This is a genomic window from Stappia sp. P2PMeth1 (assembly GCF_900185735.1).
In the GTDB taxonomy this organism is placed as follows: domain Bacteria; phylum Pseudomonadota; class Alphaproteobacteria; order Rhizobiales; family Stappiaceae; genus Stappia.
The window spans coordinates 225,723-281,912 of record NZ_FYAW01000009.1; the positions used below are offsets into that span (position 1 = coordinate 225,723).

Consider the following 56,190-nt stretch of genomic DNA (forward strand, 5'->3'; position numbering starts at 1 on the left):
TCCCCACTGCGTCAGAACCGGTGTCTTCGGCCGGTCCAGTTCGACATAGACGCGCGCCATCTGCCGGAAGAATGCCTCGCCGACGAGCCGCTGGACGACCGGGAACCGCATGGCCAGCGCCTCGGTCAGGCTGACGACGACATTGTTGCGGTAGACATTGAAGCGGCGCTCGGCCTCCGCCGGGTCCCGCGCCGTCAGTCCGGCGGGAAGCGGGCCTCCGCGCAGGGCTGCGTCAAAGCCGGATTGCAGTTCAGCCAGCCTGCGCATGACGCTTCTCCGGAGCATGGAGAATGCGCGCGGCGCGCGCGGCTTCGTCGGCCAGAACCGACCAGCAGGGAACGTCATTGTCCCATTCGACGAGCGTCGGGATCGCTCCGCATCGCGAGACGACATCGGCAAAGAGCGACCAGACCGGGTCGGCGACCTCGGAGGAATGCGCGTCGATCAGCAGCGGCCCCGACGGAAGCTCTTCCACCACGTGACCGCCCAGGTGGATTTCGCCGACATGCTGGAGCGGGAAGCTGTCGATATAGGCGCAAGGGTCGAAACCGTGGTTGGTCGCCGACACGAACACATTGTTGACGTCGAGGAGCAGGCCGCAGCCGGTGCGCCGCGCGACTTCGGCGAGAAAGTCGACCTCGGCGATCGTCGACTGCTCGAAGATCACATAGGTCGACGGGTTCTCGAGCAGCATCCTGCGCCCGAGTGCCTCCTGCACCTGGTCGACATGAGCGCAGATCACGTTCAGCGACTCGTCCGTGTAGGGCAGCGGCAGAAGATCGTTGAGAAAACCGGTGTCGTGGCTCGACCAGGCGAGGTGCTCGGAAAAACTCTCGGGCTGGTAGCGTTCGCAGAGCTGGCGAAGCCTCGCCAGGTGATCGGGATCCAGGCCGCGGGCGCCGCCGATCGACAGGCCGACGCCATGAACCGAAAGGGCATAGTCCGCCCTGAGCGCGGTGAGTTGGGCGTGCGGCAGGCCGCCGGCTCCCATGTAGTTCTCGGCATGGACCTCGAAGAAGCCGACCTTGCCGGGGTCCTGGGTGATGTCGATGAAATGCTGCGGTTTGAAGCCCACACCGACGCTCGCGGGTAACTGAGGCATCTCGAGTGCACCGTGCATTGGAGGAAGGCGGGGCGCGACCGGTCGCGCCCCGTGCGTTGGCCTCAGGCAGGGAGATCGCGGCTGAGTTCGGTCAGCGAGCCCTTGCGCGGCGTCCCGTCGGCCTGGGCGGGCAGTTCCATCGTGGTGCAGGTGCCGGCCGGGACCATCTTCCAGGCATTGCCCTGATAGTCGACCTTGGACGTCCCGGCGCAGGTCGTGCCCGGGCCGGCGGCGCAGTCGTTCTGGCCTGCAAGCGAGACGCCGAAGCACTTTTCCGTCGTCTGGGCCTGCACCGGCGCGGCCATCAGCGTGAGCGCGGAGACCAAAGCGGCGCTCAGGGCGATATTCGTGTGTCGTGCTGTCATGTCATTCTCCTGTCTCTCGACGAAGACGCTCCAGCGCCTTCATTGAACAATTCGCGGACGGTGCCGTGGCCGTTACAGCTTCACGGCAAGGTGATCCGGGCAGGGCGCACACTCAAAAACATGCGAGGTCGTTTCGCGCGGCGCTCGGGCCGGTCTTCGCAGGGGCGGCGCGGCGGTTTCGGGAGCGGCCGGTTGCCGCTCCCGGGACACGGGCCGGCTTAGAGGGCGCCCGGATCCGTGCTCTCGATCTTGGTCCAGATCTCGTCGGCGGCCTCGATGTTTGCCGCCATCTCGGAGCGCCACATGTCGGCGACCGCCGGAGCGACATTCAGATAGAGCTTGTCGTTGACGATCGTGAAGACGGCCGGATCGCCATCGAGCTTCTGGCCCATCTTCACGCCCATGGCGCAATAGCCGCCATACTGGGGCAGGTACTTGTCGGGATCGGCTGTGAACGCCGCCTTGTTCTCCTCGCTGGCGAAGCGATAGACGGCACCGCCATGCACGGCCGTGACCCTGAAGTCGCCCGGGACGGGACCGGCCGGCGAGAAGAAACTCACCGGATCGACGCCGCGCAGGGCAAGGCCCGTGGACGTCACGTTCAACTCGCTCCCCGCGAAGGACGTGGCGGCGGAGAACAACAGAAGCAGGAAGGCGCCGAGCAATGCATTCAGTCTGGTCATGTCTGTTCCTTTCGATGGTGCAAGAGCGATCCCGCGGCGGCCTTGCGGGCCGTCGCCGGGTGTTTCTTGCTGGCTGCGGGCAGGGCAAGCCTGGCGTCGGCCGATGCGTCACGGTCCTTGGACGAGATGACGCGCGGCCGTGGTCAGGCGGTCACTTCGTAGGCGACGAAAGCCGGATCGAGCTTCGTCGCGACGATGTGATTGGTGTAGTTGGAGAAGGTCTTGACGCCGATGGCCAGGATCACCGCGAAGATCTGACGCGGTTCGAAACCGGCAGCGAGGAAGGCGTCGACATCGGCGCGCGACGGCCGCCCGGCCGTCCGGACCATGGTGCGGGTGAAGGTGGCGAGAGCCTGCAGGCGCGGGTCGGGAAGCGGACCGCCGTTGCGAAGGGCGGCGATCGCGTCCGCCGGCACCTTGCTCATCTTCTCGGCGATCATCGAGTGAGCGGCGACGCAATAGTCGCAGCCGTTGGCTTCGCTCACTGCCAGGAAGACGGTTTCCTGCTCGTCCGGCTGGAAGCCGGAGGTGCGGCGGAAGCCGTCGTAGCCCGCCAGATAGGTGCCGAGCAGGTCCGGCGCGTAGGCCATGTAGCCGTACATGTTGGGAACGAAGCCCAATCTCCTGGCGGCGGTTTCCAGAGCGGTTGCGGCAGCGGGTTCGGCCGTCTCCGCGGTCAGGGGTGCAAGAGTGAGGCTGGCGGATGACTGGGACATGGGGTCGTCTCCAAATATGGAATGATCGATCCATATATTGCCAGGCGCGGCCCGGCAAACTATTTTCGGAACGATGAGTTCACAACTTCATGAGCGCCGCGTGCGCGGCCGTCCCCGCACCTTCGTTGAAACCGAGGCGCTCGACATCGCGATGGGTCTGTTCTGGCGGATGGGCTACGAGGGCACCTCGATGGATGCCCTCACCGGCGCCATGGGCATCTCGCGGTCGAGCCTCTACCAGTCCTTCGGCAACAAGGAGGCCCTGTTCCTGAGCGCGGTGGAACACTACGCGCGCACCCGGATCGAGCCCCTCCTCGAGGCTCTCGACGGCGGCGGCGGTTTCCGGAGCGATCTGGCTGCCTTCCTCGACGCCGTCGTGCGGCATGCGACGGCCGATCCCGAGCGGTTGGGGTGTCTCGTGGCGTCGGTTCTTTCCGATGCGGCCGGATCGGATCCGCGGCTGAGGGCGGAACTGGGCCGGCGATTTGCCGCGGTCGAAGCGCGGATCGCCGAGCGCGTCGCGCATGCGCAGTCGGTCGGCGAGATGTCCGGTGCGGCAAGCCCGGCAACGGTCGCCGCGGTCGTTGGAGCCCTCGCGCGCGGCTTGATGCTCAGCGCCCGGGCGGGCGTTGCTCCCGAAACGTTGCGCGACACGAGCAAAGGTGCGGTCGCGATCCTGACGGCGGGACTGACCTCGTGACGCTTCGGCACTTGTGCAGCGTGCGTGTCGCGCAGTCTTGACTTTCATGTGAAGGTGGCAGGCGCCAAGCTCGCGGCGACAGGCTGGAGGAGGTCGTCATGTCAGGCAGTGCGGACCTGCTGCTCGATCGGTTGGACCCTGAGAGCGAAGGCGCGGCGCCAACCGGGGCGCAGGGGACGTCGTCGCCGGACACTCGCTGCCCGGAGGTCCCTCGTGCGCGCTGACCTGAGCCGGCGGTTCGGCCGCATCCTGCGTGGCGGCGCCGACGTCTCGAGGCTTCCCGAGGCGATCCGACGACGCATCGCCGAACGCGACTGGGCCAACGAGCGTCTGCTGCGCGCCATCCAGTTGCTGATGATCTGCTTCTTCAGTCTCCTTTATGCGCTGTCGCCCAAGACCTTCGAGGCGGGGAGCCTGTCGCCGACGCCGTTCGTGCTGGCAGCCTATTTCGTGCTCGCCGTGATCGGCCTCGTCTGGGGATATCTGCGGGAACCGCCGGACTGGGCGAGCTATGTTTCGATCATCTTCGATTTCGCGCTGCTCTACGGATTGATCATCAGCTTCCATCATCAGTACGCCCAGCCCGCGAGTTTCCTGCTCAAGGCGCCGGCACTGCTTTACGTCTTCATCTTCATCGCCTTGCGAACTCTGCGCTTTAACCCGAAGTTCGTGATCTTCGCGGGTCTGGTGGCTGCCGCGGGGTGGGGGGCCGTGATCGTCTATGTGCGGCAGGTCGATCCGTCGGAATTCGTGCTGACGCGGTCCTATGTCGAGTACCTGACCTCCAATGCGCTGCTGATCGGCGCGGAGGTCGACAAGATCATCTCGATGCTTGCCGTGACCGCGGTGCTGGCCTTGGCGGTGAACGGCTCGCGAAGTCTCCTGATCACCGCCGTCACGGAAGAGGCCGCCGCGACGGGGCTGTCGCGCTTCTTCGATCCAGGCGTTGCTCGCGCCATCCGCGCCGGCGAGCATCAGCCGATCCCTGGTACCGCGCAGCGGGAAGCGGCGGCGATCATGAACCTGGATATCAGGAGCTTTTCCCGCATCGCGGAGCAGTGCGAGCCCGATGCGGTCATGCGTGTCCTTGCCGCTTATCAGGGGCGGGTGCTTCCCATCGTGCATGCCCGCAACGGGATGATCGACAAGTTCCTCGGCGACGGGATCATGGTGACCTTCGGTCTGGGCACCGATAGCGAATCCTATGCCGCCGATGCCATTGCCTGCGCGGAAGCCGTGCTTGCCGACCTGAAGGGGTGGGCGGATCTGCCCGAGATGCAGGCGCTGCGGCAGCCGCTGGCGATCGGCATCGGCATCTCGTCCGGAACGGTGAGCTGGGGCGTTGTGGGACGGGATGAGCGGCTCGAACTGACGGTGATCGGGCCCGCGGTCAACCTTTCGGCCAAGATCGAGAAATGCAACAAGGCGTTCGGCAGCACCTGCATGGTCGATGCCGAAACCTGGCGCCTGGCACAGGCCCAGGGGTATCGCGGCCGCTTCGAAGCCCGCCACGTCGCGGCCCGGATCGACGGGGCGGACGGGCAGATCGGCGCAGTGATCCTCACCCTGCCATAGAGCCGCCCGGTCGCCGGCATCTGTCTGTTCCTGCCGGCCGTCTTTGTCCTGAGCAGCGCAGTCTGCCGGGGGATCCAGCGCAGCGGGCGTCATGCGCGGACGGTCCCGGCAGTTCGAACCGAAGGGGGCGAGCGGTACCGTCCGTGGATATGACCGGAAAGCGCCGCCCTCCTGTCGGAGGGCGGCACGAGACATGGGCTGCTCGCCGGACGTCAGGCCTGCGTCACGCGGCCCGGCCCGAGAACAGATCCTTCTTGACGATGCCGTGCACCCCCCAGTTTCCGTCGACAACCTGGGTCACGCCGAAGTCGACGCCGATCGACATGATCGAGATCGCCTCGTCCTCCGTCAGGCCCTTGGTGGTCATCAGGAAGTGCCGCATCTTCTTGAACGCGTCCTGCAGGGCGAGGTCGATCGACGACTTGTTGTAGATCTCGCTCTGGGCATCGGGGCCGAGTTCGGCCAGGTAGTTGGCAACGCTGAAGCCGTGGACCACCCATTCGGTCTGGGTCTCCAGCATCGGGTAGTCGAGGTCCTCCAGCGGCGTGCCGGCCAGATCCGCCTTCTTGTGCAGGATGAGCTGGAAGGTGCCGGTCAGCGAACACTCGATGGCGGTGCCGCACAGCTCGCTGTCGCCCTGCGAGGCATGGGGATCGCCGACGGAGAGCAACGCTCCCTCGACCGACACCGGGTAATACATCGTCGCGCCCTTGCCGATGCGCCAGTTGTCGATGTTGCCGCCGAAATGGCTCGGCGGGATGGTGTCGACGAAGTCCGCCTCGGCCGGTGCCAGGCCCAGCGTGCCGAAATGCGGCCGGATCGGCACCCGTATGCCCTTGAGCACGTCATAATTCCGATCGACCGTCGACATGTCGACCGGCACGCCGGGATAGTCGATGACCGGATGCACCACGCCGAACGGGTCGGTCTGCGGGGTCCACTTGTAATTGTAGACCGCCTCGGCCCAGCTTTTGCCGCCGGTCGCGTCGATCTCGTAGATCGTCACCACCTCGCGCTTGTCGCCGCCGAGCAGGTGCTTGTAGTGGAAGCCCCACCACGCCGCCGCGTTGGAGCCGAACGCCTTGCCGGCATAGGCCGGATTGGCGGACGGACGCGGCACGCAGTCGAGAATGCGGACCTCCAGCACGTCGCCCGGCTCGGCACCGCGGACATAGACCGGGCCGGTCATGATGTGCACGCCGAGACCGTCGCCGGAGCCCTTGGTATAGACGGCCGGATCGGTCGATCCCGCGCCGCGCCGGTCGACGCCCTTCTTGTCCTTCGTCCACTCGTAGACGCTTTCGGCACCGGGGTCGCCCTGGACCATGCGTTCCAGGTCGTCGGCCGCGTGATGCGTCAGCGCTTCGATGGTGACGATGTCGCCGGAGTCGATCTCGACCTGCGGCTTGAGGGTCTTGGAAAAATACCCCCAATGCACCGTGTCGGCGGTCGCCGGCAGATAATGGTAGCTGGGGGTGCCTTTCTGGCGTGCGGCGCTCGCCTGCGCCAGGGCCGGGGTCACCAGCGTCACGCCGCCGGCCGCGCCGAAGGCCGCAAGCCCTCCCGCCGCCAGAACGCCGCTCTTCAGGAAGCTCCGCCGTTCCGGGTTGAGGTCTTCCCTGAACGCCTTGTAATGGGCCTCGAAATGCGGGCAGTGAACGTCGTCGCCTTTGCACATGATTTGCCGTTCCTCTCTGGTTATGGGTGGATTGTGCACTGCACATGATGCCTGGCGACGGGCTCCACGCAACCGCCCGACCGGCGCGCCGGCTGCCCCGACATTCCCCGTCTGGTGACGAAAAATTATTTTATCGCAAAGTGTTGAGTGGTTTTTACGCCGGCTTCCTTCGGGGGCGGCGCTCCGTAAAGTCAAAACTACGGACGCTCTGGGACAAGTATCCCGCCCGGTTCTGGGATAGTGTTTGCTGCGGAAGCGAGAGAAAGGTCCAGCCGGATGGCGGTGGAGCAGATCGATCTCGATGCGGTGCCGGGCGATGGCCGGTCCGACATCTGGCGTCAGACGCTGCGCGGGGTCGGCTTGCTGCCGCTTGCCGAGACCGGCTGCCTGGACACCGGCACCGTGACCTCGTTCCGGGCGCCCGCCGGCGCCAGGATGACGATGGTCCAGGCCCGCGGCCAGAGCTTTGCCTTCAGCGCTCCGGGCAAGGCTCCCGGTCCGCTGGTGCTGCTGCTCGTGCTGTCCGGGCGCGGGCGCATCGTCGCGCCCTCAAAGGCCTTCGAACTCGCCGACGCGGATCTTGTCGTCGTTGCCCCGGAGGCGGGAGTGCAGGTGGAGATGCGCGGCGACTTCTCGATCCTGCTGCTCGATCTGTCCCGGAGCGCGGTGGAGGCGCGTGTGGGCCGGAACCGTGCCGGCTTTCCGGTGGTGCTGGGAGGGACCGTGGCGGCGTCCGCTGCCCGGCCGGTGCTGCGCACGCTGGCCATGAACCTCGACACGCTCGGTGCCGGCGACTTCGCCGCCGCCGAGGTCGCGGTGACCGAACTGGTGAGCGGCGCGCTGCTGGCGGAACTGCGCGGCAACGGCCATGAACGGACGGATTCGCAGATGGCGAACTTTCGCCGCGTCGCGGCCGCAGTCAATCGCAGGCTGGGCGAAGCCGGTCTCTCGATCCAGGATGTGGCGCGCGACGAAGGCCTGTCGAAACGCTATGTGCAGCGGCTGTTCAAGCAGCATGGCGAGAGTTTCTCGGACTATGTGCGCCGGCTTCGCCTTGAACGATGCAAGGCCGAACTCGCTGACCCGGCGCATGCGCATGAGGCGGTGGGCGCGATTGCCATGCGGTGGGGATTTCGCGATCAGTCCTATTTCAGCCGCGCCTTCAGCAGCGCCTATGGAGTGTCGCCCAGCAACATCAGACGGGGGGTCGGGACAGTTGCGGACGGCCGGCCGCTCCAGCGCGGCAAGCCGCTGAAGCGCCCGGCCGCGCCGATGGCGTTTCCACGGTCGGCGGCTGAGTTTCGCACCCATGGCGAAAGCCCGACGACGGAGCTGGCCGAGCCGTTCCGGCAGGCGCGGTTTCATCTTCCCGCGAACGCGCAGACGGTGCACTGGGGCTATCTGAGCAAGAGCCTGCCGCCGGTGCTGACGGTGAGGTCGGGAGCGACCGTCACCGTGGAGACGTTGACCCAGCATGCCGGCGACGCATCCGAGCGCATGATCCAGGGCGATGCGGGCGCCGAAAGCGTGTTCGAATGGACCAGGGACTGGAAGGCGGTCGACCGGCGCGGAGCGGGGCCGATGAATGCCTCCATCTTCGGGCGCGGCGCGGGCGAAGGCTTCGGTGTTCACATCCTGACAGGGCCGATCTTCGTGCGCGGGGCCGAGCCGGGCGACGTGATCGAGGTGGAGTTTCTGGACATCCGCCTGCGCCCTTGCGCCAATCCGGAGTTTGCCGGGAAAGCGTTCGCGTCCAATGTCTCGGCCTGGTGGGGGTATCAGTATCAGGATTCCATCGTCCCCGGCGCCCGGCGCGAGACCGTCACGATCTTCGAGATCGACCTCACTGAGCCCGACGTGGCGCGGCCGCTCTACAGCTATCGCTGGACGCCGCAGACCGACCCGTTCGGCATCGTCCACGAGACGATGGACTATCCCGGCGTCCTCGTCGATCCGGCGACGGTCACCCCCGACTGGCGCGCGCTTCGGGGGATCGAGATCCCGGCGCGGCTGCATTTCGGCACCGTCGCGCTGGCACCGCGGGAGGAGGATCTGGTCGACAGCATTCCTCCCGGTTACTTCGGCGGCAATATCGACAATTGGAGGCTCGGCAAGGGCAGCCGGGTCTTCCTGCCGGTCTCCGTGCCGGGCGGGCTGCTGTCCATCGGCGACGGTCATTTCGCGCAAGGCGACAGCGAAGTGAACGGGACCGGGCTCGAATGTTCGCTGACCGCCGACATTCGTCTGACCCTGCACAAGGCGTCAGGGGAGGGGAGGCCGTTTCTGCGGGCGTTGAGCGGACCGTTGATCGAGACGGAAACCCACTGGGTGCTCCAGAGCTTCAGCTATCCCAACTATCTGCGCGAGTTGGGGCGCGATGCCCAGTCGAAGATCTACCAGCATTCCTCCATCGATCTGGCGATGCGCAATGCGTTCCGGCAGGCGCGGCGGTTCCTGATGGAGCATTACGGGATGAACGAGGACGAGGCGCATTGTCTGCTGTCGCTCGGCGCGGATTTCGGCGTCACCCAGGTCGCGGACGGCAATTTCGGCGTTCACGCGACGATCCCCAAAGCGCTGTGGGGCGATGGGGATCGTTGAGATCGGGCGGCGATCGGGCCAAGCTGCGCAGGCGCTGGATGCGATCCGCGGGGCATCTACCGGTGTCGCTTTCGCGGGATGGGGGACGTCTTCGGCATGACGGGGGGAGGGATGGAGGAGGCACGGGACCGGGTTCCGCAGTCCGTTGTCGACACGCGCGGCATGGCGGGCGGGGCGGCGTTCGAGCTTTGGCGCGAGCAGTTGAACGCGATGGGCGAGGCGCGCTCCCTGCGGCCGGTGGCGAGTGGCTTCCACGTCCAGGTCGAGGCTTTCCAGATCGGGCCGCTGGTGCTCGGCCGCTCGATCCAGCCCGCCCAGACCTTCGACCGGTCCCGCTTCCGCATCGCCCGCGACGGACTGGATCAGCTCGTCCTGCGGTTCTTCGACCGGGGCAGCGTCTTCTGCCGCGACCGGGACGCCGATGCCGGGGTGCGGCCTGGCGATCTGTTCGTCACCGATCTGGCGGAGGTTCAGCGCACCGCCATCCCCGATATCGACAGCCTCACGCTTGTCGTGCCCCGCGCGGAGCTGGAGGCGCGCCTGGGCACGGTGGACGGGCTCGACATGACCGTTATCCGGCGCGACAACGCGCTTGTCGGCCTGTTCCAGGATCATCTTGCGGCGGTGATGCGCGCCGCACCCGGCATGACGGTCGCCGAGGCGGGGCTGCTCGTCGGCCCGACGCTCGACCTGGCCGTCGCGGCCATCAGGGGGGCGGTGCCGGAGGTGGGGCGGAGCAGCGTGCAGGCCGCGCTCGTCGATGCGATCTGCCGTCACATCCGCGTTCATGCCTGCGACCCGGGCCTGTCCCCGGCAGCGCTCGGCCGGCTGTTCGGCATCTCGGAGAGAAAGCTGTCCTATCTCTTCGCGGAGTTGGGCGGCGTTGCCTCCTATATCGGGCACCAACGCCTCCTGCTCGCCCGCCGCGCGCTTACCGATCCCGCTCAGGCGGACAGGACGGTCGAGCGGATCGCCGAGGACCACGGCTTTGCCCATCGCAACAGTTTCGCCAGAGCCTTCGAGCGCGCCTTCGGCATGACGCCGGGGCAGTATCGCCAGGTCTCCAGCGCCCGGACGCTTGCCCGCGAGGGCAAGTCGGAAAGCTGGCACGCCTGGATCGGCCGATTTGCGTGAATTGTGGCGCCCGTTGCGTCATCTGTGCGCGGATCGTTGCAGTTCCTTGACGAATGGTCCGAAGTTTCTGTTTTGCCGCAGGAAGTTCACAATTCGGAAAGAGCCCCTGCGTCATCTTCTGTAGGCAGGACGGGAAATCGTCTCAAAAAACTGGAGAGCAGGGGGTTGTAAATGACAAAAGACTTGGATCGCGAGTTGTTCGCCAGAGAAGCGGAAGAACTCGGCGAGGATGAACTGTCCTCCATTGTCGGCGGACTTGCGCCGGGAACCGCCGCTCCGGTGCGTCCGCGCGACCCCAATGCGAATCTTGTCGAGTATGCGATGGAGCATATCGAGCGCGCCCTGGCTGCTGCGCCGCCGCGATAATCGCGACCTTCCCTTCAGCCAAGGAACATGAAGATGACCGAACAGATCGAACAGAACGTCTATACGCAGGTGCTGGTCCGGGCCGCGACCGACGAGGCCTTTCGCGCCGCGCTGCTGTCGGATGCGACCGGCACGCTGAAGTCGCTGGGGGTTGAGATCCCCGAAGGGATCGAGATCAAGGCGGTGGAGGACACCGGCACGGTGTTTCATCTCATCGTCCCGCCGAAGATCTCGGAAGAGATGAGCGATGAGGAACTCGGCGCCGTCAATGGCGGGTGGTTCGGTCGCACTCTCGGGGCTGGCATCGGCGCTGCCTTCGGCGGGCTTCTGGCCACGGGTGTGATTGTAGGAACCGGGGGCAATGGGGCTCGTCAAGCGTCAGGGCTGGTCCGTGGCGGCGAGGCGACCGGGGCAAGAATCGGCGGCTCAATCTGAGAGGTGTGTGATGATCGAACAGAACGCCCATACGCAGGTGCTGGTCCGCGCTGCGACCGACGAGGCCTTTCGCGCCGCGCTGCTGTCGGATGCGACCGGCACGCTGAAGTCGCTGGGGGTTGAGATCCCCGAAGGGATCGAGATCAAGGCGGTGGAGGACACCCACGAGAGCCTCCATCTCGTCCTGCCGCCGATGGTCAGCGAGGACATGTCGGACGAGGAGCTTGCGGCGATCAATGGCGGCTTCCTGAAGCTCAAGCATCTGGCCGGTTTCGGCATCGGCGCCAGCGCCGTCATGATCGGAGGCGGCGCCTTGGCAATCATCGCGACGGGTGGGGCGGCCGCGCCCCTGGTCGGAGCGGCCATGATCGGCGGTGGCGTCGCCGGCGCGGTGATCGCGGATTGAACCAGGGAGCAGTAGCAATGACCGAACAGATCGAACAGAACGCTTACGCCCAATTCCTCGTCCGCGCTGCGACCGACGAGGCTTTCCGCGCCGCGCTGCTGGCGGATGCGAAGGGGGCACTGAAATCGCAAGGCGTCGAAATCCCCGAAGGGATCGAGATCACGGTGGTGGAGGATACGCCCGCGCAGCTTCACCTCGTTCTGCCGCCGAAACTGTCCGAGGAATTGTCCGCTGAAGAGCTTGAGACGATCAATGGCGGCTTCTTCGACAAGATCAAGATGAAGCATGTAACGGCCTTCATGACGGGCTACGGCACCACCATGGTTGCGGGCCTCCCCGTGATTATCATGACGCAAGGCGCTGCCTTTCCTGCGGTCAAGGCAGGAGCGGTCACCGTTGGCGTTGGCGCCGCGATTGCTGCGGACTGACGGATTGGATTGAGCAGAAGAGGCCGAGATGCGTGAGCAGAACGACCATATCCCCCCGGACCATGAAGTTCTTTCCGACGAAGAACTTGAAACCATCAGTGGCGGTTACGATTGGCCGCAGGGAATGTCTCGTAACGAGCGTCAGCTCATCCGGGATCGCATGCGGGCAGGGCAGCAGGTCATCTGGAATGAAACGGAGTTTGGCGGCTACCCCACGCTTAAGTAGGGGCAAGCGAGGGGATGCGGAGCCCTGCATCGGGCGCAATGCCGCATCCCGCCGCGGGTTGAAGGTGTTGGCGGATTCGGTCGGGATCGGCCCGCCGGCAGGAAAAAAGGGGAAAGCGATGGGGGCACTTGCTCCATGAGCCTGCCAGCTCTGCCTCAGCCTTTCGACGAAACGCGCCAGCCCAGCCATTACCTGCCGCGCGGCTACTGGGCCGGAGCGCTGGGTGCGCTTCTGGTCGTCGGCGCCGCGCTTGCCTGGTCGGTGGTCGGCACCGTCTCGGTCAAGGTTCAGGGGATGGGACAGATCCTGGCGGCGGGAGAGGCGCTCTATACCATCGCGATCCCGGTCGCCGGCCGGCTGGAGCAGATCTCCGTCGTCCCCGGGCAGAAGGTCGAGGCGGGCATGGTCATCGCCCGGATGGACGTGCGCGAGATCGAGGCGGAAATCCGCTCCGGCGAGCTGGCACGCGATCAGGCGGCGCGGGCGCTGGAGCGTCTGGGCGAGGCCAGCGAGCGGGAGAGAACCCACCGGATCGCCGCCTTCGAGGAGCAGGTGGCCGCGCTGGAGGAGGAGCGGCGTGTGCTGGTGCAGCGCTCGCGGCAATTGCAGGAACTGCTCACCAACCGGGAGAAACTGTTCGAGCGCGGGGTGATCCGCCGCCTGGACGTGGAGGATACCCGCAACACCTACAATGACGCCGCCCTGGCCCTGGCGCGGGTCGGCACCAGTCTTGCCCAGTTGCGCGCCGAACACGGAACCTTTCTCGACGCGCTGGCGGCGAAACTGCGTGCGGCCGAGGACGAACTGGCCGCGCGGGAAGCCCGTCTTGTCGTCCTGCTGGAGAGGCTGGATCACGACGAGGAGGTGCGCGCGCCCTATGCCGGGACGATTGCCGAGGTCTTCGCCGATCCTGGCGATATCCTCGGCGTCGGCCAGAAGCTCGCGGTGCTGGCGGCGTCGGGCGATCACAGCGTGGTCGCCGCGCAACATGGGATCGTCGTTGCCGGCGGTGCCCGTTTCGGTCTGCACGAGGAACTGGACGACGGCAACGCGGACGGGGCGGAGCTCATCGCCTTCCTCGACCCGGCACAAGGCTTGCGCGTGCAGCCCGGCATGCGTGCCCATGTCATTCCCGCCTCGATCAAGAAGGAGGAATTCGGCGCGATCCGCGCCGAGGTGGTGGCGATCAATCCGCGTCCGGTCAGCTACGATCAGGTCTATGCGCTCATCCGCAACGCGGAGATGGCCCGCCACTACACCCAGGCCGGTCCGCCGATCGTCGCGCGGCTGAAGCTCGTCACCGCCGACACGCCCAACGGCTTCGCGTGGTGGGGCGGGACCGGTCCCCAGTTCCCTGTCGAACGCGGGACACTGTCCAACGTCGAAATCGACGTTTTCCACCAGGCTCCGATCACCCTGGTGCTGCCGCTGTTGAAGCGCTGGCTGGAGTCGTAGCCAATGGCCCGCGCGCGGACCCCCACCATCCTGCAGATGGAAGCGGCCGAGTGCGGCGCGGCCTCGCTTGCCATGATCCTCGGGCATTTCCGGCGCTTCGTCGGACTGGAGGACCTGCGCGCGCGCTGCGGCGTGGACCGCAACGGCGCCAACGCGGCCAACATCCTGAAGGCCGCCCGCTCCTACGGTCTTGCCGCGAAGGGGCTGCGGCGGCCCGCCGAGGCCGCGCTCGCCGGCCCGTTTCCGGCCATCGTCTTCTGGGATTACAATCACTTCCTCGTGCTCGAAGGGGCGCGGGGGAAGACGGTGTTCCTGAACGATCCGGCGCATGGTCCGCGCGAGATGACGCGCGAGGACTTCTCCCGCCATTACAGCGGCGTGATGCTCGTCTTCGAGACCGGGGAAGGCTTTGCCGCCGGGGGGCGTCCGCCCGCCTTCTGGCCCCGGGTCAGGGAGATGGCGCGCGGGCTCGGCGAGCCGGCCGTTCTGGTCGTTCTTTACGCGCTGGTGCTGGCGGTCGCCGGACTGGCCGTGCCGGGCATGATCAAGACCTTCATCGACGGCGTATTGGTGCAGCGGTCTCCCGGCTGGGCCGGGCCGATCGTTCTCGGGCTGGCGGTGGCCGTGCTGGTGCAGGCCGGGGTGAGCCTGCTCACCCAGTCCTTGAGCCTGCGCGTGCATATGGCGCTGTTGCGCGGCCGCACCCTCGGTTTCGTCGAACATCTCCTGCGCCTGCCGGTGGCCTTCTTCGCCAGCCGCCACACGGGCGATCTGGTGTCGAGAACCGGCTCGGTGGAAACGGCCGCGCGGTTGGTGTCGCGCGATCTGTCCGGGGTCGGGCTCGACGGGCTTGCGGCGGTGTTCCTGTTCGCCCTGATGCTGGCCTACAGCCCGCTGCTCACCGCCATTGCCTTGCTGATGGTCCTGGTGAATCTCGGCGTCCTGCACATGGTGCGGCGGCGGCGCACCGATCTCGCCCTGCGCCTGCAGACCGAGGCCGCCAAGCTGTTTTCCGCCACGGTGACGGGCGTTGCCACCATCGAGACCATCAAGGCCGGCGGCAACGAGACCGGCGCCTTCGCCAAATGGGCGGGCCACCATGCCCGTGCATTGGAGGCGGAGCAAAGGTCGGCCCTGTTCGAACAGGGTTTTGCCGTGTTGACGCCCCTGACCACGGCGATCGCCGCGGCCTGCGTGCTGTTGGCCGGCTCGGTCGAGGTGATGGCCGGCAGTCTCACCGTCGGCGGGCTGGTGGCGTTTCAGGCCTTGATGGGGGCGTTTTCCGCCCATGCCTCCCACCTGGTGGAAACGGGCAGCAGCCTGCAGGCGGCGCGGGCCGATTTCGCGCGGTTGGCGGATGTCGAGGCGGCGCGGCAGGATTGGCGCTACGCCACGCCGGCCGCGACCGGGGAGCGGGCGCGCGGCCGCCTTGACATCGACGACGTCGCCTTTGCCTATGGTCCGCTCGACCCGCCCTTCATCGCCGATTTCTCCCTGTCGCTGGAGCCGGGACGGTCCGTGGCGCTGGTGGGCCATTCGGGCAGCGGCAAGAGCACCATCGGCTCGCTGGTCTGCGGGCTCTATCTGCCCAAGGCGGGCAGCATCCGCCTCGACGGCCGCCCGCTTGCCGACTGGCCGCGCGCCGATCTCTCCCATGCGCTGGCGCGGGTGGATCAGGACATCCGCCTGTTTTCCGGCACGTTGCGCGACAACATCACCCTGTGGGACGAGGAGATCCCGCTCGCCGACGTCCGGCGCGCCATGCAGGACGCCGGCCTCGGCGATTTCTCGCCCGACATGCCGCTCACCGAAGGCGGGCGCAATCTGTCCGGCGGCCAGCGTCAGCGCGTCGAAATCGCCCGCGCTCTGGTCCGGAACCCGGCGCTGCTGGTGCTCGACGAGGCGACCTCCGCGCTCGACGCGGTCAGCGAGGAACAGGTGATGGCGGCGGTCAGGGCGCGCGGCCTCACGCTGATTGTCGTGGCGCACCGGCTGTCCACCGTCCGCGACTGCGACGAGATCCTGGTGCTCGATCACGGGCGGATCGTGGAGCGGGGCAGCCATGCCGACCTGCTGGCGACGGGCGGGGCCTATGCCCGTCTGGTGAGGGAGATTTGACAGCCGTGGGGCTCGCTCTCGGAAAATTCCCGGAAGGATCCGGATCGCACGAGGTCGAGGGTCCGGATCGGGCGGCAGCCGCGTCCGCTCCGACCGGCCGGGCGCTCATCGAGGCGGTGTCGATCCTGGCCGAGCGCGAAGGGGTGGACCTGCCCGCCGACCGCACGGGCGACCTTGAGACCCTCGCCCGCCGCGCCGGACTGCTGCTGCGTCCGGTGACGCTGGGCGGCGAGTGGTGGCGCAGGTCCGGCCCGGATCTCCTCGCCCATGCCGCCGGGCGCCCCGTGGCGCTGGTTGCCGGCAGCGCGGGCTATGGCGTCGCGTCGTCGCCCTACAGTCCCCCGATCCCGCTCGACGCGGCCGGTGCGAGGGCCATCGCTCCGCAGGCGATCCAGCTCTATGCGCCGCTGCCGGCGCAGATCACCCGCTCCGCGCTGCTGTCCTTCACCTTGCGCGGCGTGGCGCGGGACGGGGCGACGCTCGCCCTGGCGGTCTTTCTGATGATGCTGGTGAGCCTGATCGCGCCGATCGCCATGGGAACCCTTGTCGGCACGGCGCTGCCGGACGGGCGCATGGGGATGGTCGGCGAGATGGTCTTCCTGCTCTGCGCCGGCGCGATCGGTGCGGCCGGTTTCCAGATCATGCGCTCGCTCACCCTGACGCGCATCCTCAACCGGGTCGACCTGCGGCTTCAGGCTGCCCTGTGGGGCCGTGTGCTCGACCTGCCGACGCGGTTCTTCCGCGATTATACCGTCGGCGATCTCGCCCAACGGGTCCTTGGCGTCGATCACGCCCGCCGGGCGCTGGGCGGGGCGGCGCTGGGCGGTTTGCTGGGAGCGGTCTCGGCCCTGGGCAGCCTCGTCCTGATGCTGACTTTCGACGCCCGGCTGGCCCTTTACGGATTGATCTACGGGGTGAGCGCGACGGCGCTCCTTGCCCTGCTCGGCTGGCTCCGCGTGCGGCGCGAAAGCAAGGTCTTCGCCGAAGTCGGTGCCACCTCCGGCCTCCTGGTCGAACTGTTCGGCGCCATCGGCAAACTGCGGATGAGCGGGGCGGAGGAGCGGGCGCTCGGGCGGTTTGCCGGCCTGTTCGAGAAACAGGTGCGCCGTCGCCTGGCGGCCGGGCGCATCGCCAATCTGGAGATGGTCTTCTCCACCCTGCTGTCGCCGGTGGGAATGCTCGGCATCTTCCTCCTGGTGGGGCGCGACGGCATCACGCTGGCGACGTTCGCCGCGTTCAACGTCGCCTTCGGGCAGTTCGTGGGCGGGCTTGCCAGCCTCAGCCAGACGATGAACGCCGCGCTGGTGGCCGCGCCGCTGCTCGCCCGCGCCCGGCCGGTCTTCACCCAGGCTCCCGAGACGCTGCATTCCAACGCCCCGCCGCCGGTGCTTTCGGGTCGTATCACCCTGAACGGCGTCGACTTCGCCTATGACGACAAGCGCAGCCTCACGCTCTCCAACATCGATCTCGACATCGCGCCGGGCGAGTTCGTGGCGATTGTCGGGGCGTCCGGGTCGGGCAAGTCCACGTTGATGCGCCTGATGCTGGGCTTCGAGACCCCGCGCGCGGGACAGGTTCTGTATGATGGCGAGGCCCTGTCGGGCATGGATCTGCGCCTGCTGCGCCGCCAGATCGGCGCGGTGATGCAGACGGTCGAACTCACGCCCGGCTCGCTCTACGAGAACATCGCCGCCTCCAGCATGGCCAGTCGTGACGAGGTGATGGCCGCCGCCCGCGCCGTCGGGCTGGCGCCGCTTGTCGAGCGGTTGCCGATGGGGCTGGAAACCGTGGTGACCGAGGGCGGCAGCACCTTCTCGGGCGGTCAGCGGCAGTTGATCCTGATTGCCCGCGCCCTGGTGCGCCGGCCGCGCATCGTGCTGTTCGACGAGGCCACCAGCGCGCTGGACAACGCCACCCAGGCCATCGTGTCCGATGCCATCGACAGGATCGAAGCCACCCGTATCGTCATCGCCCACCGGCTTTCGACGATCCGCCATGCCGACCGGATCATCGTCATGGACAAGGGACGGATCGTCGAGGAAGGGCGCTTCGATACGCTGCTGGCCCGCGGCGGAGCCTTCCACCATCTGGCGCAGAGGCAGATGCTGTAGCCGGACCCTGGAAAGGCGCGCCTTGCGGATTTCACTCCGGGCAGGAGCCGTCTATAAGACGCCGCGCGAGGGGGCGTGCTGGAGCGACGAGGGGAGGCCCCGGCGTTAAGCGCCGCGTTGCCACCATGGAGATTGCAGGACGTGACCACCTTCTATGTCGATGCCGATGCCTGTCCGGTGAAGTCGGAGGTGGAGCGGGTTGCGACCCGGCTCGGCATTGCGGTGGTGCTGGTCTGCAACGGCGGTATCCGCCCGCCCGGCAACCCGCTCGTCTCGCTGAGGATCGTCGCCGAGGGGCCGGACATGGCCGACAAGTGGATCGCCGAAGAGTGCGGTCCCGGCGACATCGTGGTCACCTCGGACCTGCCGCTTGCTGACCGCTGCCTGAAGGCGGGCGCGCATGTGGTGCAGCATGACGGGCAGATCCTCGACGCCGCGAATATCGGCGGCCGGCTGGCGACCCGCGATCTGATGCAGGACATCCGCGCGGCGGACCCGTTTCACCAGGGTGGCGGCCGGGCGTTTTCGAAAGCCGACCGGTCGCGCTTCCTGCAGTCGCTGGACCGGCTGGCGCGGCTGGCGCTGAAACGCGGATAGCGGTCAGCGGTCGCCGCCGGCGCGGGCCAGCACCGCCAGCCCGTCATTGGCGAGCAGACGCACCTCGCCGCGCGACTGGGCGATCCAGCCGCGGCGCTGGAACTCCGACAAGGTCCGCGAGACGACTTCCCTGGCCGTGCCCAGTTCGGTGCCGAGCACCTGATGGGTGGCGCGGACCACGCCGTCGGCATCGGGCAGTTCCAGCAGCCGTGCGGCGAGCCGCACGTCCATGCGCTGGAACACGATGTGGTCGATCAGGGTGAACAGGTCGATGATGCGGCGCGAATAGGCCTTGAACACGAAATCCCGGAACAGCGGCGAGCGGCCGACGAGATCGTCGAAGGTCGCCCGCGGGATGGCAACGGCGCGCAGGTCGGTTTCGGCGACGCCGTCGGCGGAATAGTCCTCGAAGGCGAGCATGCAGGCGGTGGTCAGCACGCAGCTTTCGCCGGCGTGCACCCGGTAGAGGAACACTTCGCGGCCGGTTTCCGACCGCTGCTGCACCCGCACCGTTCCCTCCAGCAGCAGCAGCAGACTGTCCGCTGTCTGGCCGGGGCCGAAGACCTGCGTCCCGGCGGGAATCTCGACCACCTGGCTGCCGTTCACCAGGTCGTCGCGCAAGGGTTGCGGCAGGCCGCTCAGGGCCTCGAACTGCTCGATCCAGGCTCCCGCCGTTTCGCTCATCTCGTCACTCCCGTCAGTGCGCGCATTTGACTGTCCGCATCGGCCCGAAAACCGCGTCCGGTTGTCGGGCCGATGCCGTAGGACACTGTTTACAGGCTGCGCGTCGAGAAATACCAGTCCTTCGTCTCGTAGCCCTCGCTCATCCGGGCTTCGGCGGCCTGAACCGTCTGCGGCGTCGGAACGATCACCGCGTCGCCGGGCTTCCAGTTCTCGGGGGTCGCCACCTGATGTGCGATCGAGGTCTGCAGCGCCTCGACCAGCCGGTGGATCTCGTCGACCGAGCGGCCGTTGGTCATCGGGTAATAGATCATGGCGCGCAGGACGCCGTCCGGATCGATCACGAAGGTGGCGCGAACCGCCTGGGTGTCGGAGGCGCCGGGCTGGATCATGCCATAGGCCTGGGCCACCTTCATGTCGAGATCGGCGATGATCGGGAACGGGATGTCCTGGCCGAAGGTCTCCTTGATCGAGCGCACCCAGGCGATATGCGCGTAGTGGCTGTCGATGGAGAGGCCGAGCAGTTCGGTGTTGAGCGCGGCGAAGTCGCCGGCGCGGCGGGCGAAGGCCATGAACTCGGTGGTGCAGACCGGGGTGAAGTCGGCCGGATGCGAGAACAGGATCAGCCACTTGCCGCGATAGTCGGCCAGCGACAGCGGGCCGTGGGTGGTCAGGGCGTTGAAGTCCGGCGCCGGTTCGTTCAGGCGGGGCAGGGCGGTGGCGGTCTGTTCGGGTTGGGAGGAAAGGGTCATCTGCGTGTCTCCGCGTTCGAGTGATGCGGAGACCCTATCGGCGCTGGCGCTATGTGGGAAATTGATTTAAAAATCGATCGCTATCGAAAAAGGCGATGATCAATGCTGAAGACCCGACAACTCCACTATCTCGTCGCCCTTGCCGACACGCTGAATTTCTCGCGCGCCGCCGAGGCCTGCCACGTCACCCAGTCGACGCTGTCGAGCGGGCTGAAGGAGCTCGAGCAGGGCTTGGGCGTGCAACTGGCCGAGCGCACGCCGCATTCGGTGCTGATGACGCCGCTCGGCGTGGAGGTCGTGGCCCGCGCCCGCGATGTGCTGACGCGGTTGCATGATATCGAGGAGCTGGCCCGGTCGCAGGCCGGCGACGGCGCCGGGCTTCTCAGGCTCGGGACGATCCCGACCGTCGGCCCCTTCCTTACCCCGCGGGCGCTGCCGCTCATTCGCCAGGCCTTTCCGAAGATGAAGGTGTTCCTGCGCGAGGAACTGACGGCGGACCTGCTCGCCGGGCTTGTCGAGGGGCGGCTCGACCTGGCGGTGCTCGCGCTGCCGCACGATCTGCCGCCGCAGGTGCATGCCGAGGTGCTGTTCGAGGACGGTTATCGGCTGGTCTGTCCCCGCCAGCACCCGCTGGCCAATCTGCGCAGCGCCACGGCCGGGGATCTGCACGGGCGCCGGCTGCTGCTGCTGGAACGGGGGCACTGCCTGCAGCGCCACGCCCTGTCGAGCTTCCCGCAGGCGCAGCTCGGCGAGGACGAGAGCCTTGCGGCCACCAGCCTGCCGACGCTGGTGGCGATGGTCGAGGAAGGACTCGGCCTGACCCTGCTGCCGGACCTTGCGGTCGATGCGGGGGCGCTCAAGGGGCACGATGTCGCGCTGGCCGCCCTGCCCGATGCCTGTCCGCGCCGCGTCGCCCTGGTCTGGCGCAAGAGCTCGTCCAAGGGCGCGCTCTACAGCCGGATCGGTGCGTGCCTGCGCCAGGCGCGCGCGCGTGTCGGCGAGGCGACCGGCGCGGGCCGGGAGGGTGGGCGCGAAGCGGTGGAGACCGCCGCGCCGGGATAGCCGGCGCGGCGGCGCACCGAGGACGGCAGCGGGGGCCGGGCGCGTGACCCCCTCCCGCCGTCTTCGACCCCTGCGGTCAGAAATCGAGGATGCGGGTGGCCGGATCCAGGATCCGCGCCGCCATCTCCTCCGGCTTGGCGACGCCGACGCCGTCGAGCAGTGCCGCCGGCTCCAGCCCCTTGCCGGGCAGGTAGATGGCGCAGACCTCGACGGTCGCGCCGGCCTTCTCGCGGATCGTCTGCATCAGCCCTTGCGGGCTCATGCCGCGCGGCGGCTGGCCGGCGGTGGCGCTGTCCGGCGCTTCCTTCAGGGCGATGTCGGCGGCCGGGCCGCACAGCATGATGTGGACGGAGGCGCCCTGCTGGGCGGCCTGCATGGTCAGCACCATGGCCATCAACTGGGTCTGCGGTTCGGCCGCGGTGACGATGGTCACCAGCTTCTGCCGGTCCTCGGCGGCGGCCTGGCCGGCACCGATCACGGTGCCGAACGCGGTTGCGGCCAGCAGGGCGGCGGCGATGATCTTTGCTTTCATGGGTCCGTTTCCTTGTATGGGTGTGTTCGGGCGGTTGCTGCTCACGCCGGCTCGCCGTCGCCGCCGGTCGTCATGAACTTGGCGCTGTAGGTCTTCTCGCCGAGACGCTCGATCAGGCCGAGCTGCAGCTCGAGCCAGCTCTTGTGGCCCTCCTCGTCGAGCACGATCTTCTCGAACAGTGTCCGGGTGCCGATATCGCCGATCTCGTTGGCATGCTGCGCGGCGCTGGTGTAGCAGGCGATCGCCTCTTCCTCGTCGGCAAGATCGGACTTGAACATGTCGACCAGCGTTGCGGCTCTTTTCGGCGGCTTGCCGAAGGCCAGTTCGGGCGTGCCCTTCAGGAACATGATGCGCTCCATGAAAGCGTCGAGATGGCCGAGTTCCTCCTGCATCTCCGCGCGCATCTGAACGGCCAGCTTCGAGAGGCCCCAGTCCTCCAGCACATGGGCGTGGAGCTGGTACTGGTGCGCCGCGGTCAGTTCCATGGCGACGGCCTTTTGCAGAAACTCGATGGTCTTGGTGTTCGACATGGGATCTCTCCTCGTTCACTCGGGTTGACAGATCTGGTGGGCGATGGCCGCCCGCGCGGTGCGGACCGCGAGGGCGAGAATGGTGAGGACCAGCAGGGCGAGCAGCACCAGGCCGAGCCCCCGATGCAGGTCCGATCCCGTCAGCGCGGCGAAGCGGAAGCTGGCGGTGGTGATCGCCGCCAGCGGGAAGGACAGCGCCCAGAAGGACAGGACGAAGGGCAGCCGCAGCAAGGCTGGAACCTGGATGGCGACCAGCGCGGTGAAGAAGAAGCCGGCATTGATGAGGATGCGTGCGGCGGCGTCGATGGTGCCGCCGTTGAACTGGATCCAGGCGAGGAAGGCGACGGCCGGCGGCGCGATCAGGATGACCAAGGTCGGGCGCAGCCGCTCGGGCAGGGGATCGTGGAAGACCAGCCGGTTGACGACGAGCGTCAGCAGCACGATCCAGAACAGGATGCCGACGGAGAAGAAGTACCAGCTCAGTTCGGCATGGCCGAGGGGCACGCCGGCCAGCGGGGCAACGACATTGCCGACGGCCGGGATGAACCAGGCCGGCGACAGGTGCCCCGGCCCGAAGGCGCGGTGGCCGATCCAGACCGAGATGACGACCAGCGTCAAGACGCCCTGCACCGCCGCCCCGGCGATCCAGATCAGGTTCGCCGCCGCCGGCGCCGCCTCGCGCAGGAAGGTGGCCAGCAGCAGCAGCGAGATGCTCGTCGCCGGGAAGAAGGCGAGGCGGACGGGGTGCGACCATTCGGCCCGGATCGCCGCCGGATGCCGCAGCACCTTGAGCCCGAGCACCAGGAACAGGACGGCAAGCACGGCGATGCCGGTCCAGCCGGTCGCTTGCGAGGCGCGCTCGAAGCCGCCCGCGTGCAGCGCCAGGGCGAGGCCGAAGACGCCCATGCTGACGCCGAAGAAGCTGATCGGAAAGTGCTCCAGCCGCGACCGGGGTTCGGCCGCGTGTGCCTCGATGGTGGTCATGTATCGGTTCTTTCGGTGGTGTCCGCCGAAGCGGAAGGCCGCAGACGGGGGCCGGAAACGGGCCCTAAAACGGGACCTGAAACGGGCCCTGAAACGGGAAAGAACGGGAGGCGACCGGTCGGCCTCCCGTCCTTGCGGCAGCGGTGTTCGGTCAGCGCGGCCAGCGGTCGTCGCGCTCCTCGGCGAGGGCGCGGTCACGCTGCATTTCCAGCCACATGGCGTTCATGACCGCGAAGATCGCGGCGAGCGGCAGGCCGAGCAGCCAGGCGAAGTACCACATTGCGAACCCCTTCCTCAGTAGACGTTTTCGGAGTTTTCGCTGACCTCGGCCTCTGTGACCTTGCCCCACAGCACCTTGTAGACCCAGGCGGTGTAGGCGAGGATCAGCGGCATGAAGATCACCGTCGTCACCAGCATCACGAACAGCGTCTGATGCGAGGACGAGCTGTCCCACACGGTGAGCGAGCTGCGCGGGTCGAGCGACGACGGCAGGATGAAGGGAAACATCGTCAGGCCGACCGAGGAGATCGCGCCGAAGATGCCGAGCTTCGACCACAGCAGGGTCGAGACCTCGCGGCCGCTCAGCAGGCCCCTGACCGCCAGGCCGGTGCCGAGGAAGGCAAGGACCGGCGCGATGGCGATCCACGGCCGCTCGCCATAGGCCGAAAGCCAGCTTGCGGTGCGTTCAACCTCGGAATAGAGCGGGTTGGACGGGCCGTCGGTGACGACCTCGCCGACCAGCGCATAGCCCTCGATCCCGAAGGCCAGCCACAGGCCGGCCAGGGCATAGCCGCCCATGGTGAGAAGCCCGGTGACGGCGCCGATCTGCCGCGCCCGCTCGGCGACCGCCCCTTCCGCCTTCAGCGACAGCCAGGCCGCGCCATGGGTGACCAGCATCGTCAGGGAGACGATCCCGGCAAGCAGGGCGAAGGGGTTCAGCAGGCCGATGAACTTGGCGTAATAGGCGCCCTCGTAGCGGGCGAACAGGTTGGGGGTCAGTTCGAAGGGCACGCCCTGCAGCACGTTGCCGACCGCCACGCCGAAGATCAGCGCCGGCACCGCGCCGCCGACGAAGAGCGCCCAGTCCCAGCCGTTGCGCCAGGCCGGCGACGACCGCTTGGAGCGGTACTTGAAGCCGACGGGCCGCAGGATCAGCGCCGCCAGGACCACGAACATGGCGAGGTAGAAGCCGGAGAAACTGACCGCGTAGAGCGGTGGCCAGGCGGCGAAGATCGCGCCGCCGCCGAGGATGAACCACACCTGGTTGCCTTCCCAGACCGGGCCGACCGTGTTGATCGCCACCCGCCGTTCGGTGTCGGTGCGGGCGACGAAGGGCAGCAGGGCGCCGACCCCCATGTCGAAGCCGTCGGTCATGGCGAAGCCGATCAGCAGCACGCCCAGCAGCAGCCACCAGACCACGCGCAGCAGTTCGTAACTCATGAGTTCGTAGAGGATCATGATCTTTACTCCGCGGGTGCGGCGGCCGGCAGGGGCGCGCCGCCACGATCGAGAAGGCGGCGCCGGTGCTGCGCTTCCCAGGCGTCGGTGACATCGACATCCTGCGTCGGGCCCTTGCGGATGTATTTCAGCATCAGCCCCATCTCGATGACGAATAGCACCGTGTAGAACAGCACGAAGCCGGCCAGCGTCAGCAGGACGTCCTGCACCGACAGGTGGCTGACCGAGAGCGCCGTCGGCAGCACGCCGTCGACGGTCCAGGGCTGGCGCCCGTATTCGGCGACGAACCAGCCCAGTTCGGCGGCGATCCAGGGCGTGGGAATGATCGCGACCGCCGCGCGCAGCGCCCAGCGGGGATAGGCATGGGCGCGGAAGCTGGCATACCAGAAGAAGTAGACCATCACCGCGATGAAGCCGAAGCCGAGGCCGACCATGATCCGGAACGCCCAGAACAGCGGCCAGACGGTGGGAACCGTGTCCTGCGCCGCTTTGGCGATCAACTCGTCGGAGGCGCCGCGCGGGTCCTCGACATAGCGCAGCAGCAGGAAGGCATAGCCGAGGTTGCCGCCATGCTCCTCGAAGGTCTCGCGGATCTCCGCCGGCGTGTCGCTCCGCTGTTCGCGGATGGTCATCAGCGCGTCATAGGCGATGATGCCGGAGCGGATGCGCCGGTCCGATTCCGCGACCAGGTCCTCGATGCCGGGGATCTCGCGGGTCAGCGAGCGGGTGCCGATCAGGCCCATCACCCAGGGGATCTCGACGGCGTAGCGGGTCTCGCGCGCCTCCTGGTCGGGAATGCCGACAAGGGTGAACGAGGCCGGTGCCTCATGGGTCTGCCACATGCCTTCCATGGCGGCGAGCTTCATGCGCTGCGTATGGGTGGCGGAGTAGCCGGACTCGTCGCCGAGCACGACGACGGACAGGGCCGAGGCCAGCCCGAAGGAGGCGGCGACGGCGATCGACCGGCGGGCGAGTTCGACGTGGCGGTCCTTCAGCAGATACCAGGCCGAGACGCCGAGGACGAAGACCGAGGCGGTCACGTAGCCGGCCGAGACGGTATGCACGAACTTGGCCTGCGCCACCTCGTTGAACATGACCTCGAAGAAGGAGGTCATCTCCATGCGCATGGTCTCGGGGTTGAACACGGCGCCGACCGGGTTCTGCATCCAGCCGTTGGCGATGAGGATCCACAGGGCCGAGAAGTTCGAGCCGATCGCCACCAGCCAGGTCACCGTCAGGTGGCCGACCTTGGAGAGCTTGTCCCAGCCGAAGAAGAACAGGCCGACGAAGGTTGCCTCCAGGAAGAAGGCCATCAGGCCCTCGATGGCCAGCGGTGCGCCGAAAATGTCGCCGACATAGTGGCTGTAATAGGACCAGTTCATGCCGAACTGGAATTCCATGGTGATGCCGGTGGCGACGCCGAGGACGAAATTGATCCCGAACAGCGTTCCCCAGAATTTGGTCATCTGCCGCCAGATCGGGCGGCCGGTCATGACATAGACCGTCTCCATGATCGCGACGATGACCGACAGGCCCAGCGTCAGCGGCACGAAGAGAAAGTGGTACATGGCTGTCATCGCGAATTGCAGGCGCGACAGCTCGACGACATCGAGTTCCATCGGACTCTCCCGAACGTCCGGCCGCGATCGCCAGCGCGTAAGCGATCGGTGCCGGGGTGTTGAGGTTCGGGGATCTGGTTAGCGCGCCGGCCGTCGCCGCGACGGTGACATGGTCACCGAGGATGCGCCGCTCGCGACCCGGTCACCGGGCGAGGCGCAGCCGCTGTCCGAACACCGGGTGTTCGCCGCCCCGATGCAGGGCCGCCAGCAGCGCGGTCTCGGGCAGCGCCCGGCGCAGGCCGGCGAGCACCCTCTCGGCCGTCGCCTCGTCGAGGCCCTCGGTCGGCTCGTCGAGCAGCAGAAGCCTTGGACGCCGGAGAATGGCGCGGGCGAGCGACAGCCGCCGCGCCTGTCCACCCGACAGGCCCGCGCCGCGCTCGCCGAGCCGGACGCCAAGGCCGCCGCGCTCGTCGATCGCGGCGGCGAGATCCATCGCCTCCAGCGCCGCCCATATCTGCGTGTCCGTTGCCGGCCCGGCGAGCGTCAGATTGTCGCGCACGCTGCCGGCGATCAGGGCGCTGCGCTGCGGCACCATCGTGACGATGTCGCGGAACAGATCCTCCGGCCAGTCCAGTGGCGGCCGGCCGAGCACCCGGATCTCGTCGGCGGGCGCGTCGGTCATGCCGGCGATCCGCAGCAGCAGCGTGGTCTTTCCGGCGCCGCTCGGCCCTTCCAGCGCCGCTGCCTCGCCGGCATGGAGCATCAGCGAGAGCGGGCCGCGGCGCCAGTCCAGCAGCGGCGCGCCGGCCGCCGGGACGGGGGGCGCCGGATCACGGTCCTGATCCCGGTCCTGATCCCGATCCGGGGCGGGGCCGCGCGCGCGCGGGCCGGGGTCGTCCTGCAGGATCCGCTCGGCGGCGCCGAGCATGCGTCCCAGCTCCGCGAAGCCGCGCCGCAACGGCAGGACGGTTTCCGCCAGCGCCAGGGCGACGAACAGTCCGATGGCGGCGGCGGCGGCGTCGACATCGCCGCGCTGCACCAGCCAGCCGCCGGCCAGCAGCGCCAGCGCGGCGACGAGGGCGACGACCAGCGACAGCAGGGCGCCGGCCTCCCGCTCGCTGCGGTCGAGCTCCCGCGCCGCCGCCCGCGCCTGCCGCTCCACGTCGAGGAGCGCCGTCTCGCGCGCCCCGAGCGTTCCCGTCAGGATCAGCGCCTCGCGGTCGCGCAGCATGTCGATCAGCCCGCGGCGCAGCGTCTGGGCGCGGTCTTCCGCCGCGGCCGAGGGGGCGATGCCGCGCCGGGCCAGGCGCCGCAGCACCAGCGCGGCGAGCGGCAGGTAGCCGAGCAGGACCAGCCAGGCAACCAGCCAGTCGACCAGCAGGCCGAGCGCCAGGAAGACCACCGCATGGGTCGCCAGCCCGGCCAGCACCGGCAGCAGCAGGCGCAGCACGATGCCGTCGAGCGCGTCCACATCCGCGACGATCCGCGTCAGGTTCGCTTCGCCGCGCAGCCGCGCCAGGGCGCGTGCATCGAGCCCGGCCTGCCGCCTGAGCAGGTCGACGCGCAGCGCCGCGAGCGCGCGCAAGGTGGCGTCGTGGGTCAGCACCCGTTCGCCGTAACGTGCGGCGGTGCGGCCGAGGGCCAGCAGACGGACGCCGGCGGAGGGGCGGAACACGTCGAAGGCGATGCCGATGCCGGCAAGGCCGGCGAGGCCCGTTGCGGTGATGAACCAGCCGGACAGGCCGAGCAGGGCGGCGCCCATCAGCAGCACCACGACGGTCAGCGCGGCGCCGCGCGCCATCGCCCGGGGCGAGGCCGACACCAGCAGGCGCGCCACGCGCAGCAGCGGCGTCATGGGGTGATCTCCACGGTGCGGTCGGCCACCGCGATCAGCGCCGGGTCGTGCGTCGCGACGATCACCGTTCGCCCGCCCGCCTTGAGCTGTCGCAGCGCCGCGATGATCATCGCCGCCGTTTCGCTGTCCAGGTCGGCGGTCGGCTCGTCGGCGAGCAGGAGGTCGCCGCCGGTGAGGATGGCACGGGCGAGCATCAGCCGGCGCGCCTCGCCGCCGGAGACGCCGCCGCCGGTCTCGCCGAGCCGGGTCCGCAGTCCCGCCGGCAGGTGCTCGACCACCTGCCGGGCGCGGGCGAGGTCGAGCGCGTGCCAGGGATCGGCGCCCTCGCCGAGCGGGTCGAGATAGTCGGCGAGCATCTGGTCGGGGAAATGCGGCGCCTGCGCCATATAGGCGAGGCGGGCGCGCCAGGCATCGGCGGTCGAGGGGCCGAGCCGCCGGCCGCAGACGGTGATGCGCCCGGCGGCGAGCGGCACCAGTCCGGCGATGGCGGCGAGCGTCGTCGATTTGCCGGCGCCGCTCGGCCCGCTTAAGGCGATCAGCGCGCTGCCGGCGACGGCGAAGGCGGGCAGCGGCAGGGCGCGGGCGGGCAGGGCGGCGACCGCGCCGGAGAGTTCGAGCGACATCGGGCCGGCAAGCGGTGCGGCGGGCTCGCCCTGGCCGACCACGGTGACGCGTTCGGCGCGGTCGAACGCTTCCAGCTCGGCGACCACGGCCTGGCCGGCGGCGCGGTCATGCCAGGCGGCGGCCAGGTCCCGCAGCGGCTGGAAGAACTCGGGGGCGATCAGCAGCAGGAACACGCCCTCGCCCAGGGTCAGCGGCGCGCCCCAGGTGCCGAAGCCGATCTCGCCGAGCAGGCTGAAGCCGACGAAGACCGCGACCATGGCAACGCCGATCGCCGAGAACAGTTCCATCACGGTGGAGGACAGGAAGGCGATGCGCAGCACCGCCATCGTCCGCTCGCGCAGGGCCTCGGCACGGGCGGAAAAATCCTGCGCCGCGCGGTCGGCGGCGCCGAGCAGGCGGATGTCGAGCAGGGCCGACAGGCGGTCCATCAGCATGTCGTTCATGGTGCCGATCTCGGCCAGTTGCCGGCGGGAGGCGGCTTCGGCGGCCATGCCGACCAGCGCCATGAACACCGGGATCAGCGGCCCGGCGACCAGCAGCACCAGACCGATGGCCCAGGAGATCGAGAAGGTCAGCAGCAGCAGCAGCGCCGGCAGCACCGCGACCCGCGTCATCGCCACATGGTAGCGCGTGATCCAGGGCTGCAGCAGCGGCAGCTTCTGCAAGGCCAGCGCCGCGACGGCGGCGGAGCCTTCGGGGGCGCGGGCGCGGGCCTCGCGCAGCAGCAGCGCCTGGCGCTCGCGGGCGATGGTCCGGTCGGCGGCCTCGAACAGCAGGCGGCCGCTCCGGTGCTCGAGCCCGGCGCGGACCAGAGCGCCGATGCCGATGGCGAGCGCGGCCGCGAGGCTGCGGGCAAGCACATCCGTGCCGGTCGCCCAGCCGGCGATCGCCCAGGCGATGGCGGCGGCCTGCAGCGGCCAGATCATGCCGGCGAGCACGGCCAGCAGTCCGGCCCGGCGCAGCTCCGCCCGTACCGGGGCGATGATCCGTGCCCGCGCGTCCCGTTCCGACGCGCCCCCTTCCGGCGCGCCCCGTTCCGGTGGGGCGGCGGTCGGCCGTTCGGGGCTGTCCATGGTCCCGTGCTCTCCCGAGCCGCCCTGACAGGTCGGCATCCTGCGATGGAATGGGTTTGATCTCACAGTCGCAATCCCGGGCCGCTCGGCACGACGTCCGGCCGGGATGCCATGCACCGCCCCGCGGGAACGGTGACAATGTCACCGTGGCGTCCAGCGCGGGCGCGGATCCCCCGTGCCGATGCCGATCCGGCCCCTTGACCATGGCGACTGTTATGTTATCACGTCTATGTAAATGTTACCCTGTAACGCGCCGGGCGTCATCGGCAGGGGCGGGCGGCTTGGCCCACCATCCTGTGCGGTTCCGCCTGCCGTGCCCACCCGCAATCCGTCAAGGGAGCCGCCATGCGCAGAGCGATCCTGCTTGCCCTCTCCATCGTTCTGTCCGCCGTGGCCTCCGTGGCCGCTGCGCAGGACGACCTTCTCGCCCGTGTCGAAGCGGCGGGGACCCTACGGGTGGCCAACACGCAGGGGCATGCGCCCTGGGACTTTCTCGACGACGACAACCGCTTGACCGGGCTCGGGATCGACCTGGCGAACGAGTTGGCGGCGCGGATGGGCATCGGCAAGGTCGAGTTCGTCCCGGCCCGGTTTCCCGACCTCATTCCCGGCATCCAGGCGAACAGGTTCGACCTGGTCATCGCCGGCCACACGATCACCGAGGAGCGGTCGAAGATCGTCGACTTCTCGCTGCCCTACATGGCGATCGGGACCAGCGTCTTCGTGCGTACGGGCGACGAGCGGATCAGGACGCTGGACGATCTCGACGGCAAGTCCGTCGGCACGCTCGCGGGTTCGATCACCGAGGGGTATCTGGCGGCCGAGCACGGCGACAAGAAGCTCGATGTGCGCGCCTATGAGAATGCCACCCTGGCGCTGTCCGACCTTGCGGTGGGCCGGGTCGACGCGGTGATCTATTCCGACGATGCGGGGGCCTATATCGCCAGGATCAACGCCCTGCCGGTGGTCCGGGCGGTGCAGGTCAACCGGGAAATCAACGCGATGGTGTTCCGGAAGGGCGAGGACCGCTTCGGGCAGGCGCTGAACGCGGCCTTCCGGTCGATCATCGACGACGGCACCTATAGCAGCCTGTCCGCCAAATGGCTCGGCAGCGTCGACATGGCGGCTGAGCTGAAAAAGGCCGCCGCCGACTAGGTGTGGTGAATTTGAAATACGCCTCATTTTTGCAGCGTGCCGGTGAGCGTATTTCAAGTTCGAAAACCACACTAGAAACATAGATTTGCTAGTCACCCTTTTGAATCTGAAGTTCGTTCAGAGCATGCCGAGACATGTGACGAACTTTAGATTCGGGTGACTAGGCCGTGGGGCACTGCGTGTGATCGACCTTTTCATCCGGGCCTGGCCGCTTCTCGTTTCGGGGACGGTGCTGACCGTCGTCCTCGGGGTGGTGTCGTTTCTCCTCGCCCTGCCGATCGGGCTGGGTCTGGCCGTCGCCCGGCTCTACGGCCCGCGCCTGCTGCGGGTGCCCGCGCGCATTGCCGTGTCGTTTCTCTGCGGCACGCCGCTGCTGGTGCAGATCCTGCTCCTCTATTACGGCCTGCCCCAGGTCGGCGTGGTGCTTCCGGCGATCCCCACGGTCATCGCCGCGTTTGCCCTGCATTCCGGCGCCTTCATCGGCGAGGACCTGCGCGGAGTGATCGGGTCGGTGGAGCCGGGACAGTGGGATGCCGGCGCCTCCCTGGGCCTGAAACCGGCGCTGGTCCTGTTCCTCATCGTCCTGCCCCAGGCGCTGCGGGCGGCGATCCCGACGCTCGGCACGCGCTTCATCGGCGCGGTCAAGGAGACTTCGCTGGCCTCCGTCGTCACGGTCGTCGAGTTGACCCGTGTCGCGGAGAAAGTCGGCTCCTCCAGCTTCAGGTATCTGGAGATGTTCGTGATCGCCGCCGCGATCTACTGGGCACTCTCCTTCGCGATCGCGCGGCTCCAGCAGGTGATCGAAAGCAGGTTCGCGACCTGCGATGTGACGGGCAGCTCTCGCAGGGCCGCTCCCCAACGGATGGCATCGGCGACATGAGCTATGACGAGATCGGGGCAGCCCGCTACGATGACGACCCCGAGCACCGGCTGCCTCCCGAGGAGGTCGAGACCTGGCTCGCGGTGATGACGGCGCTTGCCGGGAAGGAGGGGCCGCCGGCGCGCGTGCTGGATATCGGCGCCGGGACCGGCCTGCTGACGGTGGCGCTGAAGGCGGCCGGCTACACAGTGTCCGGGCTGGAGCCCTCCGGGCCGATGGTCGAGCAAGCGCTGGAGCGGAACCCGGCCCTGCAGCGGCACGAATTGGTCGTCGGCGCATCGGACGACGCCGCGCTTTTCGCCGCTGGCACCTTCGACTGGATCGTCTCGCGACAGGTGCTCTGCCATCTGGTCGATCCGCATCGGGCCTTCTCCGCCTGGGCCGGGTGGCTGAGGCCGGGCGGCCGCGTCCTGCTGGTGGACGGGTTCTGGCGCGCGTCGGACTGGCCCGCCCATGAGCGGGCGCGGCAGCCCTTTGCCGCAGTGCAAAGCGCCCGGCCCGTTGCGGAGGCACTGTCGTCGGTGGGGTTCGAGATCCTCAGGGCCGGGCCGTTCGGCGAGCTCAACCTGGCGCGGGCGGGGCTCTGGCCGGGCACGACCCCCCGCTATCTGGTGGCGGCACGGAAGGGAACTCCGGCGACTGACCGCTGATCGGGCGTCGCCCGGCGTCTCAACCGTCCGTCGTCGGCGGAGCGGCGATGGCGTATTTGTCGATGGTCGCGTCCAGATGGGCGATCGCCTCGGCGCCCTTGAGGGCGTCGCCCCACAGCCGTTCGGCGATGGTCTCGTGCAGGGTCATCGCTTCTGCCGCCGAGGTGATCATGGCGACGCCGAGGCGGACATTCGGCTGTTCGCCGAGCCGGAACGGGCTGATCGCCAGCACCGAGCGGCTGGTCTGGCGGAAGATCTGGAAGCTCGTCGCCGGCACCGGGCCGCGGACGATGCCGATCTGGATGCCGATCGGCTGGTCGCGCAGCATCGACAGGAGATACTCCGCCTCGCGCCGCGCCATCAGCCGGCGGCGGTCGACCGTTTGCGGCGGCAGGTCGTGGCGGCCGATCAGTCCGTGCAGCAGGAAGCGTTCGAGATCGGCCGAGGAGATCAGGCTGACGATCAGTGGCCGGCGCAGGCGGAAGGCCTCCTTGCGGGCACGCAGGATCTCCAGCAGCCGCTCCACCGCATCGGCCGCCTCGCCGTCCGGATCGGTGCCGTCGGGGATCGATTCCAGCAGCACTTCCTTAAGGATCGCGTCATAGTCGTCGGAGGTCAGCAAGTAGGACATCGGGCTGAACAGGCCGATGATCTGCTGGCACTCGTCCTCCAGTTGCCGCATGCGCTCGAAGAAGCCGATGGAGGTGCTGACATACTCGACCCCGACGCCGAGCAGGCTCGGCAGCGACACGCCGAGTTCGGCGGCGATCGAGGTCAGCATCTCGATCTTGCGGATCTCGCCCTTCTCGGCCCGGTACAGCGCGGCGCGGGAAATGCCGAGCTTTTCCGCCAGCGCCTCCGGCGTCAGGCCCTTGCCCAGGCGATGGGCCCGCAGCCTTGCGCCGATATCGCTGAACCGGATGGCGTCGTCGTCCTGCATCGGTATCGAGGTCGGTATCGGGGTCACCACGGGTTCCCATGGCCTGCGAGGGCCGGCAGCGCGGCCGGCGATCTCGTGTGGCGGCTCATTTCCTGTCAAGATAATCAGTTCTTGGATGAAATGTCCAATTGTCTCATTTTTGAGATGAAATATTGACAGGCTCCGGATCGCCCCATACGCTGCGTCCTTCCTTCCGCGCTGTCGCGCCAAGAAGCAAAAGCGTATCCGGTGCCTGTTAGCCTTAGAGGTGGAGCCCTATGACACAGTCAATCAGCAAGTTGGCCGCGACGGCCGTCCTCGCCGTCGCCTTCTCGTCCGGCGCTTTCGCGGCGGATTTCGTCGCCAAGATCGGCCATCTGGAATCGACCCAGCAGTCCCGCCACGTGCATCTGGAAAAGGTCGCGGCCCTGGTCGCCGAGCGCACCAACGGCGCCGTCGAGTTCCAGATCTTCCCGCAGGGCCAGCTCGGCCAGCAGCGCGAGATGACCGAGGGCGTGCAGCTCGGCTCGCTGGAGGCGACCGTCGCCCCGGCCGCCTTCCTCGGCGGCTTCAATCCGGTCGTGTCGATCCTCGACATTCCCTTCCTGCTGCCCGATGACGATGCCAAGGCGCAGGAGCTGCGCTCGGGCACCTTCGGCAAGGCGCTTTGCGAATCCTTCGAGAGCCGCGGCGTCGAGTGCCTGATGCTCTGGCCGAACGGCAAGAAGAACTTCACGTCCAACAAGCCGCTCGCCAGCATGGAGGACTTCTCCGGCCAGAAGTTCCGCGTCATGGATTCGGCGATCCTGATCGAGCAGTTCAAGGCGGTCGGCGCCACCGCCATCGCGCTGCCCTTCGGCGAGCTCTACACCTCGCTGCAGACCGGCGTCGTCGATGCCCAGGAGAACCCGCTCGACACCATCCGCGCCATGAAGTTCTACGAGGTGCAGAAGCACCTGGTGCTCTCCAATCACGGCGCGATGGAGGACGTGGTCCTGTTCAACCCGACCTTCTGGGCCAGCCTGCCGGAAGAGTATCGCACGGTCATCACCGAGGCCTTCGCCGAGGTGGTCCCGGACCTGATCGCCCACAAGCAGGCGTCGGTCGCCGCCTCGCTGGAGGAGATCAAGGGTGCCGGCGTCGAGGTGCGCGAGCTCTCCGCCGAGGAGAAGGCCGCGTTCCGCGAGACCATGTATCCGGCCGCCCGCAACGCCTACATCCAGGGCGCCGGCGAGGAAGGCCTGCTGCTGGTGAACCTCTACGAGCAGGAATACGCCGCGGTTACCAAGTAACCGCCGGCTGTTCCGGCCCGCGGGCGCGGCCCGGACCGCGCCCGCACCGCTTAAGAACTGCCCGCCGCCCTAGCGGCGGGTGGGCGCGGCGGGACCTGCGCCCGCACCGCTTTACTGCCCGCCGCTCTTGCGGCGGGTGGGCGCGGCGGGACCTGCGCCCGCACCGCTTAAGAACTGCCCGCCGCCCTTGTGGCGGGTGGCGCGGCCGGATCCGCGCCCGATTTCATTCCGGGTCCGCCGCGAGCGGCGGGCAGGACAGCCCTTGCGGCGGACGACTGGAGCAGGTCAATGCGCAGTGCCCTCTCGATCCTGCGGACCGTCGAACGGTCCGCACTGGTCCTGATTTTCCTGACGATGGTGGCTCTCTACTTCGTCAACGTGGTGGTGCGCGCCTCGGGCAGCCCGCTTGCCTCCAGCCTGAGCTGGATCGAGGAAGCGGTGCGGCTGATGAACCTCTACCTGGTGTTCCTCGCCATCGGCTACGCGCTGGAAATCGGCCGCCATGTCGCCGTCGACACCTGGCGCGCGCGCATCGCCGCCGCCACCCGCCTGCCGGTCCAGCGCATCATCGATGCCACCGGCTTCCTGTTTTCGCTCTATCTCGTCTGGCTCGCCTGGAAGATGACGCTGTTCGTCTTCGGCTCGGGTCAGAAGAGCCCGACGCTGGGCCTCGAGATGGGCTGGATCTATGTCGCGCCCCTGGTCGGCTTCGGGCTGCTTGCCCTGCGCTACCTGCTGAGCTTCCTCGGGCTGATCGACCGCATGCCGGCACGGGAGGCCGACGAGGCATGATTCTTCTCTACCTCATCGTCGCACTGGCCGTCCTGCTGCTGGTCGCGGGCTTCGAGATGTTCCTCGTGCTCGGCGTGCCGGCGCTGCTGGTCAAGCAGATCTTCTACGGCACCCTGCCGGATCCGGTCGTGGTGCAGAAGCTGGTCGGCGGCATCAACCATTCGACGCTGCTCGCCATTCCCTTCTTCATCCTGGCGGCCGAGCTGATGGGCGAGGGCCAGATCGCCCGCCGCCTCACCGGCCTCGTGCAGTCGCTGCTCGGCCATCGCAAGGGCGGCATCGGCTATACCATCGTCGGCGGCTCGATGGCCTTCGGCTCGGTCTCCGGCTCGGCGCCGGCGACGGTCGCGGCGATGGGCCGGCTGGTCTATCCGGAAATGCGCAAGGCCGGCTTCAGCGACAAGTTCTCGCTCGGCCTCATCGCCTCCAGCGCCGAGACGGCGCTGCTGATCCCGCCGTCGATCACCTTCATCATCTATGGCTGGATGACCGGCACCTCGGTCGCGCGGCTGTTCGTCGCCGGCATGGCGGTCGGCCTGGTGCTCGGCCTGGTCTTCGCCATCATGGTCGCCATCGAGGCGCGGCGCGCCGGGGTTTCCGCCGGCGAGCGCACCTCCTGGGGCGAGCGGCTGCGCGCCGTTGCGCATTCGGGATGGGCGCTCGGCATGCCGGCGATCATTCTCGGCGGCATCTATTCGGGCGTCTTCACGCCGACCGAGGCCGCCGCCGTCAGCGTCGTCTACGCCATCTTCGTCGAGATGGTCGTGTTCCGCGAGCTGACCCTGAAGAAGCTGTTCAAGGTGACCGAGCGGGCTGCGGTCTCGACCGCGATCATCTTCATCCTGCTGGCGCTCGGCGGCCTGCTCTCCTACTTCATCACGCTGGCGCAGATCCCCAGCCAGATCCTGCAGTTCCTGGCGGCGGTCGATGCCGGGCCGATCGCCTTCCTCTTGGTGGTCAACGTCGTCTTCCTGATCGCCGGCATGTTCATCGATCCGAATTCGGCGCTGCTGATCCTGGTGCCGCCGCTCTATCCGGTGGCGATGGCGATGGGCATCGACCCGGTGCATTTCGGCATGATCGTCACGCTCAACATCTCCGCCGGCATGATCACGCCACCCTTCGGGCTCGATCTCTTCGTGGCGTCCTCGACGCTCGGCAAGCCGGTGATGACGATCATTGCCGGCATCTGGCCCTTCGTCATCGCCAATCTCGTGGCGCTCGGGATCATCACCTACATCCCGTCGATCTCCACCTTCCTGCCCAATCTGGTGTTCGGATGACCAGCGTTCTGACAAGACCCGCGCCCGCTCTCAGTGGGCGGGCGCAACCCGTCGTCTTCGAGCGGGACCTTTCGGTCCTCGCCAACGACCCGGTCAACGGCGAGTACATGCGCCTCGTCCTGGCGGCCCCGCGCGAGATGCTCGATCTGTGCCGGGCCGGCCAGTTCTTCAACCTGCTGTGTCCGGTGCTTGGCGGCGAGACGCCCTATCTGCGCCGGCCGATGAGCATCTACGGCTTCTATCCCGAGCGCGGCGAGCTGCATTTCCTCTACAAGGTGGCGGGCGCCGGCACCCGGGCGCTGGCGAAGCTGCGCCCGGGCGATACGCTCAACGTCATGGGCCCGCTCGGCCAGGGCTTCCGCATCGACGACGACTGGCAGCGGCTGGTGCTGGTCGCGCGCGGCGTCGGCCTCGCGACGCTGGCGCCGCTGGCGCTGGAGGCCAACCGGCTCGGCCGGCATCTCACCGCGATCTGCAGCGCGCGCCATCCGGACCTGTTGATGTCGATCGACTATTTCCGCGATCTCGGGGCCGAGATCGTGCCGGTCACCGACGCGGACGGCACCTCGTCGCTCGAGCATCTGGAGGGGTTGATCGAGGAGCGGATCGCAGGACCGGGCATCGATGCCTTCTACACCTGCGGCTCCAACCGCCTGCTGACCCTGTTGCAGCGGATCGGCAAGCGCCACGGCATTCCCGGCGAGATCGCGCTGGAGCAGCAGATGGCCTGCGGCCTCGGCATGTGCCACTGCTGCGTCCGCCCGTTCCGCAAGGGCGACAAGACCGTGCAACTGCGCGTGTGCCGCGAGGGACCCGTCTTCGACATCCAGGAGGCCATGCCGTGGTAGACCTGTCCGTCGACATTGCCGGCCTCAAGCTCAAGAACCCGATCATGCCGGCCTCCGGCACCTTTTCCGAGGAATTGGCCGAGGTCTTCGACCTCGACTGCCTCGGCGCCCATGTGACGAAGACGATCACGAGGGGCCTGCGTGACGGCAACCCGACGCCGCGCGTGTGCGAGGTCGGCGGGTCGATGCTCAATTCCATCGGCATCCCGAGCAAGGGCGTTGGCGCTTTCCTCGACAAGGTGGTGCCGTTCTACCGCGCCTATGAGACGCCGCTGGTCGTGTCGATCTCCGGCAATACCGCGGACGAGTTCGCCCGCCTGTGCTCGGAAGTGACGGTGGAGGGCGTTGCCGCCATCGAGGTCAACATCTCCTGCCCGAACATCGAGGAGGACGGCAAGGCCTTCGCCATCCGTCCCTCCTCGACCTATGACGTGATGCGCAAGCTGCGCGCGGCGACGCATCTGCCGCTCTGGGCCAAGCTGACGCCCAACACCGGCGAGACGCCGGAAGTGGCGCGGGCGGCGCAGGAGGGCGGCGCCGATGCGCTGGTCGTCGCCAACACGCTGCTGGCTATGGCCATCGACATCCGCACCCGGCGGCCGAAGCTCGGCAACCTGATGGGCGGCCTGTCGGGCCCCTCGCTGAAGCCGATCGCCCTGCGCATGGCCTATCAGTGTGCCAAGTCGACCACCATTCCGGTGATCGGCTGCGGCGGCATCTCTACCGCCGAGGACGTGATCGAGTTCCTGATCGCCGGCGCCACCGCCGTGCAGGTCGGCACCGCCACCTTCATCAATCCGACGGCGATGGTCACCGTCATCGCCGAGCTGGAGCGCTATCTGCAGCGCGAGAAGCTCTCGTCCGTGCGCGAGCTGATCGGCACGCTGATCGACGGCGAGCAGAAGGAGGGCGTCGTGTTCATGGAGGCGGCGCCGTGACCGCGCTGAGGAAGTCCGGGGCCTATGACCGCGCCGAGGAGTTGCGCCTTGCCGGCTTCCTCTTCGACGAGATCGCGCACCTGTCGCCGGATGTGGAAGGCGTCAGCCGCCCGGCCTTTTCCGACATCGAGACGAAGACGCTGTCCTTCCTGGAGGACTTCGCCCGCCGCGAGGGGCTGGAGGTCTGGTACGACGCCGGGCTCAACGCCAATTTCTGCCTGCCGGGCGAGCGCGAGGCGGCGCGCTACACGGTCATCGGCTCGCATGTCGACAGCGTCCCCTTCGGCGGCAATTTCGACGGGCTTGCCGGTGTCGTCGCCGGGCTTTTGTGCCTGGTGCGGGCGCGGCGCGAGGGCCGCCGCTTCGCCGTCCCGGTACATGTGCTCGCCATGCGCGGCGAGGAAAGCGCCTGGTTCGGCCCGTGCTATATCGGCTCCAAGGCGCTGACCGGCACGCTGTCCGCCTCCGATCTCGCCGCCCGTCACAAAGGCGACGGGCGCAGCCTCGATGCCCATATGGACGCGCTCGGCATCGACATGGCGGGCGTGCGCGCCGGCCGGCCGCTGATCGACCTGTCGCGGATCGCCGCCTATCTGGAATTGCATATCGAGCAGGGGCCGCTCCTGATCGGCAAGGACGTGCCGGCGGCGGTGGTGTCGGGCATTCGCGGCAACATCCGCTACCGCTCCCTGCGCTGCCTCGGCGAGGCCGGCCATTCGGGCGCCGTGCCGCGCGCCTTCCGCCGCGATCCGGTGCTGGCGCTGGCCGACCTCCTGGTGCGGCTCGACGAGAGCTGGGCGACCATTCTCGCCAAGGGCGACGACCTGGTGCTGACCAGCGGCATCGTCGGCACCGATCCGGAAAAGCACGCGATGACGCGGATTCCCGACCAGGTGTCGTTCAGCCTCGACATCCGCAGCCAGAGCGCGCGGGTGCTGGACGAGATGCGCGAATTGCTGAAGACCGAGATGGCGCAGATCGAGCGCGACCGGAAAGTCCGTTTCGAGCTCGACGAGGAGTTGCGCGTCGCCCCCGCCCTGTGCGATCCCGGTCTCGTCGCCGGCCTTTGCAAAGCCATGGAGACCGTCGGCCAGGAGCCGTTCGTGATGGCGAGCGGCGGTGGCCACGACGCGGCGGTGTTCTCGTCCGTCGGGGTGCCGGCCGGCATGGTCTTCGTGCGCAACCGCAACGGCTCGCACAATCCGCAGGAGGCGATGGAGCTGCCCGATCTGCTCGCCGCCACCGATATCGTCCACCAGTATCTCGTGGGGGCGCCATGACCCGACTGACGATCCGCCGGCCCGACGACTGGCACCTGCACCTGCGCGACGGGGCGATGCTCGCCGGCGTGCTGCCGCACAGCTCGGCCGATTTCGCCCGCGCGATCATCATGCCGAACCTGGTGCCGCCGGTGGTCACGACGGTGCAGGCTGAGGCCTATCGCCAGCGCATTCTCGCCGCCCTGCCCAAGGGTCACGACTTCACCCCGCTGATGGTGCTCTATCTCACCGAAGGCACCGAGGCGGACGATGTCGAGGCCGGCTTCCGCAGCGGGCTGATCACAGCGGTGAAGCTCTATCCGGCCGGCGCCACCACCAATTCGCATGGCGGCGTGCGCGATTTCTCCAAGGTCACTGCGGTGCTGGAGCGCATGGCCGAGATCGGCCTGCCGCTCTGCGTCCATGGCGAGGTGACGGACCCGGCCATCGACATCTTCGACCGCGAGGCGGTGTTCCTGGAAACGGTGCTCGATCCGCTGCGCCGGCGCATTCCGGGCCTGCGCGTCGTGCTGGAGCATGTGACGACGCGCGAGGGGGTCGATTATGTGCGTGCGCAGGAGAGGGATCTCGCCGCGACGATCACGGTCCATCACCTGATGATCAACCGCAATGCGATCTTCGCCGGCGGCATCCGCCCGTATTACTACTGCCTGCCCGTCGCCAAGCGCGAGGAACACCGGCTGGCGCTGCGTGCGGCCGCGACCTCGGGCGATGCGCGCTTCTTCCTCGGCACCGATTCCGCGCCGCATGTGGATCCGGCGAAGGAATGCGGCTGCGGCTGCGCCGGCATCTACACCGCGCCGAACGCCATGGCCTGCCTTGCCCATGTCTTCGAGGAGGAGGGCGCGCTCGACAGGCTGGAGGCCTTCGCCTCGCTGAACGGGCCGGCCTTCTACCGGCTGCCGCCGAACGAGGGCCATCTGGTGCTGGAAAAGCGCGCGGCGCCGGTCCCGGTGCCGGACAAGGTGGTGACGGGCGAGGGCACGGTTACCGTCTTCGATCCCATGGTGCCGGTGCACTGGACGGTCTCGGCCCGCACGGCGTAGGGTCCCCGCGAACGAGGCCGGCGAAAGGTCTTCGCCAAAGGAGAGCAGGATGTTCATCGAGATTGCGAATGGTCTGACCGAGCACAGCGCGAGCGTGCGCAGCTTCGAAGCTTGCGCGCGCGAGGCCCGTGCCCGCATCGCCGGCGAGCCCGAACAGGCCATCGCCTGGCTGCTGGTGGCCCGCGCCGCGCAGGCATTCGTCGATGCCTATGACGACCAGCCGCTGACGCTGGACATCGCCGGCAAGGAGCTGGAGCGGTTCCGCCAGGTGCTGGAGACGCTGGAAAGCGCTTATGCCGGCGGCTCGGCCGAGGCCAAGGTTGCGGCGCTGAACACGGTCGCCCTGCGCCTCAGCGCCGTTTAGGAGGCGCGCGTCGGCGGCGCGCGTCGTCCCTCCCACAGCGCCGGTCTTCCGGTTCTCGCGTCTTCGTGTGTTTGCAAGCTGCGCCTCGCGGGCATTATCGTGTCCGGCCGGCTGTGCTATCTCTTGGAAGAGAAAAACACAGAACGACAAAAGAATCCGGGGGAGGGAGTTCATGGGCACGGGATCGCTCAAGCGCGCGACGGACGCGTCCGTCGACGCGCAATTCGGGCCGTGGCTGTCGCAGGCCTCGATCCTGATCGTCGACGACGAGCCCGGCATGCGCAACTTCCTGGTGCGCACGCTGGCGCCGCATTGCAAGCGGATCGAGGAGGCGGAGGACGCGGCCGCCGCCTCGCTGCTGCTCGACCGGCATCACTTCGACGTGGTGATCCTCGACAATATCATGCCCGGCAAGACCGGGGTGGAATGGCTCGCCGAACAGCGGGAGATCGGCTTCTTCGCCCATGCGATCCTGATGACCGCCTATGCGGACCTGGAAACGGCGATCCAGGCGCTGCGGGCGGGCGCGGTCGACTTCGTGCTGAAGCCGTTCCGGTCCAACCAGTTGCTCAACGCGGTGGCGCGCTGTCTCGACCGGGTGACCTTGCTGCGCGAGAACCAGTTGCTGCGCCACCAGTTGCAGGCCACCTCCGACCACCTGCTGCTGCGCGACAAGCTGATCGGCCATTCCCGCGAGATCGGCCAGATCCGCGACACCATCGCCCGCGTCGCGCCGCTGCCGACCTCGGTGCTGATCACCGGCGAGTCCGGCACCGGCAAGGAGGTGGCGGCACGCTCGGTCCACGAATTGTCGGATCGCGCCGCCAAGCCCTTCGTGCCGGTCAATTGCGCGGCGATCCCCGCCGATGTCATCGAGGCGGAGCTGTTCGGCCACCTGAAGGGCGCCTTCACGGGCGCCGCGGGCAATCGCGAGGGCCTGTTCATGCATGCCCAGGGCGGCACGCTGTTCCTCGACGAGATCGGCGATCTGCCGATGCCGCTGCAGGGCAAGCTGCTGCGGGCGATCGAGGATCGCCGGGTGAGGCCGATCGGCTCGGAGCGCGAGGTGCCGGTGGATCTGCGGTTCGTCTTCGCCACCAACGCGGATCTGGAGCGCGAGGTGGAGGCCGGCCGGTTCCGCGCCGACCTGTTCTACCGGATCAATGTCCTGCAGATCGAGATGCCGCCGCTGCGCGAGCGCGGCGACGATATTCGCGAACTGGCGGAACTGTTCATGAGCAAGCTCGCCGTCCAGCTCGGCATGCCGCCGGTGCCGATGGGGCCACAGGTGGTCGCCGGGCTGCTCGCCTATGACTGGCCGGGCAATGTCCGGGAGTTGCGCAACATGATCGAGCGCTCGCTGATCCTCGGACGCTTCCCGGAGGATCTGGTGGGCAAGCCCGTGCGCGGACCTGCGCCCGCGCCGGCCAAAGTCCGGACGGATGCGCTGGAAGACGTCGAGCGGCGCCATATCCTCGGGGTGCTGGAGGCGTGCGAGGGCAACCGCGCCGAGGCGGCGCGCCGGCTCGGCATCTCGCGCAAGACCATCGACCGCAAGCTCGTCGACTGGAATGGCTGAGCCGGAGGACGGGCGGCGGGCCGTGCCCGCGCGCCGCGGCCGGCTGTCGGTCCGGGTGCGGCTGCTGGCCATCGCGCTGCTGCCGACCCTGGTGGTGCTGCCGCTGTTCCTCGGCTGGGCGATGGTGCGCTGGAACTCGAAGTTCGATGCCCTGCTGAAGACCAAGGTCAATGCCGACCTGACGGTCGCCCACCAGTATTTCACCCGGATCCTCGACAACACCGGCGAGCGGCTCGACGCGCTCGGCAAGTCGGCCGAGTTCCGCGACATCGCCGACGCGCGCGACGGGGCGGCGCTGGCCGCGCTGCTGGAGCGCAGCCGCGCGGAGATGGGCCTCGACTTTCTCTATCTGGTCGGCGACGACGGCCGGGTCCGGGCGGTCTCTCCGGCCGGAGCCCGCCCGCCGCTCGGCCGCGACTGGCCGGTGATCGACCGGGCCATGGCCGGCACGCCGGCCAGCAGCGTCGACATCTTCGAGGGCGAGGAGCTTGCCGGCCTGTCGCCGGAGCTTGCGGCGCGGGCGAGCCTGGAGCTGATCCCCACAGCCAACGCGGTGCCGACAGAGCGGACGACCGAGACGCGCGGCATGGTCGTGCATTCCGCCAGTCCGGCGCGTCTGGCGGAGGCGGTGCCGGGCGCGCTGGTCGGCGGCATCCTGCTCAACCAGAACCTCGTCTTCATCGACACGATCAACGATCTCGTCTACCGCGAGGCGAGCCTGCCGGAGGGCAGCCAGGGCACCGCCACGCTGTTTCTCGATGATGTGCGGGTCAGCACCAATGTGCGCCTGTTCGAGAACCGCCGGGCGCTCGGCACGCGGGTCTCGGCGGCGGTGCGCGAGCGCGTGCTGGGCGAGGGGCAGGTCTGGCTCGACAGCGCCTTCGTCGTCAACGACTGGTACATCTCCGCCTACGAGCCGATCGCCGACAGCCGGGGAGAGCGGGTCGGCATGCTCTATGTCGGCTTTCTGGAGGCGCCGTTCCAGGCGGAAAAGCTGGCGACGCTGGTCGCCGTGCTGGTCGGCTTCCTCGTCGTCACCGCCGGCAGCGTGCCGCTGTTCCTGCGCTGGGCGCGCGGCGTGTTCAAGCCGCTGGAGCGGATGACCGACACGATCGGGCGGGTCGAGCACGGCGATCTGGGCGCGCGCACCCGGCCCGGCGGCGGCAGCGACGAGATCGCCCGCGTCGCGCAGCATCTCGACCATCTTCTCGACCTGGTGCAGGAACGCGACCGGCAGCTCCGCTCCTGGAACGAGGAGCTGAACGCCCGCGTGGAAGAACGCACCCGCGACCTGATGCTGGCGAACCGCCAGTTGGAGGAAACCACCAAGCAGCTCATCATGTCGGAGAAGCTGGCGGCCATCGGCGAGATCACCGCCGGCGTCGCGCATGAGATCAACAACCCGATCGCCGTCATCCAGGGCAACCTGGAGGTCTTGCGGATGCTGCTCGGTGCGCATGCCGAGGTCGCCGGCACCGAGATCCGGCTGATCGACGAGCAGGTCCACCGGATCAACCAGATCGTCATGAAGCTGCTGCAATTCGCCAAGCCCGACGAATATGCCGGCTATGCCGACCGGCACGCGCCGGACGAGGTGATTTCCGACTGCCTGCCGCTGGTGCGTCATCTGCTGCGCCAGACCGAGATCGAGGTGGCGCGCGAGATGCGGGCCTCCCGCACCGTCCTGATGAACCGGACCGAGCTGCAGCAGGTGCTGATCAACCTGATCGTCAACGCCATCCACGCGATGCCGAAGGGCGGGCGGCTGTCGCTCGCCACCGCCGACACGCAGCGCGACGGCGTGCCGGGCGTGACCGTGGAGGTCGCCGACACCGGCGTCGGCATGAGCGCGGAGGTGCTCGCGCGCGTCTTCGACCCGTTCTACACGACCAAGAGCCGGCAGGGGACGGGGCTCGGCCTGTCGATCACCCAGACGCTGGTCAGCCGCCAGGGCGGCGAGATCCGCGTGCGCAGCGCGCCAGGCGCCGGCACCGTCTTCACCATCTGGCTGCCCGAGGAGCCGCTGGCCGACGCCTCTTGACCATCGGACAAAATGTCCAGGCCGCGACGGGCGACCGGCGCGTCAAGTGGACAAAATGTCCGCGTTGGGTGGGGCTTTTCCGTCAATCCCTTGAAAAACAAAGATCATTCAAACTGGCGCCGAACTTGCGTAGGGGACTGCGCTGTCTGGTCGCAGGCCGCCCGAGCGGGCCGGTCTGCCGTGGTCGGCAGGGCGGGAGGCCCTGGCGGCGTGCGGGGAGGGCGGACGGCAGGCATCCGGTTCCGGAGGGGACCGGCCGGAAGCTGCCGACGATCCGGTCAACGGCGCGGCATGGCTTGCGGAACTGCCTCGACAACCGTGCACGGGAGGAAATAGGTGCATGTTTGACTGGCTGAAAAAGGAACACATCGTCGCAGAGGACGGCTTCAACCGCTGGAAGGTTCCGCCGGCGTCCATTGCCATCCACCTGTGCATCGGCTCCGTTTATGCGTGGAGCATCTTCAATCCGCCGCTGATCAAGCAGTTCGGCGTCGTGGCGGCGGCGCCCGGCGACTGGAGCCTGTCGTCGGTCGTGTGGATCTTCTCGGTCGCCATCGTCTTTCTCGGCCTGTCCGCCGCCTTTGCCGGCAAGTGGCTGGAGGAAGTCGGCCCGCGCATGGTCGGCATCGTCGCCGCGCTGTGTTGGGGCGGCGGCTTCCTGATCGGCGGCCTCGGCATCATGACGCACCAGCTCTGGCTGCTCTATCTCGGCTATGGCGTGCTCGGCGGCTGCGGCCTCGGTCTCGGCTATGTCTCGCCGGTGTCGACCTTGATCCGCTGGTTCCCGGACCGCCGCGGCATGGCCACCGGCATGGCGATCATGGGCTTCGGCGGCGGTGCGATGATCGCGACGCCGATCAAGGAATGGCTGCTCGGCGTGTTCTACCGGGCGCCGGACTATCTCGGCCCGCTCGGCTCCATCGATCTCGTCACCGAGGGCGGCCGTCGCCTCGCCGAGGTCAACGGCCAATTGGTCGAGGTGGTGCTCGCCGGCGCCAAGGAGGTGGCCGCCGCCCCGGTCGCGCTGCAGGAAGGCATCTATGTGGTCGGCACCGGCAACACCGGCGCCGCCGGCACCTTCTTCACCCTGGGGCTTGCCTATCTGCTGGTGATGATCGTCGCGGCCCTGTCCTACCGGGTGCCGCGCGAGGGCTGGCGCCCGGCCGGCTGGACGCCGCCGACGGCGGCCGCCGCCTCGCGCAAGATGATCACCCAGAACAACGTCCATATCGACCAGGCGCTGAAGACGCCGCAGTTCTACCTGTTGTGGATCGTGCTGTGCTTCAACGTGACCGCCGGCATCGGCGTGATCGGCGTCGCCAAGACGATGATGTCGGAGATCTTCGGCACCACCCTGCCGCTGATCGTCAACTCCACCTTCGCGGCGACCTATGTGTTCATGATCTCCGTGTTCAACATGGTCGGCCGGTTCTTCTGGGCCTCCACCTCCGACTATATCGGGCGCAAGAACACCTACCACGTGTTCTTCGTGCTCGGCACGCTGCTGTACCTGTCGATCCCCTTCGCGGCGGCGCAGGTCAGCGTCGACCCGGCGGTGACCTGGCTGGTGATGTTCTACGGCGCCACCATGATCATCTTCACGATGTATGGCGGCGGCTTCGCGACGATCCCGGCCTATCTCGCGGATATCTTCGGCACCAAATATGTCGGCGGCATCCACGGGCGGCTGCTGACCGCCTGGAGCACGGCCGGCGTTCTCGGCCCGCTCGCCATCACCGAGCTGCGCAACATGTCGCTCAACAGTGCCATCCGGGACCTTGCGTCCAGGGTCGACCCGCAGGCCTTCGCGCAGAAGTTCGGCGCGGGCGTCGAGCAGCTCGATCAGTTGGTGGCGGCCAAGACGGTGACGGTGGCGCAGTTGATGGAGATCGCACCCATTGGCACGGTCGATCCGACGCCCAGCCTCTACAACACCACCATGTATGCCATGGCGGCCCTGCTGGTGATCGCGCTGGTGGCCAATGCGCTGGTGCGCCCGGTCGATGCCAGGCATCACATGGAAAGCGGCGCGGGCGCCGGCGCGAAGAGCACCGGCCCGGAGGGCGCGCAGCCGGCCAAGGCCTGAGGCAGGCCCCAGGCCCAAGCCCAGGCCCAAGCCCAGACCCAAGCCCGGGGCGCTCCGGCGTCCCGGGCTCCGAACCACCGTTTCCGTGCTTTCGCCCCGCGTGCCGCTCATTCGGCGCGGCCGAGCCCTCGCGTCCCGACGCAGCCGGGCCGAGGGGAGGATAAAAGTGGAGCCGATTACTCATCTATTGGGATGTGCAATCGCACAACGGAACAGTGATGTTGATGTTTCTCCGCGCATTTCGGACTTTCCGGGAGGCGGGCGAGGCGAGGGAGAGAACGCATGTCATTGCAATTGTCGTCACGACAGGTCGCGGAACGGACGCAGGCCGTCGTGGAGGACCTTGCGCAGCTCGAGGGGCCGCTGCTGCCGATCCTGCACGAGGTGCAGAAGGAGTTCGGCTGTGTGCCGGACGAGGCGCTGCGCACCATCGCCGAGGCGCTCAATCTCAGCCGGGCCGAGGTGCACGGCGTGGCGAGTTTCTACCATGATTTCCGTAAGGAGCCGGCGGGCCGCCATGTCCTGAAGATCTGCCGGGCCGAGGCCTGCCAGTCGATGGGCGGCGATGCGCTTGCCGACGGGGTGCGGGCCGCGCTCGGCATCGACTGGCACGAGACGACGCCGGACGGGCGGGTCACGCTGGAGCCGGTCTATTGCCTCGGCCTGTGTTCCTGCGCCCCGGCAGCGATGCTCGACGGAGAGCTGCACGGACGGCTGGACGAGACGGCGATGCGCGAGCTGGTGAAGGAGACCGGCCGATGACCCCGGTGATCTTCGTTCCCAGGGACTCCGCGGCGCTGGCCGTCGGCGCCGACCGCGTCGCCAAGGCGATCACAGGCGAACTCTCCGCCCGAGGGCTCGAGGCGAGGGTCGTGCGCAACGGCTCGCGCGGCATGCACTGGCTGGAGCCGCTGGTCGAGGTGCGCACCGCCCATGGCCGCGTCGCCTATGGTCCGGTCACGGAAAAGGACGTGCCCGGCCTGTTCGACGCCGGCTTTCTGGAGGGCGGCGAGCATCCGCTGTTCCACGGCGAGACCAAGGAGATTCCCTTCCTCAAGAGCCAGACCCGGCTGACCTTCGCCCGCGTCGGCGTCACCGATCCGCTGTCGCTGGAGGATTACCGCCACTACAAGGGCCTGCGCGGGCTGCACAACGCCATCGCCATGGAACCGGCGGAGATCGTCGCCACGGTCACCGACAGCGGCTTGCGCGGCCGCGGCGGCGCCGGCTTTCCCACCGGCATCAAGTGGAACACGGTCCTGAAGGCAGAGGCCGACCGCAAATATATCGTCTGCAATGCCGACGAGGGCGACAGCGGCACCTTTGCCGACCGGATGATCATGGAAGGCGACCCCTTCGTGCTGATCGAGGGCATGGCGATTGCCGGCATCGCGACCGGGGCGACCAAGGGCTATATCTACACCCGCTCCGAATATCCCCATGCCATCGCGATCATGCGCGAGGCGATCGAGATCGCCCGCCGCGACGGCATTCTCGGGGCCTCGGTGCTCGGCTCGCGCCACGCCTTCGACATGGAGGTGCGCGTCGGTGCCGGCGCCTATGTCTGCGGCGAGGAGACCTCGCTGCTCAACAGCCTGGAGGGCAAGCGCGGCGTGGTGCGGGCCAAGCCGCCGCTGCCGGCGCTGCAGGGCCTCTTCGGCCGGCCGACGGTGGTCAACAACGTGCTGTCGCTGGCCTCCGTGCCGGTGATCCTGGACCGGGGCGCTGCCTTCTATCGCGATTTCGGCGTCGGCCGTTCGCGTGGTACAATGCCGATCCAGCTTGCCGGCAACATCCGCCATGGCGGGCTCTACGAGACCGCCTTCGGCGTGACGCTCGGCACCCTGGTCGAGGAGATCGGCGGCGGCACGGCGAGCGGACGTCCGGTGCGCGCGGTGCAGGTCGGCGGCCCGCTCGGGGCCTATTTCCCGCCGGCGCTGTTCGACACGCCGTTCGACTACGAGGCCTTCGCGGCGCAGGACGGCTTGATCGGCCATGCCGGCATCGTCGTCTTCGACGACACGGTCGACATGCTGAAGCAGGCGCGCTTCGCCATGGAGTTCTGCGCCATCGAGAGCTGCGGCAAGTGCACGCCCTGCCGGATCGGCGCCGTGCGCGGCGTCGAGACGCTGGACAAGATCGCGGGCGGCGAGCGCCCGGAGGCGCAGGTCGACCTGCTGAAGGACCTTTGCGACACGATGAAGGCCGGCTCGCTCTGCGCGCTCGGCGGCTTCACACCCTATCCGGTCCTCAGCGCGCTGACCCACTTCCCTCAGGATTTCACCCCCCGGCCGATGGCCGAAGCGGCGGAGTAGACCGATGACCCTGATCAAGGAAACCGACTACGGCACACCGGCCTCGGCGTCGGACAAGACGGTCACGCTGACCATCGACGGCTTCGAGATCACCGTGCCGGAAGGCACGTCCGTGATGCGGGCCTCGATGGAGGCCGGCATCCAGATCCCCAAGCTCTGCGCCACCGATATGGTCGACGCCTTCGGCTCCTGCCGGCTGTGCCTGGTGGAGATCGAGGGGCGGCGCGGCACGCCGGCCTCCTGCACGACGCCGGTGGAACCCGGCATGGTGGTGCGCACCCAGACCGGCCGGCTCAAGCAGTTGCGCCGCGGCGTGATGGAGCTTTACATCTCCGACCATCCGCTCGACTGCCTGACCTGCGCCGCCAATGGCGACTGCGAGCTGCAGGACATGGCCGGCGTCGTCGGTCTGCGCGACGTGCGCTACGGCCATGACGGCGACAACCACGTCAAGGCGCGGGGCGGCACGGGCGAGGTCAATGCCCGCTGGATGCCGAAGGACGAGAGCAACCCCTATTTCACCTACGACCCGTCCAAATGCATCGTCTGCTCGCGCTGCGTCCGGGCCTGCGAGGAGGTGCAGGGCACTTTCGCGCTGACCATCGAGGGCCGCGGCTTCGACAGCCGCGTCTCGCCGGGCATGCATGAGGACTTCCTGTCCTCCGAATGCGTCTCCTGCGGCGCCTGCGTCCAGGCCTGCCCGACGGCGACCTTGCAGGAAAAGTCGGTGATCGAGATCGGCCAGCCGGAGCATTCGGTGGTCACGACCTGCGCCTATTGCGGCGTCGGCTGCTCGTTCAAGGCGGAGATGCGCGGCGACGAGCTGGTGCGCATGGTGCCCTACAAGGACGGCAAGGCGAACCGCGGCCATAGCTGCGTCAAGGGCCGCTTCGCCTATGGCTATGCCGCGCACAAGGACCGCATTCTCAGCCCGATGATCCGCGACAAGATCACCGACCCCTGGCGGGAAGTGTCGTGGGAGGAGGCGCTGGGCTTTGCCGCGACGCGGCTGCGCGCCATCCAGTACGAGCTCGGCAAGGACGCCATCGGCGTCATCACCTCCTCGCGTTGCACCAATGAGGAAACCTATCTGGTGCAGAAGCTGGCGCGCGCGGTGTTCGGCAACAACAACACCGACACCTGCGCCCGCGTCTGCCATTCGCCGACCGGCTACGGCCTCGGCCAGACCTTCGGCACCTCCGCCGGCACCCAGGACTTCGACAGCGTCCAGCATGCCGACGTGGTGATGGTGATCGGCGCCAATCCGACCGACGGCCATCCGGTCTTCGCCTCGCGGCTGAAGAAGCGGCTGCGCCAGGGGGCAAAGCTCATCGTCGTCGACCCGCGCCGCATCGACCTCGTGAGGACGCCGCATGTGCAGGCCGCCCATCACCTGGCGCTGCGTCCGGGCACCAATGTCGCCGTGGTGACGGCGCTCGCCCATGTCATCGTCACCGAAGGGCTGTTCGACGAGGCCTTCATCCGCGAGCGCTGCGACTGGGACGAGTTCCAGGACTATGCGGAATTCGTCTCCGATCCCAAGCACAGCCCGGAAGCGGTGGAGGCGCTGACCGGCGTCCCGGCGCAGGAACTGCGCGGGGCGGCGCGGCTTTACGCGCGCGGCGGCAACGGCGCGATCTATTACGGCCTCGGCGTCACCGAGCACAGCCAGGGCTCGACCACCGTCATCGGCATCGCCAACCTTGCCATGCTCACCGGCAATATCGGTCGGCCGGGCGTCGGCGTGAACCCGCTGCGCGGCCAGAACAACGTCCAAGGCTCCTGCGACATGGGCTCGTTCCCGCATGAGCTGCCCGGCTACCGCCATGTCAACGGGCAGGAGGTGCGCGACATCTTCGAAAAGCTGTGGGGCGTCGAGATCTCCGACGAGCCGGGCCTGCGCATTCCCAACATGCTGGATGCGGCGGTCGACGGCACGTTCAAGGGGCTCTACTGCCAGGGCGAGGACATCCTGCAGTCGGATCCCGACACGCGCCATGTCTCGGCCGGCCTTGCGGCGATGGACTGCGTCATCGTCCATGACCTGTTCCTCAACGAGACCGCCAACTACGCCCATGTCTTCCTGCCGGGCTCGACCTTCCTGGAAAAGGACGGGACCTTCACCAACGCGGAACGCCGGATCAACCGGGTCCGCAAGGTGATGGCACCGCGCAACGGCTATGCGGACTGGGAAGTGACCCAGATGCTGGCCAATGCGATGGGCGCCACCTGGTCCTACACCCACCCCTCGCAGATCATGGACGAGATCGCCGCGACGACGCCGAGCTTCGCCAATGTCTCCTACGAGATGCTGGAGAAGAAGGGCTCGGTGCAGTGGCCGTGCAACGACAAGACGCCGGACGGTTCGCCGATCATGCATGTCGACGGTTTCGTGCGCGGCAGGGGCCGGTTCATCCGCACCGACTATGTGGCGACGGACGAGAAGACCGGGCCGCGCTTCCCGCTGCTGCTCACCACCGGCCGCATCCTGTCGCAATACAATGTCGGCGCGCAGACCCGGCGCACCGCCAATGTGGTCTGGCATGCGGAGGATGTGCTGGAGATCCATCCGCACGATGCCGAGACGCGCGGCGTCAAGGACGGCGACTGGGTGAAGCTCGCCAGCCGCTCGGGCGAGACGGCCTTGCGGGCGCAGATCACCGACCGGGTGTCGCCGGGCGTCGTCTACACCACGTTCCACCACCCGACGACGCAGGCCAATGTCATCACCACCGACTATTCCGACTGGGCGACCAACTGCCCGGAATACAAGGTGACGGCGGTGCAGGTGATGCCGTCGAACGGCCCGACCGACTGGCAGGAGAAATACGAGGAGTTCTCGACCCTGTCGCGGCGGATCGAGGCGGCGGAGTAGAGCCATGCTCACCCATCGCCCCGCCTCCGGCACGGCCTATCGCAACGGCCGCTTCTCCGCCTCCACCAGGGAGCTTGCGGAGGAGGTGGCGGTCGCCATCAGCTACAACGGCACGTCCCATGCCGTGCTGATGGCAACGCCCGCCGATCTGGAGGATCTCGCCCTCGGCTTCTCGCTCACGGAAGGGCTCGCCGCCTCGGTGGCGGAGGTCGAGGAGATCGCGATCGTCGATTGCGGCCGCGGTCTCGACCTGCAGGTCCGCCTTGCCGGCGATGCCGGCCAGCGTCTCGGCGAGCGGCGCCGGTCGATGGCCGGGCCGGTCGGCTGCGGGCTGTGCGGGATCGAGAGCCTTGCGGCGGCGATGCGCGAGATCGCGCCTGTTTCCGCCGATATCCGTCTCGCGCCGGCCGAGGTCGCGCGCGCTGTCGCGGCGATGGCCAAGGCGCAGGCGCTGAACCTGCGCACCCGCTCGGTTCATGCGGCGGGCCTCTATCAGGGCGAGCGCGGGCTGGTGCTGGTGCGCGAGGATGTCGGCCGGCACAATGCGCTCGACAAGCTGATCGGCGCGGCGGCGCGGGCCGGCATCGACATGGCGACGGGCGCCGTCATCCTCACCAGCCGGCTCTCCATCGAACTGGTGCAGAAGACGGCGGTCGCCGGCTGCGGCATCCTCGTCGCGGTGTCTGCGCCGACCGCCCTTGCCGTCGACGAGGCAGCCGCCGCCGGCATCACGCTCGCGGGGATCGCACGCGGCGAGGAATTCGAACTCTTCACGCATCCGCAAAGGATCATCGGGGGAAGCCTGAAAGATGTCGCCTGACAAACTGACCTACATGGCCAACCAGATCGCCGGCTTTTTCCGCACCCGCCCGCATGACGAGGCGGTGGCGGGGATCGCCGATCACATCAGCAAGTTCTGGGAGCCGCGCATGCGCAACCAGCTCTTCGCCATGCTGGAGGCGGGCGGCGCTGGCTTCGATCCGCTGGTGGTGGAGGCGGCCCCTGCCATCCGCAAGCCGAAGCAGGCCGCCTGAGCGGCCAGCCGCCGCGCCGGACCTTCAGTTCTCGGCCGCCCGCGAGGGACGCAGGACATATTCGCTGACAAGCAGCACAGGCAGGCCGATAGCCAGCGGCACGAGAAAATAGAGGACGCGGAAGACGATCAGCGCCCCGATCGCCTCCGCCCCCGGCTGAAGATACAGGACCGTCGCCTCCAGCACGCCGAGGCCGCCCGGCACATGGCTGATCAGCGAGGCGACATTGCCGATGACGTAGATCGCCGTGACTTCCAGATAGGCTGCCTCGGAGATCGCCGCGAGCAACTGGTGAAGACAGGCCGCCACGCAGGCGAAGTTTGCCGTTCCGACAACGATCTGCGGCAGGGCCAGCCGCAGCGGCGGGAACCTCACGCTCCAGCGGCGGAGCCTCAGGTCGCCGCGCAGGGTCGCCGACAGCACGACATGGGCAAGCGGCAGCGACAGGCAGACGATCGACATGCCCCGCAGTTCGGCCCGGGTGATGCCCATCAGCCCCTCCGCCTCCTCCGGATAGAGCAGCAGGCTGATCCCGCCGAGCGTCGCCAGCCCGAGCCCCACCGTCATGCCGCAGAACAGGATCACCTTGGCGACGTCGCCGACCCGCAATCCCCAGCGCGAATAGAAACGATAGCGGATCGCGCCGCTGGACAGGGCGGCGACGCCGACATTGTGGCCGATGGAGAGGCTGACGAAGGAGGCCAGCGCGGTGCGGCGCCAGGCGAGCGGTTTGCCGGCGTAGCGCACGGCCAGCCAGTCGAAACCGGTGAGGCAGAGATAGGAGGCGGCGGCAAAGGCGGCGGCGCGGGCGAGCTGTCCGGCCGGAATGGCGCGAACCGCGTCGGTGATGTCCTCGAGCGTGTACCGGCCCAGCGTCCGGTACAGAAGGAACGCCGCGCCGCAGAGGGCCGCCAGGATCAGGAGGCGGAGAAAAAGGCGGTAGATCGACATGGGGATGTTCCCGGACGCTGTCCCGCAACGGCCCTGCTCCGCAGACCAGGGCCGTTGCGGGGGCCGAGCATGCCGGTGATCACGCCGCCTTGGCGCGATCGTTTGCCGAAGCGTCCGCGAGCTTGGTCAGGGTCTCGTCGGTCTTGGCCTCTTCCTTCAAGGTCTCGTCGAGGAGCTTCGCCGCATCCTGGAGCCCGAGCTCGCTCGCCCAGCGCTTCAGCGTGCCGTAGCGGGTGATCTCGTAGTGCTCGACCGCCTGGGCCGCGGAAATCAGTCCGGCATCGAGCGCGGGCGTGCCCTTGAACTCGTCGATGATCTCCTCGCCTTCGGAGACGATGCCTTCGATGGCGTCGCAGGTCTTGCCGCGCGGCGCCTTGCCGATGATCTCGAACACCTGCTGCAGGCGCTCGACGTGGCCTTCGGTCTCCTCGCGATGCATCTCGAAAGCCTTCTTCAGCTCCTCGGACTGCGCCGCGCGCTGCATCTTGGGCAGCGCCTTCAGGATCTTGCGCTCGGCATAGTAGATGTCCTTGAGCGTGTCGTGGAACAGATCTTCGAGGGTCTTTTCCCTGGCCATGTCACTTCCCTTTCTGATGGTGCTCGCCGCCCTGGGCGATGCCGCCTTCGAACGCAGGGCCGCCGGGATTGTTCCAGGCGGCGGGATGCTGCGCCGTGTCGGTGACGCCGGGTGAGAGGCGGAACATGCGGCGGCGTCGGCTGTTTGCAGGGTGGACCCCACGACAGGCGGCGGTGCTGCCTGTCCCCACTTGAGGAGTAGCCAATGACCAGACATGCAACGAAGATGGCGGGCGTGCTGTTGACCGCGACCGCGCTTTCGCTGCTTCCGCACGCCGTCTCGGCGCAGCAGACGGGCCAGCCGGCCGCCCAGCAGACCAATGAGCAGACCAATCCGCAGACCGACCAGCAGGCCTCCGCCCAGTGCCAGGCGCGTCTGCAACAGGCGACCGACCGGATGCGGCAGGACCAGTTCTGGCTGACCGGCTGGGGCGCCGGCTACGGCACGCGGCCGATGGGAACCCCGACCACGGCGCCCGACGGCGCGGCACGGCCGGGAGCCGAAACCTCGGTCGCCCCGACCGGCGAGGGCGTACCGTTGGCGGGCGATCCGCGCGGGGCGGTCGAGGGCGCCTATTCGCCGCGCGAGCAGATCCGCACGCTCTATTTCGCCGCCCACATCCTGGCCCAGCGCGGCGAGCAGGAAGGCTGCGACTATGTCGCCGGGCAGTTGGATGCCGTCTATCAGGACTATACGCAGCAGTTGACCTCGGCCGGCGTCGACCCGGCGCAGGTCACCGACTGGCGCCAGGAGCAACTGGCTCTGGCGCAGCCGATCGATCAGGCGGAAGGCATGCGGTCCTACCGCATCGACGACATCACCGGCACCGACGTGCGCAACATCCAGGACGAGAACCTCGGCAGCGTGCATGACGTGATCCTCGATCCCGCATCGGGCGCCGTCTCCTATGTGCTGGTGGCGCGCGGCGGCTTCCTCGGTCTCGGCGAGGAATATGTCGCGGTCCCCTGGGAGCAGTTGAACGCGACGCCGGGCCTGGAGACCATCGTGCTGAATGTCAGCCAGGAAGAGCTCGAGCGGGCGCCGACCATCGATCCGGACCGGTTCCGAAGCCCTGACAACATGCAGGCCGATCGCGGACCGGTCGATGAGTTCTGGTCGGGCGTCGGCCGGCGCTGACACCGCGCTTCAGATCATCGCGCAGCCATATTGGGCCGCGGCGGACAGCGCCCCCTGTTCGCCGCGGCCTCCGGATCGCGGCCGCAGCCGGGCCGGAATGGAACACGCCGCGCTTTCGCGGGTTGGGCGGGGGGAAACCGGGAGACGAGACGTGACGTCCTTCACACGACGCCAGGCGGTGAGGCTTTTGCTGCTGGCCGGCACCGCCCTTGCCGCGCCGCGCCTTATGGCGCGGGAATACGGCCAGGGCGAAGGCACCCCCTGGGCGCCGATGTCGGGAGACGTTCCCCATCACGGCACCGGCGAGGAGCGTTTCCTCGGTCCTGCCGAGCACGCGGCTGT

General features: G+C 68.1%; 55 protein-coding genes (2 of these 55 running past the window's edge). 35 read left to right on the forward strand and 20 right to left on the reverse strand.

Annotated features, from left to right (window positions below; genetic code table 11):
* The 5 genes from P2PM1_RS04050 to P2PM1_RS04070 all read right to left on the reverse strand — a co-directional run.
* Positions 1–267 carry the start of a DUF2063 domain-containing protein gene (locus P2PM1_RS04050; protein ID WP_186398209.1) on the reverse strand. It extends 498 nt beyond the left edge of the window, so only the first 267 of its 765 coding nucleotides appear in the window; the start codon lies at positions 265–267; its stop codon lies off the left edge, out of view.
* Positions 251–1,102, reverse strand: coding sequence for a DUF692 domain-containing protein (locus P2PM1_RS04055; protein WP_186398210.1), 852 nt, complete (start codon positions 1,100–1,102; stop codon positions 251–253). The genes P2PM1_RS04050 and P2PM1_RS04055 overlap by 17 nt, the downstream gene beginning before the upstream one ends.
* Before the next feature lie 62 nt (positions 1,103–1,164).
* A complete protein-coding gene (locus tag P2PM1_RS04060; RefSeq protein WP_186388257.1) occupies positions 1,165–1,467 on the reverse strand; it encodes a DUF2282 domain-containing protein in 303 nt (100 codons plus the stop codon).
* Positions 1,468–1,685: 218 nt separating this feature from the next.
* Complete coding sequence (locus P2PM1_RS04065) at positions 1,686–2,150, reverse strand: YHS domain-containing (seleno)protein (RefSeq protein ID WP_186388256.1); 465 nt, start codon at positions 2,148–2,150, stop codon at positions 1,686–1,688.
* Positions 2,151–2,293: 143 nt separating this feature from the next.
* Positions 2,294–2,866 carry a carboxymuconolactone decarboxylase family protein gene (locus P2PM1_RS04070; protein ID WP_186398211.1) on the reverse strand — a complete coding sequence of 191 codons (573 nt, stop codon included), beginning with the start codon at positions 2,864–2,866 and terminating at the stop codon, positions 2,294–2,296.
* 100 nt (positions 2,867–2,966) lie between these two features.
* On the opposite strand from P2PM1_RS04070, the gene P2PM1_RS04075 reads away from it, so the two are divergent.
* Both P2PM1_RS04075 and P2PM1_RS04080 read left to right on the forward strand, forming a co-directional pair.
* Entirely contained in the window at positions 2,967–3,566 is a 600-nt protein-coding gene (locus tag P2PM1_RS04075) for a TetR/AcrR family transcriptional regulator (protein ID WP_186388254.1), read from the forward strand.
* Between the two features lie 54 nt (positions 3,567–3,620).
* Positions 3,621–5,141, forward strand: a complete 1,521-nt coding sequence (locus tag P2PM1_RS04080) for an adenylate/guanylate cyclase domain-containing protein (RefSeq protein ID WP_186398212.1) — start codon at positions 3,621–3,623, stop codon at positions 5,139–5,141.
* A 223-nt stretch (positions 5,142–5,364) separates the two neighbouring features.
* Here P2PM1_RS04080 and P2PM1_RS04085 read toward each other — a convergent pair whose 3' ends face one another.
* A complete protein-coding gene (locus P2PM1_RS04085; RefSeq protein ID WP_186396651.1) occupies positions 5,365–6,819 on the reverse strand; it encodes an acetamidase/formamidase family protein in 1,455 nt (484 codons plus the stop codon).
* A gap of 276 nt (positions 6,820–7,095) precedes the next feature.
* Here P2PM1_RS04085 and P2PM1_RS04090 point away from each other — a divergent pair, with 276 nt between their 5' ends.
* The 11 genes from P2PM1_RS04090 (at position 7,096) to P2PM1_RS04140 (ending at position 18,696) form a co-directional block, all read left to right on the forward strand.
* On the forward strand, positions 7,096–9,420 hold the full coding sequence (locus P2PM1_RS04090; RefSeq protein ID WP_186388251.1) for an acetamidase/formamidase family protein: 2,325 nt from the start codon (positions 7,096–7,098) through the stop codon (positions 9,418–9,420).
* 96 nt (positions 9,421–9,516) lie between these two features.
* A complete protein-coding gene (locus P2PM1_RS04095; RefSeq protein WP_186398213.1) occupies positions 9,517–10,554 on the forward strand; it encodes a helix-turn-helix domain-containing protein in 1,038 nt (345 codons plus the stop codon).
* Positions 10,555–10,725: 171 nt separating this feature from the next.
* A complete protein-coding gene (locus tag P2PM1_RS04100; protein ID WP_186388249.1) occupies positions 10,726–10,920 on the forward strand; it encodes a hypothetical protein in 195 nt (64 codons plus the stop codon).
* A gap of 33 nt (positions 10,921–10,953) precedes the next feature.
* A complete protein-coding gene (locus tag P2PM1_RS04105; RefSeq protein WP_186398214.1) occupies positions 10,954–11,355 on the forward strand; it encodes an NHLP leader peptide family RiPP precursor in 402 nt (133 codons plus the stop codon).
* Positions 11,356–11,365: 10 nt separating this feature from the next.
* Positions 11,366–11,761: an NHLP leader peptide family RiPP precursor gene (locus P2PM1_RS04110; RefSeq protein ID WP_186398215.1), complete on the forward strand. Its 396-nt coding sequence runs from the start codon at positions 11,366–11,368 to the stop codon at positions 11,759–11,761.
* Between the two features lie 17 nt (positions 11,762–11,778).
* Positions 11,779–12,189, forward strand: a complete 411-nt coding sequence (locus P2PM1_RS04115) for an NHLP leader peptide family RiPP precursor (protein ID WP_186398216.1) — start codon at positions 11,779–11,781, stop codon at positions 12,187–12,189.
* A 28-nt stretch (positions 12,190–12,217) separates the two neighbouring features.
* A complete protein-coding gene (locus tag P2PM1_RS04120) occupies positions 12,218–12,415 on the forward strand; it encodes a bacteriocin (protein ID WP_186398217.1) in 198 nt (65 codons plus the stop codon).
* Between the two features lie 135 nt (positions 12,416–12,550).
* The gene (locus P2PM1_RS04125) at positions 12,551–13,870 is read left to right on the forward strand and encodes a biotin/lipoyl-binding protein (protein ID WP_186398218.1); all 1,320 of its coding nucleotides are present in this window, start codon (positions 12,551–12,553) and stop codon (positions 13,868–13,870) included.
* A 3-nt stretch (positions 13,871–13,873) separates the two neighbouring features.
* Positions 13,874–15,988 (forward strand): cysteine peptidase family C39 domain-containing protein, encoded by a 2,115-nt coding sequence (locus P2PM1_RS04130; protein WP_186398219.1) that lies wholly within the window; start codon positions 13,874–13,876, stop codon positions 15,986–15,988.
* A gap of 5 nt (positions 15,989–15,993) precedes the next feature.
* Positions 15,994–18,099 (forward strand): ATP-binding cassette domain-containing protein, encoded by a 2,106-nt coding sequence (locus P2PM1_RS04135; RefSeq protein WP_186398220.1) that lies wholly within the window; start codon positions 15,994–15,996, stop codon positions 18,097–18,099.
* A gap of 141 nt (positions 18,100–18,240) precedes the next feature.
* Complete coding sequence (locus tag P2PM1_RS04140) at positions 18,241–18,696, forward strand: YaiI/YqxD family protein (RefSeq protein ID WP_186398221.1); 456 nt, start codon at positions 18,241–18,243, stop codon at positions 18,694–18,696.
* Between the two features lie 3 nt (positions 18,697–18,699).
* Here the strand turns inward: P2PM1_RS04140 and P2PM1_RS04145 are convergent, their stop codons facing one another.
* Positions 18,700–19,380: a Crp/Fnr family transcriptional regulator gene (locus P2PM1_RS04145; RefSeq protein ID WP_186398222.1), complete on the reverse strand. Its 681-nt coding sequence runs from the start codon at positions 19,378–19,380 to the stop codon at positions 18,700–18,702.
* Between the two features lie 89 nt (positions 19,381–19,469).
* Entirely contained in the window at positions 19,470–20,129 is a 660-nt protein-coding gene (locus P2PM1_RS04150; protein ID WP_186398223.1) for a peroxiredoxin, read from the reverse strand.
* A 102-nt stretch (positions 20,130–20,231) separates the two neighbouring features.
* Between P2PM1_RS04150 and P2PM1_RS04155 the strand changes: the two genes are divergently transcribed.
* Positions 20,232–21,191 (forward strand): LysR substrate-binding domain-containing protein, encoded by a 960-nt coding sequence (locus P2PM1_RS04155; protein WP_186398224.1) that lies wholly within the window; start codon positions 20,232–20,234, stop codon positions 21,189–21,191.
* 76 nt (positions 21,192–21,267) lie between these two features.
* Here P2PM1_RS04155 and P2PM1_RS04160 read toward each other — a convergent pair whose 3' ends face one another.
* The 8 genes from P2PM1_RS04160 to P2PM1_RS04195 form a co-directional block, all read right to left on the reverse strand.
* Positions 21,268–21,723 carry a DsrE family protein gene (locus P2PM1_RS04160; RefSeq protein WP_186398225.1) on the reverse strand — a complete coding sequence of 152 codons (456 nt, stop codon included), beginning with the start codon at positions 21,721–21,723 and terminating at the stop codon, positions 21,268–21,270.
* A gap of 41 nt (positions 21,724–21,764) precedes the next feature.
* Positions 21,765–22,253 carry a bacterioferritin gene (locus P2PM1_RS04165; RefSeq protein WP_186398226.1) on the reverse strand — a complete coding sequence of 163 codons (489 nt, stop codon included), beginning with the start codon at positions 22,251–22,253 and terminating at the stop codon, positions 21,765–21,767.
* A 15-nt stretch (positions 22,254–22,268) separates the two neighbouring features.
* Positions 22,269–23,237, reverse strand: coding sequence for an SLAC1 anion channel family protein (locus P2PM1_RS04170; protein ID WP_186398227.1), 969 nt, complete (start codon positions 23,235–23,237; stop codon positions 22,269–22,271).
* Positions 23,238–23,388: 151 nt separating this feature from the next.
* Positions 23,389–23,517, reverse strand: a complete 129-nt coding sequence (gene cydX, locus P2PM1_RS04175; protein ID WP_186388236.1) for a cytochrome bd-I oxidase subunit CydX — start codon at positions 23,515–23,517, stop codon at positions 23,389–23,391.
* A gap of 14 nt (positions 23,518–23,531) precedes the next feature.
* Positions 23,532–24,695: a cytochrome d ubiquinol oxidase subunit II gene (gene cydB / locus P2PM1_RS04180; protein ID WP_186388235.1), complete on the reverse strand. Its 1,164-nt coding sequence runs from the start codon at positions 24,693–24,695 to the stop codon at positions 23,532–23,534.
* Positions 24,696–24,700: 5 nt separating this feature from the next.
* Entirely contained in the window at positions 24,701–26,314 is a 1,614-nt protein-coding gene (locus tag P2PM1_RS04185) for a cytochrome ubiquinol oxidase subunit I (RefSeq protein WP_186398228.1), read from the reverse strand.
* Positions 26,315–26,456: 142 nt separating this feature from the next.
* Complete coding sequence (locus P2PM1_RS04190; protein WP_186398229.1) at positions 26,457–28,109, reverse strand: amino acid ABC transporter ATP-binding/permease protein; 1,653 nt, start codon at positions 28,107–28,109, stop codon at positions 26,457–26,459.
* Positions 28,106–29,806 (reverse strand): ABC transporter ATP-binding protein/permease, encoded by a 1,701-nt coding sequence (locus P2PM1_RS04195; RefSeq protein ID WP_186398230.1) that lies wholly within the window; start codon positions 29,804–29,806, stop codon positions 28,106–28,108. The genes P2PM1_RS04190 and P2PM1_RS04195 overlap by 4 nt, the downstream gene beginning before the upstream one ends.
* A gap of 345 nt (positions 29,807–30,151) precedes the next feature.
* Here P2PM1_RS04195 and P2PM1_RS04200 point away from each other — a divergent pair, with 345 nt between their 5' ends.
* From P2PM1_RS04200 to P2PM1_RS04210, 3 genes are all read left to right on the forward strand, one after another.
* Complete coding sequence (locus P2PM1_RS04200; protein WP_186398231.1) at positions 30,152–30,961, forward strand: transporter substrate-binding domain-containing protein; 810 nt, start codon at positions 30,152–30,154, stop codon at positions 30,959–30,961.
* 181 nt (positions 30,962–31,142) lie between these two features.
* Positions 31,143–31,841: an amino acid ABC transporter permease gene (locus P2PM1_RS04205; RefSeq protein ID WP_186398232.1), complete on the forward strand. Its 699-nt coding sequence runs from the start codon at positions 31,143–31,145 to the stop codon at positions 31,839–31,841.
* Positions 31,838–32,491: a bifunctional 2-polyprenyl-6-hydroxyphenol methylase/3-demethylubiquinol 3-O-methyltransferase UbiG gene (locus P2PM1_RS04210; RefSeq protein WP_186398233.1), complete on the forward strand. Its 654-nt coding sequence runs from the start codon at positions 31,838–31,840 to the stop codon at positions 32,489–32,491. Before P2PM1_RS04205 ends, P2PM1_RS04210 begins: the two co-directional genes overlap by 4 nt.
* 19 nt (positions 32,492–32,510) lie before the next feature.
* On the opposite strand, the gene P2PM1_RS04215 is transcribed toward P2PM1_RS04210, so the two are convergent.
* A complete protein-coding gene (locus tag P2PM1_RS04215) occupies positions 32,511–33,458 on the reverse strand; it encodes a helix-turn-helix domain-containing protein (RefSeq protein ID WP_244301400.1) in 948 nt (315 codons plus the stop codon).
* 230 nt (positions 33,459–33,688) lie between these two features.
* Between P2PM1_RS04215 and P2PM1_RS04220 the strand changes: the two genes are divergently transcribed.
* The 16 genes from P2PM1_RS04220 to P2PM1_RS04295 all read left to right on the forward strand — a co-directional run bounded on the left by P2PM1_RS04220 (position 33,689) and on the right by P2PM1_RS04295 (position 53,183).
* Positions 33,689–34,702 (forward strand): TRAP transporter substrate-binding protein, encoded by a 1,014-nt coding sequence (locus P2PM1_RS04220; protein ID WP_186396671.1) that lies wholly within the window; start codon positions 33,689–33,691, stop codon positions 34,700–34,702.
* 288 nt (positions 34,703–34,990) lie between these two features.
* Positions 34,991–35,494 (forward strand): TRAP transporter small permease, encoded by a 504-nt coding sequence (locus P2PM1_RS04225; protein ID WP_186388227.1) that lies wholly within the window; start codon positions 34,991–34,993, stop codon positions 35,492–35,494.
* Complete coding sequence (locus tag P2PM1_RS04230) at positions 35,491–36,777, forward strand: TRAP transporter large permease (protein WP_186398234.1); 1,287 nt, start codon at positions 35,491–35,493, stop codon at positions 36,775–36,777. The genes P2PM1_RS04225 and P2PM1_RS04230 overlap by 4 nt, the downstream gene beginning before the upstream one ends.
* Positions 36,774–37,625: a dihydroorotate dehydrogenase electron transfer subunit gene (locus tag P2PM1_RS04235; RefSeq protein ID WP_186398235.1), complete on the forward strand. Its 852-nt coding sequence runs from the start codon at positions 36,774–36,776 to the stop codon at positions 37,623–37,625. The genes P2PM1_RS04230 and P2PM1_RS04235 overlap by 4 nt, the downstream gene beginning before the upstream one ends.
* Positions 37,619–38,563 (forward strand): dihydroorotate dehydrogenase, encoded by a 945-nt coding sequence (locus P2PM1_RS04240; RefSeq protein ID WP_186398236.1) that lies wholly within the window; start codon positions 37,619–37,621, stop codon positions 38,561–38,563. Before P2PM1_RS04235 ends, P2PM1_RS04240 begins: the two co-directional genes overlap by 7 nt.
* Positions 38,560–39,843, forward strand: coding sequence for a Zn-dependent hydrolase (locus P2PM1_RS04245; protein WP_186398237.1), 1,284 nt, complete (start codon positions 38,560–38,562; stop codon positions 39,841–39,843). Before P2PM1_RS04240 ends, P2PM1_RS04245 begins: the two co-directional genes overlap by 4 nt.
* Positions 39,840–40,889: a dihydroorotase gene (gene pyrC, locus P2PM1_RS04250; protein ID WP_186398238.1), complete on the forward strand. Its 1,050-nt coding sequence runs from the start codon at positions 39,840–39,842 to the stop codon at positions 40,887–40,889. The genes P2PM1_RS04245 and pyrC overlap by 4 nt, the downstream gene beginning before the upstream one ends.
* 49 nt (positions 40,890–40,938) lie before the next feature.
* Entirely contained in the window at positions 40,939–41,253 is a 315-nt protein-coding gene (locus tag P2PM1_RS04255) for a hypothetical protein (protein WP_186396678.1), read from the forward strand.
* A gap of 172 nt (positions 41,254–41,425) precedes the next feature.
* The gene (locus P2PM1_RS04260) at positions 41,426–42,832 is read left to right on the forward strand and encodes a sigma-54 dependent transcriptional regulator (RefSeq protein ID WP_186398239.1); all 1,407 of its coding nucleotides are present in this window, start codon (positions 41,426–41,428) and stop codon (positions 42,830–42,832) included.
* Positions 42,825–44,873 (forward strand): HAMP domain-containing sensor histidine kinase, encoded by a 2,049-nt coding sequence (locus tag P2PM1_RS04265; RefSeq protein WP_186398240.1) that lies wholly within the window; start codon positions 42,825–42,827, stop codon positions 44,871–44,873. Before P2PM1_RS04260 ends, P2PM1_RS04265 begins: the two co-directional genes overlap by 8 nt.
* A 340-nt stretch (positions 44,874–45,213) precedes the next feature.
* The gene (locus tag P2PM1_RS04270; protein WP_186396681.1) at positions 45,214–46,959 is read left to right on the forward strand and encodes an OFA family MFS transporter; all 1,746 of its coding nucleotides are present in this window, start codon (positions 45,214–45,216) and stop codon (positions 46,957–46,959) included.
* Between the two features lie 282 nt (positions 46,960–47,241).
* Positions 47,242–47,721, forward strand: a complete 480-nt coding sequence (locus P2PM1_RS04275) for a formate dehydrogenase subunit gamma (protein WP_186398241.1) — start codon at positions 47,242–47,244, stop codon at positions 47,719–47,721.
* A complete protein-coding gene (locus P2PM1_RS04280) occupies positions 47,718–49,274 on the forward strand; it encodes an NADH-quinone oxidoreductase subunit NuoF (RefSeq protein WP_186398242.1) in 1,557 nt (518 codons plus the stop codon). Before P2PM1_RS04275 ends, P2PM1_RS04280 begins: the two co-directional genes overlap by 4 nt.
* 4 nt (positions 49,275–49,278) lie before the next feature.
* The gene (gene fdhF / locus P2PM1_RS04285; protein WP_186398243.1) at positions 49,279–52,149 is read left to right on the forward strand and encodes a formate dehydrogenase subunit alpha; all 2,871 of its coding nucleotides are present in this window, start codon (positions 49,279–49,281) and stop codon (positions 52,147–52,149) included.
* Between the two features lie 4 nt (positions 52,150–52,153).
* On the forward strand, positions 52,154–52,969 hold the full coding sequence (fdhD, locus tag P2PM1_RS04290; protein WP_186398244.1) for a formate dehydrogenase accessory sulfurtransferase FdhD: 816 nt from the start codon (positions 52,154–52,156) through the stop codon (positions 52,967–52,969).
* Positions 52,959–53,183 carry a formate dehydrogenase subunit delta gene (locus P2PM1_RS04295; RefSeq protein ID WP_186398245.1) on the forward strand — a complete coding sequence of 75 codons (225 nt, stop codon included), beginning with the start codon at positions 52,959–52,961 and terminating at the stop codon, positions 53,181–53,183. The genes fdhD and P2PM1_RS04295 overlap by 11 nt, the downstream gene beginning before the upstream one ends.
* Before the next feature lie 24 nt (positions 53,184–53,207).
* Here the strand turns inward: P2PM1_RS04295 and P2PM1_RS04300 are convergent, their stop codons facing one another.
* From P2PM1_RS04300 to P2PM1_RS25680, 3 genes are all read right to left on the reverse strand, one after another.
* Entirely contained in the window at positions 53,208–54,134 is a 927-nt protein-coding gene (locus tag P2PM1_RS04300; protein WP_186398246.1) for a lysylphosphatidylglycerol synthase domain-containing protein, read from the reverse strand.
* Positions 54,135–54,213: 79 nt separating this feature from the next.
* Complete coding sequence (locus P2PM1_RS04305) at positions 54,214–54,711, reverse strand: ferritin-like domain-containing protein (RefSeq protein ID WP_186388211.1); 498 nt, start codon at positions 54,709–54,711, stop codon at positions 54,214–54,216.
* 1 nt (position 54,712) lies between these two features.
* Positions 54,713–54,838: a hypothetical protein gene (locus P2PM1_RS25680; protein ID WP_256376449.1), complete on the reverse strand. Its 126-nt coding sequence runs from the start codon at positions 54,836–54,838 to the stop codon at positions 54,713–54,715.
* 77 nt (positions 54,839–54,915) lie between these two features.
* Between P2PM1_RS25680 and P2PM1_RS04310 the strand changes: the two genes are divergently transcribed.
* Together P2PM1_RS04310 and P2PM1_RS04315 are read left to right on the forward strand one after the other, a co-directional pair.
* On the forward strand, positions 54,916–55,848 hold the full coding sequence (locus P2PM1_RS04310; RefSeq protein ID WP_186398247.1) for a PRC-barrel domain-containing protein: 933 nt from the start codon (positions 54,916–54,918) through the stop codon (positions 55,846–55,848).
* A gap of 151 nt (positions 55,849–55,999) precedes the next feature.
* A protein-coding gene (locus tag P2PM1_RS04315) for a gluconate 2-dehydrogenase subunit 3 family protein (RefSeq protein ID WP_186398248.1) crosses the window boundary here: on the forward strand, positions 56,000–56,190 show its start. It continues 544 nt past the right edge of the window; the window shows 191 of its 735 coding nt (coding positions 1–191); it begins with the start codon at positions 56,000–56,002; the stop codon falls past the right edge of the window.

Coding starts and splice junctions, on each gene's coding strand:
- P2PM1_RS04270 (WP_186396681.1), top strand. CDS start 45,214: ATGTTTGACTGGCTGAAAAAGGAACACATCGTCGCAGAGGACGGCTTC.
- P2PM1_RS04095 (WP_186398213.1), top strand. CDS start 9,517: ATGACGGGGGGAGGGATGGAGGAGGCACGGGACCGGGTTCCGCAGTCC.
- P2PM1_RS04265 (WP_186398240.1), top strand. CDS start 42,825: ATGGCTGAGCCGGAGGACGGGCGGCGGGCCGTGCCCGCGCGCCGCGGC.
- fdhF (WP_186398243.1), top strand. CDS start 49,279: ATGACCCTGATCAAGGAAACCGACTACGGCACACCGGCCTCGGCGTCG.
- P2PM1_RS04210 (WP_186398233.1), top strand. CDS start 31,838: ATGAGCTATGACGAGATCGGGGCAGCCCGCTACGATGACGACCCCGAG.
- P2PM1_RS04055 (WP_186398210.1), bottom strand. CDS start 1,102: ATGCCTCAGTTACCCGCGAGCGTCGGTGTGGGCTTCAAACCGCAGCAT.
- P2PM1_RS04310 (WP_186398247.1), top strand. CDS start 54,916: ATGACCAGACATGCAACGAAGATGGCGGGCGTGCTGTTGACCGCGACC.
- P2PM1_RS04195 (WP_186398230.1), bottom strand. CDS start 29,806: ATGGACAGCCCCGAACGGCCGACCGCCGCCCCACCGGAACGGGGCGCG.
- P2PM1_RS04085 (WP_186396651.1), bottom strand. CDS start 6,819: ATGTGCAAAGGCGACGACGTTCACTGCCCGCATTTCGAGGCCCATTAC.
- P2PM1_RS04160 (WP_186398225.1), bottom strand. CDS start 21,723: ATGAAAGCAAAGATCATCGCCGCCGCCCTGCTGGCCGCAACCGCGTTC.
- P2PM1_RS04200 (WP_186398231.1), top strand. CDS start 30,152: ATGCGCAGAGCGATCCTGCTTGCCCTCTCCATCGTTCTGTCCGCCGTG.
- P2PM1_RS04145 (WP_186398222.1), bottom strand. CDS start 19,380: ATGAGCGAAACGGCGGGAGCCTGGATCGAGCAGTTCGAGGCCCTGAGC.
- P2PM1_RS04235 (WP_186398235.1), top strand. CDS start 36,774: ATGACCAGCGTTCTGACAAGACCCGCGCCCGCTCTCAGTGGGCGGGCG.
- P2PM1_RS04165 (WP_186398226.1), bottom strand. CDS start 22,253: ATGTCGAACACCAAGACCATCGAGTTTCTGCAAAAGGCCGTCGCCATG.
- P2PM1_RS04185 (WP_186398228.1), bottom strand. CDS start 26,314: ATGGAACTCGATGTCGTCGAGCTGTCGCGCCTGCAATTCGCGATGACA.
- P2PM1_RS04300 (WP_186398246.1), bottom strand. CDS start 54,134: ATGTCGATCTACCGCCTTTTTCTCCGCCTCCTGATCCTGGCGGCCCTC.
- P2PM1_RS04130 (WP_186398219.1), top strand. CDS start 13,874: ATGGCCCGCGCGCGGACCCCCACCATCCTGCAGATGGAAGCGGCCGAG.
- cydX (WP_186388236.1), bottom strand. CDS start 23,517: ATGTGGTACTTCGCCTGGCTGCTCGGCCTGCCGCTCGCCGCGATCTTC.
- P2PM1_RS04275 (WP_186398241.1), top strand. CDS start 47,242: ATGTCATTGCAATTGTCGTCACGACAGGTCGCGGAACGGACGCAGGCC.
- P2PM1_RS04125 (WP_186398218.1), top strand. CDS start 12,551: ATGAGCCTGCCAGCTCTGCCTCAGCCTTTCGACGAAACGCGCCAGCCC.
- P2PM1_RS04255 (WP_186396678.1), top strand. CDS start 40,939: ATGTTCATCGAGATTGCGAATGGTCTGACCGAGCACAGCGCGAGCGTG.
- P2PM1_RS04305 (WP_186388211.1), bottom strand. CDS start 54,711: ATGGCCAGGGAAAAGACCCTCGAAGATCTGTTCCACGACACGCTCAAG.
- P2PM1_RS04110 (WP_186398215.1), top strand. CDS start 11,366: ATGATCGAACAGAACGCCCATACGCAGGTGCTGGTCCGCGCTGCGACC.
- P2PM1_RS04120 (WP_186398217.1), top strand. CDS start 12,218: ATGCGTGAGCAGAACGACCATATCCCCCCGGACCATGAAGTTCTTTCC.
- P2PM1_RS04260 (WP_186398239.1), top strand. CDS start 41,426: ATGGGCACGGGATCGCTCAAGCGCGCGACGGACGCGTCCGTCGACGCG.
- fdhD (WP_186398244.1), top strand. CDS start 52,154: ATGCTCACCCATCGCCCCGCCTCCGGCACGGCCTATCGCAACGGCCGC.
- P2PM1_RS04065 (WP_186388256.1), bottom strand. CDS start 2,150: ATGACCAGACTGAATGCATTGCTCGGCGCCTTCCTGCTTCTGTTGTTC.
- P2PM1_RS04220 (WP_186396671.1), top strand. CDS start 33,689: ATGACACAGTCAATCAGCAAGTTGGCCGCGACGGCCGTCCTCGCCGTC.
- P2PM1_RS04280 (WP_186398242.1), top strand. CDS start 47,718: ATGACCCCGGTGATCTTCGTTCCCAGGGACTCCGCGGCGCTGGCCGTC.
- P2PM1_RS04090 (WP_186388251.1), top strand. CDS start 7,096: ATGGCGGTGGAGCAGATCGATCTCGATGCGGTGCCGGGCGATGGCCGG.
- P2PM1_RS25680 (WP_256376449.1), bottom strand. CDS start 54,838: ATGTTCCGCCTCTCACCCGGCGTCACCGACACGGCGCAGCATCCCGCC.
- P2PM1_RS04115 (WP_186398216.1), top strand. CDS start 11,779: ATGACCGAACAGATCGAACAGAACGCTTACGCCCAATTCCTCGTCCGC.
- P2PM1_RS04170 (WP_186398227.1), bottom strand. CDS start 23,237: ATGACCACCATCGAGGCACACGCGGCCGAACCCCGGTCGCGGCTGGAG.
- P2PM1_RS04070 (WP_186398211.1), bottom strand. CDS start 2,866: ATGTCCCAGTCATCCGCCAGCCTCACTCTTGCACCCCTGACCGCGGAG.
- P2PM1_RS04150 (WP_186398223.1), bottom strand. CDS start 20,129: ATGACCCTTTCCTCCCAACCCGAACAGACCGCCACCGCCCTGCCCCGC.
- P2PM1_RS04105 (WP_186398214.1), top strand. CDS start 10,954: ATGACCGAACAGATCGAACAGAACGTCTATACGCAGGTGCTGGTCCGG.
- P2PM1_RS04230 (WP_186398234.1), top strand. CDS start 35,491: ATGATTCTTCTCTACCTCATCGTCGCACTGGCCGTCCTGCTGCTGGTC.
- P2PM1_RS04190 (WP_186398229.1), bottom strand. CDS start 28,109: ATGACGCCGCTGCTGCGCGTGGCGCGCCTGCTGGTGTCGGCCTCGCCC.
- P2PM1_RS04100 (WP_186388249.1), top strand. CDS start 10,726: ATGACAAAAGACTTGGATCGCGAGTTGTTCGCCAGAGAAGCGGAAGAA.
- pyrC (WP_186398238.1), top strand. CDS start 39,840: ATGACCCGACTGACGATCCGCCGGCCCGACGACTGGCACCTGCACCTG.
- P2PM1_RS04060 (WP_186388257.1), bottom strand. CDS start 1,467: ATGACAGCACGACACACGAATATCGCCCTGAGCGCCGCTTTGGTCTCC.
- cydB (WP_186388235.1), bottom strand. CDS start 24,695: ATGATCCTCTACGAACTCATGAGTTACGAACTGCTGCGCGTGGTCTGG.
- P2PM1_RS04225 (WP_186388227.1), top strand. CDS start 34,991: ATGCGCAGTGCCCTCTCGATCCTGCGGACCGTCGAACGGTCCGCACTG.
- P2PM1_RS04295 (WP_186398245.1), top strand. CDS start 52,959: ATGTCGCCTGACAAACTGACCTACATGGCCAACCAGATCGCCGGCTTT.
- P2PM1_RS04155 (WP_186398224.1), top strand. CDS start 20,232: ATGCTGAAGACCCGACAACTCCACTATCTCGTCGCCCTTGCCGACACG.